We start from the raw sequence: 55366 nt of genomic DNA, 5'->3' as shown, positions 1-55366 counted from the left end.
GCTTGCCGTGGCCGAAGTATATCCGGCAGAGGCGCTGCGGCAGCTCGGCCTCAAGCTCCATGGCAGCAAGCGGGATCACGCCGCGCGCCTGGGTCTGGCTGAAGCACTTGGTGACGCATTGGCGCGGCTGCAGGTGACGCCGACGCCGAACGCCAAGGTGACGATCCGCGAGGGCTTCGGCGTAGATTCGGCTGGCGAGGACAGATTGGATTGCGTGCTGGGCCTGCTTGCGCTCATCGCCGTGCTGGACGGGGTGCGTGCGGATGCCGTGCCGGAGGATGACATGGTCCGGCGCTGGGAGGGCTGGGTTCTGGGCCAGAGCGATCCGCCGCTTTGGCCAGCAGGTCCATCAGCCGTTACAGGATAAGCCCGCCACGCCGCCGATGGCTCAGGAAGCGGCCAGGCCGCGAAGCTTGTCGAAGCTGACCGAAAGCGAACCAAGGCTCAAGCGCACCTCACCATCGCGCCGATCCACCGCGGTTGCGCGGGCGAGAACGCCGGCAGCCAGGGTGGTTTGCGTTCCATCCGCGCGGATGCCGCTGATGGCGAAGCGATAGGCGCCATCTGCCAATTGGCGTCCGTTATCGTCGCGCCCGTCCCAACTCCAGATGGCAGTGGCTGAGCCAAGACTGGCCTCGGCATTGCGCAGGACGCGGCCATTCGCATCGAGGACCGTGATCTGTGCGCGAATTGCCTCCCCGGCGGCGGGAAGCCGGAGCTGCGCCTGCCCGCCTTGCAGAGCCATGCTGTCGCTTTCCACCTCAACCACGCGGCCCATGAGAGGCGCGGCGGAAACCAGCTGGTTGCCCTGCTCCACACTGAGCAGCCGCTCCAGATTATCATTCACCTTGATCTGCTGCTCGACCGTTGCGAACTGGACCAGCTGCTGCGTCATCTGGTTGGCATCCATGGCATTGGTCGGGTCCTGGTTTCGCAACTGCGTGGTCAGCAGCGTCAGGAAGGTATTGAAATCCGCACCGATACCGGTGGAGTTGTTGCGAGGTGTGGCCGTGGTGGTGGTGCCCTGGGTCGCGCCGATGCTTCCGCTCATGGGGTCTCTCCTTGCTGGGTCAGATGTTGAGGTCAAGCAGCCCGCGCAGTGCTCGGGTGGGGGGTGGTTCGGCTTCCGGCTGGGCTGATGCTCGGCTGGCGGCGCGACTTGCCTGGCCTGGTCTGGCCTCACCCTGCTGGCGCTGGTCCGGTTGGCCAAATTGCGGACTCAGGGAGAAATCAATGCCTTTGGAATCCACACGCAATCCGGCATCGTTCAGGCTGCGATCCAGCTCCTGCCGGTCCCGCAGCAGCAGCGCGAGCGTTTCCGGGCGTTCGGCCATCACCCGCACGGAATGTGAATCCCCCTCCCGCTGGACGCGGATCTCGACGCGACCCAGCTCGACGGGGTCAAGGTTGAGCTGAAAGCCATTCGCATTGCCGGGCGTGAAGGCCAGCGCAATGGCGATCGGTGCAATTTGCCGCACCGGCATGGGCGCAGGCGGTGACGCAGGCGCCGCGGCCTCTGCCGGGCGCGCCTGGTGGGGCATGAGGGCTTCAAAGCCCCAGGCAAGGGTGGCGCTGGCAGTGATCGGGGGCGTGGGCGGCATATTGGGGCGGGCATCAGACGGCTTTGGCTCGCTGAGCGGGGGCGCTGGATCCTGGCTTGTCGCGCGCGGGCTCTGTGTGTCGGCGGCTGGCTCCTCCGCTGCGGCGTGGGGGATCGACGCGTCCTGGCCAGCCCCCTGTCCTCCGCTGCGTCTGCCGGCTGCATCCGAGGCTCGCGGAGACGGTGGTGATGCGGCGGAGACCGGCTCAACCGGCTCCATCTTGCCTCCAGCCTGCGGTGCTGGGTTGGCGCTGCGGTCTGCCGCCACAGCTGGCAAAGGGGGCACTTGGTCCGGCGCCTCGACCACGCTCGGCGCGACGACACTTTGCGTTCCAACCGGGCCGGCCGGGAGGGGCAACAACTGTGTGGGAGCATATTGACGCCCGATCTCCGCCTGTGGTGGTGGGGCAGAGGTCGGCAGTCCTCGCGGCTGCTCAGCGGGGGCGTTCAATGACAAGGTTGGGGGAATTTCGCTGTTGGCGAGGATGGGCGCGGGTCCAGCTTGTTCCGGCGCTTCCCCAAGCCATTCCGCGGGATCTTCCGCAGGCGCCTCGCCGAGAGCTTCCTTCTGGCGCTCATCTGGCAGCACGTCGTGAGGCTCCATCCGTTCGACGGCCTGATCGCTGGTCGCCGCGATGCCCACTTCCAGTGGTGAAGTCACGGCCGCTGTGATCTCTGCCTCGACCTGTGGGGCTGGGTCGGTCGCCTGCAAAGGGCTGTTCGCGCTTAGCAGAGCAGGCAGGGGCGACTGAAACTCAGCCGGCGATGCCAGGGGCGCTTCCGTATGGGCCGAGGGGAACTCGGCCTTGGTCAGGCCTGCCCCAGACGCGACCACTTCATGCAGGGTGGCAGCCGCCATCAGGCCGGGGGAGGCTGGCGATGCAGGTGTAGATGCCGGGAGAGCGCCACTGGTCGCCGCAGCAGACGGCAGGATAGCAGCGGCCTCAAGCTGCGCCAGCGGAACACGTGATTCCGGGGTTTGTATCTGTGCTGCCGCGGGAGGGAAAAGCGGGTTGGAAGCGGCTGGGACCGATGGCGCGAGCCCGGATGCGGCCGTGACGGACGACGGTACTGCGGCGCTCACAGTCGCCGCCACGCTTCGGTTCAGTGCGTCCTGAAACCCCGTCTCAGCGCCGGATTCCGGTGGCGCGGCAGGGGGGCTTACCAGGCTCGGCGTTGGGCTTGCCGCAGGCGCCAAGCCGATGGAATAGCCGCCATCCATGCCAATCACCCCCCAGAGGCTGAGTGGCCGGACCCCATTGCCCGTTCCTGATCCCGCGCCTTCCTGGAGCCCACAGCAAGGGCCGGGCCAAGTGGAAAGCCAGGAGCACTGGGCAATGCCCGCCCTGCACGCGGCAGTTCTGATCTCCTCGCGGCAGATTCTGCCCGGCTGAAGCTCCGAAATCCTGGCATGCATCCTGCGAGGCGCAGCGCAGCCCTGCATCTCGGGGCGGCCGCATCCACGCAACCCCCCAGGCAAGGGAGTCCTCTCTATGTCGCTCTTTGGCGCGATGACCACGGCGATTTCAGGCCTCAACGCGCAATCGCGCTCGCTGGGCCACATCTCGGACAACCTGGCCAATAGCCAGACGACCGGCTTCAAGCGGATTGACACGAATTTTCAGGATCTGATCACACAGTCCAGCGCCAGTTCGCATTCACCAGGCTCGGTGATGGCGCGGCCGGATTTCACGAACACGGTGCAGGGAACAGTGGAGCAGAGCGAAAATCCGCTCGGTCTCGCCATTGGTGGGCAGGGCTTCTTCAGTGTCGCTCAGGCGCGTGGCGCCGTTGACGGCCTGCCGATCTTCGATGAGCGGCAATTCTACACCCGTGCCGGTGATTTCCGGATGGATCGTGATGGCTATCTGGTGAATGGCGGCAACTACTTCCTGCAGGGTTGGCCCCTCGATGCAAACGGCGTGGTGGACCGCACCACGCTGGAGCCCGTACGGGTCAGCCAGCAGGTGTTCAATCCCATCGCGACCTCCAATATCGAGATCTCGGCCAATATCCCGGCCATCCCTCCACCCGCCACGGCCATCGATGCCAAGAGCTTCAGTACACAAATCCAGGTTTATGATCAGGTCGGCACGCGCCACGCGGTCACCCTGACCTTTGCCCAGATGACGGACGGCACGCCGCGGGGCTGGAACATGACGATCACGCCGAATCCTGTTGCAGGTGGCATCGATATTCCGCTGATCTTTGGCCAAAATGGCAGAATAGAAAGCTTCGACGGTCTGACCGGCACGCCGAATACGGCGGTTGATTATGCCTTTGAGATGGATTTTGGCCTGGGCAACCAGCCGATCTCACTGAACCTCGGCCGCTTCAATGTGGCGCAGGGTATCACGCAATATGCGGGCAAGGATTTCTCGCTCCGCAACCTCTCGCAGAACGGCGTGCCTCCGGGTGCCTATTCAGGGTTGGCCGTGCGCGAGAATGGCGACATCGCGGTGAATTACGACAATGGCCAGTTCCGCATCGTGGCGCGTGTGCCGCTCGTTGCCTTCAGCGATGCGGACAACCTGCAACGCCTGGATGGCCAGGGCTTCATGCGCACCATCGAAAGCGGTGAGGCGCAGGTCACCGACGTGGCAAGCAATGGCGTGGGCAAGCTCGTGGTTGGCGCGCTGGAGAAATCCAACGTGGATATCGGAACCGAGTTCACCAAGCTGATTGTCGCACAGCGCGCCTATACGGCGAATACGAAGGTGGTGACCGCCGCGGATGAGATGCTTCAGGACACCATCAACATGAAGCGCTGACGCGCTGGCCGTGAGCCGCATTGGCGCGCTTTGGGCGCTTCATCTTTCGTCAATGGGCGTCTCGATAAGGTGAACCAACCATGAGCCTCGATCTTGCCCTGGGAATCGCCAAGAGTGGGCTGCAAGCCACGCAGCGCGCCTTGGCGAATGTCTCGCAGAATATCACCAACGCCGATACGCCTGGCTACACCCGCAAGACAGGTGCAGCGGAATCGCGCACGGCAGCCGGCATGCCGCTCGGCGTGCGACTCGGCGATGCACGGCGTGAGGTAGACCAGGCGCTGCTCAACGAACGTGACGCGCGCGGCGGCGAGGCCGCAGCGGCTGGTGTGCGGGAGCGCCTGCTCTCAGGAATTGAAGCCATGCATGGCAGCGCGGCCGCCGGCGAGAACCTGGGGGATACGATCGCCGCCCTTCGGACCAGCCTCACCGGGCTCCGCGCTGCGCCTGGTGAGGGCGGCCTGCAGCGCGATGCGGTGAATGCTGCACGCAACGTGGCATCCCGCTTCCAGGATGTGGCGGGCGCGGTCACCGACGCTCGGCAGCAGGCGCATGATGGCATGGTCCGTGAAGTGGCGCTGGTGAATGCAGGTTTGCGTGACATCGCGCAGCTGACCATCGGCATTCGTGGCGACCGCTCGCGCGGACTTGGCACAAGTGGCCTCGAGGATCAGCGGGACCAGGCCCTGGCCAAGCTCTCCGAGAGCCTGCCCATCCATGCCCTGCACCAAGCGGATGGTGGGCTGGTACTGCTCTCCAAGAGTGGCTTCGCTTTGCCGCTCGACCCGGATGGCGATGCCATTTCTGCGAGCATGGCTGATCTTGGCCCCAGTTCCTTTCATGGTGGCGGCGGCGATATTCCTCCTATCCTGCTTGGTGGCACGGATATCACCCGGCAGTTGGGCGGGGGACGGCTCGGTGAATATGTGGCGCTGCGCGATACCACCTTGCCGCGCTATCTGGCGGAGCTTGATCTGGCCGCGGCGACGCTAACCACGCGCTTCGATCAGCAGGGGCTGCGCCTGTTCACCGGACGTTTTGGGGAAGTTCCCGATGCCACCCTACCTTACAACGATTCGACCAGCGGGCAGATCGGTTTCGCGCTGCAGATTCGTGTGAGCGATGCCGTTGCGGGCAATCCTGCCCTCATGCGGGATGGCACCCAGGCGGTGGCCGAGACATCGGGTGGTCCCAGCGCCTTCAACCCCAACCCGGCAGACGGCCCTGCGGGCTTCGCGACATTGCTGGACCGCATTCTTGATCACAGCCTGGGTGAGACCGTGCGCGAGGGGGTGGAGTGGCCACCCATCGCTTCCGGCGGGATCGGACCCGATGGCAGCCTAAACTCTCCTTTCATTCCGCCGCGCTCCATCGGCGATTACGCCGCCACCCTGACCGGCTTGCAAACCGGTGACCGCGCGGCAGCCAGTGCCGCGCGTGAGCGCGCGGAGGGGCTGAGGGTCGGCATGGATGCGCGCTTCCAGCGTGAATCCGGCGTGGATCCTGATGCGGAGATGGCCGCGTTGATTCGCCTGCAGAACGCATACGCAGCCAATGCGCGCGTGATGAACACCGCACAGCAGATGTGGGAACAGCTGCAAAGCATAGGACGATGAAGGGGGTTGATGCGTCATGTCGAGCATCGAGATGTTCACCCGGCTGACGGGTGAAACGGCCCAATTGCGCGCGCGGCTGGACAACTTCACACGCCAGGCGACGAGTGGGCTCAAGGCTGAAAAGATCGGCGATCTCGCACCGGAAATCCCCCGCGCCGTCTCCCTGCGTGGCGAGATTGACCGGCGCGAGGTTTATGGCAGGGCAATGGACCAGTCCCTGGGCCGCACGGCCGTGATGCAGGATAGTCTGGAGCGTTTGACCGATATCGCCCGTGAGTTTCGAACCAAGGCGGCGACGCGAATCTCTGCCGGCGATCCGGGTTCGTTGATGACGGTGCAAAGCCACGCGAGGGCAGCGTTGAGTGAGGTTGCGCATCTGCTCAATACCCGCCATGCCGGTGAATACCTGTTCGGCGGCAGCGATCTCAGCCGGCCACCCATCCCCAATCCCGAAGGATTGGCGACGGGGCAGATGGCGCAGGACATCGCGACTGAAATCGCGGCGCTGCCGAGCCAGGGGGTGGCCGTGACTGTGGCCGCCACGCGCAGCATCGCGCAGAGCAATGCGGCAGGCGTCACGCCCTTCTCGGACTTCCTCGCCGCCGATGCTGGATTGCCCTCCACCGACCAGGAGGCGCGTCGTGGCGTGCCCGCGGCAGATGGGCAGATCATTGGCTACGGCATCGTAGCCAATCGCAATGCCGAGGTCGTCAGCATGGGTGAGACCACGGGCAGCTGGGCGCGCGACCTGATGCGCAACCTGATGAGCCTGGCTGCGCTGAAGCCCGAGCAGATGACCGACCAGGCAGTGTTCGACGGGTTTGTCGCCACGCTGCGTGATGGTTTGTATTCGGCCGAGCTCGCGCTCGGCGAGGAAGCCGGGGCCCTTGGCAATGTCGAGGCTCGCATGGAGGCGACGCAGCGGCGGCACGATGATCTCTCCGCCGCGCTGGCCCAGCAGCTCTCCTCCATCGAGGACGTGGACGTGGCCGATGTGCTGACCCGCATGCAAGCAACGCGCAATGCGCTGGAAGCCAGCTACCGTGCCATCGGATCGCTGAGCGGGCTCAACCTCGCAAATTTCCTGCGCTGAACGGACCCGTCTTCAAGCGACATTAACCGCGCCCCTTCAGTATGGCCGCATGTCCGGAGAGCCCGGGCATCGGAGGAACGGTCCGGAGCCATGAGGGCCCGCGCCGACCGCCCCTCCTCCACGAGGGGCGCCTTTCCTGCCGGACCGAAGCTGAAGGGAATAAAACATGTCCACGCTGGTGTTGGAACTTCGCCAGGGCGATCTGATGGTGGTGAACGGTGCGCCGATCCGCTTTCGCAATCGCACACGGATTGAACTTGCGGCGAAGGCACGCTTCCTGTTCGGTAAGCAGATCATGGCACCCGAAGGCGCCAATACACCAGCACGCCGCATCTATTTCGCGCTTCAGACCGCCTACATCGGCACGGATGAGGAGCGTGCCCCCGGCCTCGCTTCTGCACGCGCCCTGATCGTCGAATTCATGGAGGCCACAACGTCGGTTTTGGTGCGGGAGATGCTGGCCCGCGCACTGGAGGCGGCCGAGGATGATGATTGCTATCTGGCGCTGAAGATTGCCCGCCGGGTGATGCGCCATGAGGAGGAGGTTCTGGGGCTGGCCCCGCTGCCGGCCCCGCGCCGTGATCCCACGGATGGGCTGAACCATGGCTGACGCGGCCGGTGCCGTCGCCGCCTTTCGCCGCATGCTCAAGCCGGGCGAGGAGGAGCGGGCACTCGGCCGGATTGCCACTGAGCCGCAGCAGAAGCGTGTGATGGAGCAGTTCAAGCGCGCCGTCGATCGAGCGCCTGACGTCAGAGCGGCGCTGCGTGATCCGCGGGTCTTGCAGGTGGTGACAGCCGCCTTGGGTATTCCCGAGGGGGCGGGGCAGCAGGGGCTTGCCACACGTGTCCTGCTGTCCGACCTGGCGGACCCAAAGAGCCTGGCCAACACCATTGGCGATAAGCGCTGGAAATCTGCCGCCGAGACGATGCAACTCGCCACCCGGGGCATTCAGGCGCTGCGCGACCCGCAGGTGCAGGCGGGGCTGGCGGATGGATTGCGGCGCGCCCAATGGAACCGGAACCTGGAACAGGAGCAGCCGGGCCTCGGTGATGCCATCCTCTTCAAGGACCGCGCGCCGGCGGTGAATAACAGCATCTACGCGGTCCTGGGAGACCCCATTCTTCGCCGTGTCGTGACCGGCGCGCTGGGCATCCCGCAGGAACTCGCAATTCAGTCGATCGAGGCGCAGGCGCGCGCCGTATCCGCACGACTGGATATCAGGAAGCTGGAAGATCCCAAGGAAGTCCAGCGCCTGGCCGAGCGCTACCTGATGAACCGCGCGAACCAAAACAGCACGGCAAACGGCGCGGATATCCTGGCGCGATATGGCTTTCCCTCGGGCGGCTTTAACATCTGAGCTTCGCGAATGCCGCAATAGCGTCCGGTTGTCAGGTCTTCTTGGCGGACCGATCCGGCCACCCTGGAGGGTTCAACGCCTATTGACAGGGGCCCCGGTGCGCTGGGCGTTACGATAGGCCTGCAATTGAGCTTCGCTGGGCGCGCTTCGCTCTACCTTGCCGCCTGAATCAAGGAATTCCATGACAACCACGCCCAGCGCCGGATCCAGGCGCAACCTCGGATTGGGACCGATTGGTGGCGGCTTGGGGGTTGTTGCCGCCGGCTGCTCGGCGGCGCGGGGCGGAGGGGTCGCTGGCAGACCCGTGGGGAGGTAGGTGCCGATGGGCTTCATACGCTTCGCTCTGCTTCATTAAACGATCCATCCCAGAAATCATGACGGGAGTTAACGCTTGATGAAGCCCGATGAACCCTGACGAAGCTGGTGATGGATCCGTGCGGCATGGCCGCATCGGCGCGGGTTTGACGCATGCTGGCACAATGGTGATTCTGTTCCCCGCGTGACCCTCTCTCCCTCCCTTGCCCAGCATCTGAAGACTCTGGCGGCAGCGATGGCCGGCGGCGCAGTCTTTTCGTTGCTGCACGTACCACTCGCCTGGATGATCGGTGCCATGTTCGGCACGGCAGCCCTGGCGTGGTTCCAGCCCGTGGCTGTTCATGCAGCAGCGCGGCCCGCCTCGCTCATCGTCATTGGGCTGGCCTTTGGGCAGACGTTTTCCGGGCCAGTGCTGACCGCCCTGCTGGGGGCCGCCCCTGCCATCCTGATCGCGGGGTTGCTCTCCATCCTGGCCGGTATCGCGACCATCCCGATCTTCACGCGGCTGGCCGGCACGGATGCGCGCACGGCCTACTTCGCGACAATCCCGGGTGGCGTGATTGTCATGGCAGTGCTGGCACAGCGCGAGGGCGCGCCGCTCGCACCGGTGACGCTCGCGCAGACATTGCGTGTGCTGGTGGTGGTGCTGGTCATGCCGCCCACACTCTCGGCCATTGCGCCGCATGGTGATTTCAGTGCCTTCGTGGCGCCTCGCCTCGCGTTTGACGCCTGGGGTCTGGTTGCGATGCTGGCGATCGGTCTGGTCGCGGCGCTGGTGATGCGGCGCACCGGCATTGCCAATCCCTGGATGATCGGCCCGTGCTTCCTGGCGATTACAGCCGCCGCGTTCAACCAACTCCCCTCTGCCGTCCCCGGCTGGTTGATTGATGCCGCGCAGGTGGGGATGGGCGCGGGGCTCGGGCAGAAGATGACGCGCGATTTCCTGTTGAGCTCGCGCCGGCTCATGCGCGCAGCGCTCATCTCCTCTCTGTTGCTGTGCCTGTTCTGCACGGTGTTTGGCGCGGGCCTCGCCTGGGCCACGGGCTTGCCGCCCTCCGCGGTGATGCTGGGCATGGCGCCCGGTGGCATGCCGGAAATGGGTGTAACGGCCAAGGCGTTGGGGGTGGCGGTGCCATTGGTGCTTGGCTTCCACCTGACCCGCACCTTGATGTGCAATTTCCTGCTGGGGCCCATGTATCGTGGCTTGGTTCGCCTGGGGTTACGCTAAGGTGCTCCATTTTCGCCAGGCGCGGCGGCCGCTGTAGAAGCCGAAGAGCAAACCGCCGACCAGCGCGGCGAGCGGCATGATTGTGAAGACGACGCCCATCGCAAAGGCGCCTTCCATCTGCGACATGCCGAAGATCTCGCCCAACGCGCTCGCCAGGAACACAGAGGCAACTGCCGAGACGACGCCAGCCACCACAAAGCCGCCCAGCCCGGCCTGGAGTGCACCGCCCAGCCGGCTCGGCATGATCCCTTGAAAGCCGCCCAGGAGGATGGCGGGCAGCACGCCGAGAGCGATGACGGTCCACATCACCCCCTCCGAAGAACGCAGTGACGCTGGCAGAAGAAACTGATCCACCAGAAAATAGATACAAATGCCAAGCGGCAGGCCGAGCAGACCGCCCAGCGCCATGCCAAGCAACCCGCGCCCCCACGAACCACCGCGGCTGCCCTCGGCCCCTGGCGCCGCATGCGGCTGGCCAGCTTGCCCCCGCAGCGCCAGCAGGCGGTGGTAGAGCGCGTCGGGATTCAACGGGTTGTCCTGCTCAAAGGGCCAGGTCTCGATCAGTTCCCGAAATTTCTCCGCTTCCCCCGGGCCGATGCGTGCATGAAGGTCGCGCACCAGGGCATCCATCGTGGGGCCGAAGATTTCGGCTTTTTCGACAATGATGGCGTGATACCGATTTTGGCTGGGGCGCACCGGACGTATCCTCCAAGCTGCGCAGTATCGTGCCAGCTTCGAAGAGCTTTTGGCCAGCCGGGTTCCTGCTCTGCGCAATCCCCGTTAGCCTAACAATAGCTTTGGAGGAAACCATGCCCGATGTCAGTGCGAAGGCCGGCACAACGCTGCCTCTGAGCGGGCTGCGCGTGCTCGACCTGACGCTGGCCCGCGCCGGCCCCACCTGTGTGCGGCACCTGGCCGACTGGGGCGCCGACATCATCCGCATCGAGCCGCCGGGCAATAATGACGGCTTCGGTGGCGCGCGGGATGGCTTTGATTCTGTCAATCTGCACCGCAACAAGCGCGGCTTGGCCATCGATTTGAAGCACCCCGATGGGCACGCGGCCTTCCTGCGCCTTGCCGCCACGGCCGATGTCGTGGTCGAGAACATGCGCATGCAGGTGAAGCATCGCTTGAAGATCGACTACGAAACGCTCGCGGCCATCAATCCACGCCTTGTCTATGCGTCGATTTCCGGTTTCGGCCAGACCGGGCCGTATTCGACGCGTGGCGGCGTGGACCAGATCGCGCAGGGGCTGGGCGGCCTCATGTCCATCACCGGCGAACCCGGGCGCGGGCCGATGCGCGTGGGCATCCCGATTGATGACCTCACCGCGGGCAATCTGCTGGCGATGGGCGTGATAATGGCGCTTTATGAGCGCGAGAAGACCGGCAAGGGCCGCTGGGTCCATACCTCGCTGCTGGAGGCGCAGGTCTTCATGCTCGACTTCCAGGCCACGCGCTGGTTGCAAAACGGCGAGATCGCGGGGCAGGCCGGCAATGACCATCCGGTAAACACGCCGATGGGCGTCTTCCCGAGTGCCGACAAGCCGATCAACATCGCCGCCTCCTCGCCCAAGCTCTGGGCCGTGTTTTGCAAAGTCGCAGCGCGCGAGGATTGGCTCGAAAAGCCCGAATGGAAGACCGCTGAAGGCCGCACCGCCGACCGTGCCGCGCTGAACGCCGCGATCGGCGAGGTGACGCGCCAGAAGCCCAGCGAGACCTGGATCGCGTTGCTGGATGAGGCGGGCATCCCCTGCGGCCCGATCAACAACATCAGCGAGGTCTTCGAGGACCCGCAGGTGCAGCATCTGGGCATGGTGTGGGATGTGCCGCATGCCAAGCTGGGGAAGGCCGGGGTGGTGCGCACGCCAATCAACATCGAAGGCCACAAGCCCGGCATCCGCCGCGGCGTGCCGGGCCTGGGCGAGCATGCCGACGAGATCCTGGCGGAAGCCGGGCTGAGTTCCGAAGAGATCACCGCCTTGCGGTCGAAGAAGGTTTTGGGAGAGTGATTGAGATGCAGTTCGCCGATGGAAAAATCCTGGCCCGCAGCGAAGGCGGCGTGGGCACGATCGTCTTCAACCAGCCCGAGAAGCGCAACGCGATGAGCATCGCGATGTGGGACGGCATGGCCGAGGCGCTCGACCTCTTCGCCGCCGATCCCGCCGTGCGTTGTGTCGTGCTGGAAGGCGCTGGCGGCAAGGCCTTCGTCTCGGGCGCCGATATCAGCCAGTTCGAGAAAAGCCGTTCGGATGCCGATGCGCAGCGGCAATACAACATCAAGACGAGCCATGGCCGGGATAAGCTGGCGAACTTCCCGAAGCCGGTGATCGCGAAGATCCAGGGCTTCTGCATGGGTGGGGGCTTGGGCATCGCCATGTCCTGCGACATGCGCATCGCGGGTTCGGGCAGCGAATTCGGCATTCCGGCAGCGAAGCTCGGCATTGCCTATGGCTTCGACATGGTGAGCAACCTGGTCGCACTCGTCGGTCCCGCGCATGCGCATTTCATCCTGATGACAGGCGGACGACTTGAAGCCTCCGAGGCGGAGCGCATGGGCCTGATCAACAAGCTGCATCCGGCTGAATCGCTGGATGCGGAGGTCGCGAAAATCACCGCGACCATTGCGGTGAATGCGCCGCTGTCCTTGCGTGCCAACAAGCGCACCGTACGCGCCGTACTGGCCGATCCTGCCGGGCGGGACATGGCGGCCATCGCGGCCGATCAGGATGCCTGTTTTGACAGCGCGGACTACCGCGAGGGCCGCCGCGCCTTCATGGAGAAGCGCAAGCCCGCCTTCACCGGGGCGTAACGCCCTGGTGTCGCGGCAAGACGTCTTGGCGCAAACATTTTGCTGGATTCGTCGCAATATCCCGGTAGGGTCCGGGTCATGCGCAGGCGTAAAGCGCATGGGAATGTCACAAGGAAAGCGTTTTGGACGGAACGGCGCAAACCGCGACTGAACATCAGGATGAACATCTCGCGCCCATCTCGCGCATTGTCACCGAGGTGGCGGCACAATTCCCCGGTGCCAGGATCACGCTGGGCGAAATGGCGGAGGCATTTGGGGACCGTGCTTTTGGACTGTTGATCCTGCTGCTCTGCCTGCCGTCATTGCTACCAGGGATGGCTTCGGTCTTCGGCATTCCCATGCTGATTCTCGGCGCGCAGATGGGGATGGGGCGGCGGGTGCCGAAACTGCCGCGATTCATCGCCCGCCAGTCCATCAAGCGGGAGGATCTGATGCGCCTCTCGGGTGCCTCTGGCTCTTCCTGGATCAAGCGCGTCGAGCAGTATGTGAAGCCGCGCCCTGGCTTCTTTACCGGGCCGACCGGCGACAAGATCGTCGGCTGGCTGACGGTCTATTGCGCGGTCATGTTGATTTTGCCGGGACCCGGCACCAACGGTCCGCCGGCCTTTGGCAACATCATCATGGCGTTGGGCGTGGTCGAAGCCGATAACCGCGTGATCGGGATCGGAGCGGCCTTGACCCTGCTCGGCAGTCTGTTTGCCACCTTCGTGATCGGCGCATTGATCTGGGTGGGAATACAGGCTCTTGGCTGGATGGTCTGATTGAGCCTACACTCACGTCACGTGAAGGTGACCCGATGAGGGTTGAAACGGGAATGCGTGAAGTTCTGGCCTTCGGGCTGGATAATCCGCGGCTGCCCCCGCAACTGTAGGCGGCGAGCGCTGGTCCATACGCCATTGCCCCCAAATCCGGGGTGAGAAGGCGGGCCAGGGCGTTGACCCGCGAGCCAGGAGACCGGCCTTCGCAGAGTTGTTCTCGCGCGTACCGGGCGGGGTGCACCGGTGCCACGGACTTGTTCCGTTTGCGAGCTCGGCGCCAGCCGTCGGGCGGGGCGAATGCCCTGCTCGGCATGTCGTCATGCGCAACACGGGGAGCTTCCCATGCGCCGTATTCTGCCCAGCACCGCCGCCATCCTGGCGTTGGTGACGCCTGCCTTGGCGCAAGTCGCCATCCCTGACACCATCGTGACGGCCACTGGCGTGCCCACCGCGCTGGAACGCGTCCCTGCCTCCATCACTGTCATCAATCGCCGGATGATCGAGGAGAATGGCTTTGCCAATCTCGCGGAAGCCCTGGCGAGCGTCCCTGGCCTTCGTGTCGCGCAATCGGGCGGACCGGGGCAGCAGGCCAGCGTGTTCATGCGCGGCAATTCCAGCCGTTCGACCCTGGTGCTGATGGATGGGGTTCCGGTCAATGACCCCTCCGATGCCAATGGCGCCTTCAACTTCGGCAATGAAACGCTGTTCGATATCGAGCGGATCGAAGTGCTGCGCGGTCCGGCCTCCTCGCTCTATGGCAGTGCGGCCATCGGCGGCGTGATCAACCTCGTGACGCGTCGGGCGCCCGCGGACCGGACCGTGATGCCCTATGGCGAGGTGGCTGGCGGCTCACAGAACACCTTGCGCCTGGGCGGCGGCGTCGCCGGCACGGTCGGCGCCTTCGACTACCTGGCGAGCCTCAACAACATCTCGACCCAAGCCTCCAATGCCACTGCCTCCCGCTTCTTCCGCACGCTGGGTGAGCGGGATGGCTTCAACAGCACCAATGCGACGGCGCGCCTGGGCTACACGCCGATCGAAGGGACCCGGCTGGAAGGGCTGGTGCGCTGGCGGGAGAACCGCATCGGCATTGACAGCGTGCCGCGTGACGATCCGAACTATACGGGCGATGACCGGCGCTGGCTGGGCCAGATCCGTGGCGAATCGCGTCTGTTTGATGGCGTTTGGACAACCGGCCTGCGCCTCGCCGTTACGCAGGATCGCCGCACCTACTCCAACCTGCCTGATATCCTCAGCGCAGCCCGCACGCAGGATTACTACAGCGGTACCCGCCAAAGCGTGGATTGGGGCAATGTGGTGCGGTTGCCCAGTTTTGGCCCCGCGACGGAGGGCGCGGTGACCTTCGGCGTGAACTATGCGCATGAGGATGTGACGAGCTATGCCGGCAATGTGCCCTTCCGCTCCTCCGTTGCGGCCAAGCAGGATACGACGGCCGGGCATGCCGCCGTGCAGTATCGCTTCTGGGATCGGCTCGATGTCACCGGGGGCGTTCGCTATGACAGCGTGAGCAGCTTTGTGGGCTATACCAGCTGGCGTGTGGGCGCGGTGCTGGCGGTGCCTGAGGCAAATATGCGCATTCGCGCCTCGGGTGGAACGGCGTTCAATGCGCCCTCGCTGAACCAGCGCTTCGGGATCATCGGCAATACCTTCCGGGGGAATCCCAATCTGCGCCCAGAGACCAGCATCGGCTACGAATTCGGTGCGGAGATGGATATTCCCGCGTTCGGGCAGCAGCGCTTTTCGACAGTCGGGTTCACCTTCTTCCAGTCGCGCGTGACGGATCTGATCAACTTCAATGCGCAATTCAACTCACTGACGAATGTTGCCAGTGCCAATCTGAAAGGGGTGGAGCTTGTCTGGGCATTGCGCCCAGCAAGCTGGCTGACAACGGAAATGGCCTGGACCATCACCGATGCCACGGACGGCCAAACAGGGCGCGTTCTGCCGCGGCGGCCGGAGAGCGTCGTGAGTGCCCTGGCGAGGATCGAACCCATCGCTGGCCTGGTCATCACGCCGCAGATCTACTTCACGGGACGTTCACCGGAAGGCGCCTTCGCCACCTATCTGAACAGCGGGGCGAGTGTCAGCTCACCGCGCAACAACAAATCGGGCACGTTGTTCAACCTGACGGCGAGCTATCGGATTACCCCGCAGATCACCGGCTTTCTGGAGGGACGGAATTTGACGGACAGCAAATGGGAGCCGGTCAACGGCTTTCAGACGCCGGGGCGGAGCGCGATCATCGGGACCCGTTTCGCGTTCTGATCGCGCCGAGCTGGGAGGGGCGCTCCGGGTGGATGTGACCGCCGGAGCATGAGCCATGGGGGCGCTGCGCTGGATCGCAGCGGCTGCGCCCTCTGTCAGCAGCGAGCCCAGCTGGTTGGGTCGCGGCGGATGCGCGTCGGTGGAGAGTTGGAGCACTTTTTTGCAGGCGCGGTGGCAGCTCAGATGCCGAGGTCGGCTATCACACCCACGAATATTTCGATTTCTGGCATGGCACTGCCGGGCACTATGTTCCGGCACGGCCGCGCTCCCCTCACGTCAGCGAGGGGAGGCGTGCCATCCTGGGCTTGCTTCTGAGGTCAGAACGGCTTGCGGATCACGCGTACCGTGATGTCCACGCGGTGCAGATAAGGCATTCCACCACGCTGGGCGAAGAACTCGGTCACCGCGTCACGGCAGCCCTTGAAAATCCAGTCATCGATGATGATGAAACCGCCCGGCACGACCTTGTCGTAAAGATGCGCCAGCGGGACGACATAGGATTCATAAAGGTCGCCATCCAAACGCAGGACAGCGATTTTCTCGATCTCCTGTGCCGCCACCGGGACCGTGTCCTGGAACCAGCCCTTGTGGATGCGCAGCTTGTCCGCCGGATACTCAATCTTGCGCATGAGCTCGAGCAGATACTGCTCACCCGCGGCGACCGCATTGATCGTTTCAAGCTTACCCTGCTTCTGCTCGTCCGTCAGCTTGAACATGGCGTTGAAATTGGCGTCGATATCCTGTGCAACCGGCTGCGGCAGGCCCTCGAAGCTGTCAAACGCATGGATCATGCGCGGCTTCTTGCCATAATGCAGGTTGCTCATCGCCATGATGCCGATGCAACCGCCCTTATATGCGCCGAGTTCGACGTAATCGCCCTCGATGCCCTCCATCTCGCAGAAGCGAACCTGATTCGAGAGCTCGGCCAAGCCATCATAGGTCACCAGAGTGTGGCCATAGACGCGATCAATGAAGCCCTGAACGATATGCTCGTCGAAATAGCCGCGCGTCAGGTAGGCGCGATTGGCCAGCACCACCGGGTCGAAGGGATGGATCGCCGAGGCCGGAAAGGCATAGCCCTGCGGCATGAGGCGCAGCGCCGGCCCAGGGCCGGTGTGAATTTCAGACGCGAGGTATTCAAACCCAGGCGGAAAGCCCTCCGGAGCGCGGACCGGAGGCATGGCGAAAAGTGGCACGCCGCCGGTTGGCAACTCGGAAAGATTGGGGGCCGGGGCCGCAACCGGCGCGTCAGCGTTGGAATCGGCGGCTTTGTCAGTGGATTGGTCGGACAATGGTTTTCTCGATCTCTTTCGCCCAGAATGCCCGCTCTCTGGCAGTTTCGCGCGAACCGCGCAAGCATCCTAACGCAGGGCATGGGTCCCTGACGGGTCGCCGCATCAGGCGAATCCTACCTCGCCCGGACCGCTGCCAGAGTCTCCCGAATCCCTGGCGCGGGGTTGCCCGCCCGGGCTTTCGCGCCGATAAGGCGGCCCGGAACGAGCGCTTCCTGACCTGCGATGCGCCTCGCCGTTTCAATTGGGCCAGGGCCGATCAGCCGAGGCTTCCACCAGCCAGAGGCATAACGTGATCCAGTCCAACCGTACCTATCTCGCGAACCTGACCTGGGTACTGACGGTGGCAAACCTGCGCGACCGCTATCTGGGGACCTGGGCCGGGCTCATGTGGGCCTTCGTCAATCCGATCATCATGATCGGTGTCTTCTGGGTTGTCTTTGCCCAGGGATTTCGCATTCCTACCACCGGTGAGCGCCCTTTTCTTCTTCTGCTTGTCTGCGCCCTGGTTCCGTGGATGACGTTCTCCGAGGCGGTGAACGGGGCTGCCGGGTCCATCGTCGGCCGTGCCTATCTGGTTCGCAAAATCGCCTTCCCGCTGGAATTGCTGCCCATCACCCAGGTGCTGTCGGCGCTGATGGTGCATGGCGTGCTCGTCGTCTTCGCTTTGCTGATCGCCTTCTGGTATGGACGCTGGCCGACACTCAGCATGTTCATGCTGCCGGTCTACCTTTTTGCGATGACCTATGCGGCGCTCGGCTTGGGGCTGGCCCTGGCCTCCCTCGGAGTGGCCTTCCGGGATATCCTGCAGGGCCTGGGCGTCTTCATGAACCTGCTGTTCTGGGCGACGCCGATCGTTTGGTCCGCCGACATGATGCCCAGCGCCTTTCAGTGGTTTGTCACCTTCAATCCGCTCTCCTTTGTGATCGAGGGATACCGGCATGCGTTGCTGGGGGCCCCTTATCCCGCGCCGACGGCCGCGCAGGCGACCGTGTTCTGGGTCGTTTCCACGTTGGTGTTCGTCATGGGGGTGCTGGTCTTCAAGCGGCTCAAACCGAGCTTTGCGGATATTCTCTAGCGTCATCGGGCTGGAACGCGCCGGTGCGGCCGCAGGCATCGCGAATGGCGGCTTTCTGGCTTGGCTGAACTGGCTGGATGCCCCCCAGCCGGAGGATTCGCCAGAAATGCCCTCCCACGGTGGCAGCGTTACGATGCAAATATTCAAGCAGCGTTCAGAACCCTGGCCGAAATTGTATATTGTTGGAAAATCAAAAACTTGGGAGAAATTCGCTAAGCCCAGGTTGCCTTCCCCGCCGGCCACGTCTAGTCATCCGCCGGTAAAGTTGGAGAGCCTTGATGCATGTTTTCGTCACGGGTGCGTGCGGCTATAAGGGTACCGTCCTGGTCCAGAAGTTGATTGAGCGGGGCCATCGCGTTCGCGCTTTCGACATTCAATGGTTCGGCAATTTCCTTCGGCCCCATCCCGAACTGGAAGTGGTGCAAGGCGATATCCGCAACATCGCGGAAGTGAACCTTGATGGCATTGACGCCATTATCCACCTGTCCAGCGTCGCCAATGACCCATGCTCGGATCTCGACCCGAAGCTGACCTGGGAGATCTCCTGCCTGGCGACCATGCAGTTGGCGGACAAGGCCAAGCGGCGAGGCATCAAGCGCTTCATCTACGCGTCGTCCGGGTCGGTCTACGGGGTATCGGATGAGCCGCAGGTCACTGAAGACCTCGAGCTGTTTCCGATTTCCGAATACAACAAGACCAAGATGTGCGGCGAGCGGATCGTGCTCTCCTACGAGAACGACATGGTGACGCAGATCGTGCGTCCGGCCACCGTCTGCGGCTTCTCGCCCCGCATGCGCCTTGATGTCGCAGTCAACCTGCTGACCATGCAGGCGCTCAAGAATGGGCGCATCACCGTGCTCGGCGGCGAACAGACCCGGCCGAACATCCACATTGACGACATCACGGATCTCTACATCTTCCTGCTCGACAATCCGCAGCACACCGGCGTCTACAATGCTGGCTTCGAGAATATTTCCATCCTCGATATCGCCAAGATGGTCGCTGAGCACGTCAACGCTGAAATCGAAATCAAGCCGTCCAATGACCCGCGCAGCTATCGCGTGAATTCGGATCGGCTGTTGGCCACGGGGTTCCGGCCGAAAAAGACGGTCGAGGATGCCATCAAGGAGATGGTGGGGCTCTACCGGCAGGGTGCGCTGAAGGAAGAGGAACACTTCCACAATCTGCGCTGGATGATGAAGCACGTGCTGACGCAGGCCGCCTGATGACCAAGGTCGTCGCACCCGAGGTGCATTTCGCCGATTATGGGCAGCGGTTGGGCGCATTGATCGCCGCCACCGACTGGAGCCAGACCGCCCGCCTCGCCCAGGAATTGCTGGATTGCTGGAAAACCGGCCGCCAGGTGTTCTTTGCCGGCAATGGCGGCAGTGCCGGCAATGCGGTGCATCTGGCGAATGATTTTCTCTACGCGTTGTCGAAGCGACCCGGCTCGGGGCTTCGGGTGCATGCGCTGCCGGCCAATCAGGCGGTGATCACCTGCCTGGCCAATGACGAGGGTTACGACAAGATCTTCTCCCTGCAGCTGGCTGTTCAGGCGCGCGCCGGGGATGTGCTGATCGTGTTTTCCGGTTCAGGGAATTCGCCCAATATCCTGGCTGCACTGGAAGAGGCCAAGCGCATCGGCATGACCAGCTACGCGGTGCTCGGCTTCACCGGTGGGCGCGCGCTGGCGATGGCCGATGTGCCCATCCACTTCGCCATTGACGATATGCAGATCGCTGAGGACATGCAGCTGATTATCGGCCACATGATCATGCAATGGCTCGGAGCCCACGGTGATCCGCATGCGGGCGCGGTGCACGCATGAAGTTCCTGATCCTTGGGTCGAACTCCTTCTCGGGCGCCTTCTTCTGCGACCATCTTGCGGCCCAGGGCCACGAAGTGCTGGCGACGAGCCGTTCTGCCGAGCCGCATGAGGCCTTCCTGCCGTATCGTTGGCAGTCCCGCCCGGGCGCGGTGCGGTTTCACCGCGTTGACATCAACCATGATCTGGACGCGCTGGACGCTCTCCTCGCCGCGGAGCGCCCGACCCACATCGTCAATTTCGCCGCGCAATCCATGGTGGGCGAAAGCTGGATCAACCCGGATCACTGGATGATGACCAATGTCGTCTCCACGGTCCGGCTGCACGAGCGGTTGCGCCGCTACGACGGCATGGAGCGCTATGTCCATGTGACCACCCCAGAGGTCTATGGTTCGACGGAGGGATGGGTCCGCGAGGATGCGGCGTTCAATCCCTCGACCCCCTACGCCGTTTCACGCGCAGCGGGGGACATGAGCCTCAAATCCTACTTCGCCACCTACCAGTTCCCCGTGGTCTTTACCCGCGCGGCGAATGTCTATGGCCCGGGCCAGCAGCTCTATCGGATCATCCCGCGAACCATCTACGCCGCGATGACGGGGCAGAAGCTCCGCCTGGATGGTGGGGGCAAGTCGGTCCGGGTGTTCATTCATATGGCCGATGTCTCGGATGCAACCCTGCGCATCGCCACTTCCGGCACGCTGGGCGAGGCGTATCACATCTCCGGCTACGAACTGGTCTCGATCCGGTCCCTCGTGGAGACCATCCTGGCCCGCCTCGGCAAGCGCTTCGAAGATTGCGTCGAGCTCGGGCCCGAGCGCCCCGGCAAGGACACCGCCTACACGCTCGACAGCTTCAAGCTGCGGACGGAACTGGGCTGGCAGGACCGCATGTCCCTCACCGACGGGATCGCCGACACGATTGACTGGATGCGCCGCTTCGAGCCCGCCTTGGCTTCGCTGCCCGCGCGCTATGAGCACAAGCCTTGACCGCATCGCCAGCCTTGGGCCAAACCCCGGGCGTCACGGGAACCCAGCCATGAATCTCCATGCGGGGCGCATCGCGCCCGATATCGGCGCGCTGAAGCGCCAGGCGGCCGAACTCCGCGGCAAGGCCATCGCCATGAGCCATGCCTCCGGCTCGGCGCATCTCGGCTCCTGCCTCTCCTGCCTGGATATCATGACGGTGGCATATTGGGACGTGTTGCGGCTTGATCCCGCCAACCCGACCGATCCGCTGCGGGACCGCTTCATTCTGTCCAAGGGCCACGCGGCCATGGCGCTCTATGCCACACTCGCGACGCGGGGTTATTTTCCGGAGGCGGAGCTCGCCACGTACAACAAGGATAATGGCCGCCTGGCCGAGCATCCGCCGGCCAACCTCCTGCCGGGAGTCGAGGCCGCCACGGGCTCACTCGGCCACGGCCTCCCCATCGGCATCGGCATGGCGCTGTCCGGCCGCATCCAGGGCCAGGATTACCGGGTTTATGCCTTGCTCTCGGACGGCGAGAACAATGAGGGTTCCGTCTGGGAAGCGGCGATGTTTGCCTCCGCCCAGAAGCTGGAAAAGCTCTGCGTGATCGTAGACTACAACAAGTGGCAGGCGACTGCGCGCTCCAACGAGACGCTGCAACTGGCGCCGCTGCGCGACAAATGGGAGGCCTTTGGCTGGGACGCCCATGAAGTGGATGGCCATGACGTCGCCGAGCTGTCGGAGAAGATGCGCAACCTGCCGAATGGCTCGGGCAAGCCGGTCGCGCTGATTGCCCATACGGTCAAGGGCAAGGGCGTCTCCTTCATGGAGGACGACAATAACTGGCATTATCGCGCGCCCACCGCCGAAGAGGTGGTGCTGGCCCGCCAGGAGCTTGGCCTCGCATGAGGAATGAATTCGCCGATGAGCTGACCAAGCTCGGCAACGAAGATCCGCGCCTGGTGATGCTCTCGGGCGACATCGGCAATCGGCTGTTTGACAAGTTCCGCGCCGCCCACCCCTCACGCTTCATCAATTGCGGCGTGGCCGAGCAGAACATGATGGGCCTCGCCGCCGGCATGGCGATGTCGGGGTTGCGGCCGGTGACCTACACCATCACGCCCTTCGTCACGACGCGCTGCCTGGAGCAGATCCGCACGGACGCCTGCTACCACAATGTCCCGGTGACGGTGGTCTCGGTTGGCGCAGGTCTGGCCTATGCCGGCCTCGGGCCGACGCACCACGCTTGCGAGGATATCTCCTTCCTTCGCTCCATCCCGAACATGACGGTGATCTGCCCGGGCGATGCGTGGGAAGTCCGCGCTGCCCTTCGTGCCGTGATGCAGCAGGATGGGCCAGCCTATATCCGCATGGGCAAGAAGGGGGAGCCGCTGATCCACCCGGGCGTGATTCCGGATTTCAAGATCGGCCGCGCCATCACCATGCGAGAGGGCACCGATGTCTGCCTGCTCTCCACCGGCAATATCCTGCCCGAAGCCCTGCATGCCGCCGAGGATCTGGCGCAGCACGGCGTCTCTGCGCAGGTGGTCAGCTTCCATACCGTCAAGCCGCTGGACCAGGACCGCCTTCGCGAGAGTTTCGCACGCTTCCCGGTGGTCGCGACGATCGAGGAGCATTCCCTGATCGGAGGCTTCGGCTCGGCCGTGGCGGAATGGGCGATTGACAATGCGACGCTGCCCAGCAAGCGCCTGATCCGGATCGGCACGCCGGATGCTTTCTTCAAGCTCTCGGGCGAGCAGGAGTTCGCCCGCGAATGCCTGGGCCTGACCGGCCACCAAATCGCGGATCGCATCCGCCAGGCGCTGAGGTAAGCACCGCATGAAAACCCAAGCCGCCCTCCTGGTCCAAACCGGCCAGCCCCTGGTCATTGCCGAGATCGAGGTTCCCGCTCTCAGGCCCGGCCAGGTGCTCGTGGAAATCGCCTTCTCCGGTGCCTGCGGCACGCAGGTGATGGAGTGGCGCGGGGACAAGGGCGAAGACAAGTGGGTCCCGCATTGCCTGGGCCATGAAGGGACCGGCACCGTCATTGACGTGGGTTCCGCCGTGACCAAGGTCAAGAACGGCGACCGCGTGGTCCTGTCCTGGATCAAGGGCACCGGCATCGAGGCCGGCGGTGCCGTCTATGACTGGGACGGCCAGCGGGTGAATGCCGGCGGCGTGACCACCTTTCAACGGCACGCCGTAGTCTCGGAAAATCGCCTGACGTTGCTGCCTCCCGAATTGCCGATGGACCTCGCCGTGCTGCTCGGCTGCGCCGCGCCCACCGGGATGGGGGCCGTATTCAATGTCCTGAAGATGCAGGCTGGCGATGCGATCGCCATCTTCGGTACCGGCGGCATCGGGCTCAATGCCTGCGTGGCCGCGGCCTTTGGTGGAGGCGTGCCGGTCATCGGCATTGACCCGAGCCCGGCCCGCCGCGCCCTCGCCAAGAGCTACGGGTGCACCCATTGCATTGATCCGACGGGTGTTGATGTGCTGGCCGAAATCCGCAAGATCGTCCCGCAGGGTGTGGATGTCGCGGTGGAAGCCTCGGGCATTCCTGCGGTGATGGACCAGGCTGTCAATGCGACCCGCCAGCAGGGCGGCCGTGCGGTGGTGATCGGCAATGCGCGGCATGGCGCGCGGCTGGACATCAATCCTGGCGTGTTCAACCAGGGCAAAAGCCTGCTTGGAACCTGGGGTGGCGACAGCGTACCGGATCGCGACTATCCGCGCTTCGCCCGTCTGATCGGCGCCGGGCGCTTCCCGATGCGGGACCTCCTGTCAAAGCCCTACAGCTTGGATCAGGCCAATGACGCTCTGACGGATCTTGCGGCAGGGACCGTCGGCCGGCCATTGATTGACATGTCGCTTTAGCGGGACTGACGTCCCGCGAAGTCCCGGCCCGTCCTTTCCATCTGACGCTGACTGAGGCTCATCTCCCGATGCGCATTGGCATTGACTTCGACAACACGATCGCGAATTACGACGGTGTCTTTCTCCGGGCCGCCATCGAGCGGGATTTGCTGCCGCCGGACTTCTCCGCCACCAGCAAGAACAGCGTCCGCGATCACCTCAATTCCACCGGCCGCAAGGATGCCTTCACCGAGTTGCAGGGCTATGTCTATGGCGCGCGCATGGACCTCGTCTCGCCCTATCCGGGGGTTGCGGCTTTCTGCACAGCGGCCGCGGCCGTTGGGCATGATCTGTTTGTCGTCAGCCACAAGACCCGCCGACCGATGCTGGGCCCGCCGCATGACATGCACGCTGCGGCGCGCGGTTTCCTCACCGCCCAGGCGCTGACCATCCCGCCGGAGCAGGTGTTCTTCGCCGAGCGGAAAGAGGAAAAAATCGCCCGTGCCGCCTCTCTGGCGCTGGATGCCTTCATTGACGATCTGCCGGAAATCCTTGCGATGCCCGGCCTGCCGGCCATGACGCGAAAGATCCTCTTTGACCCGGACGGGGTTTGGGCGGCCCAACCCTATGAGCGCCATACGAGCTGGGCCTCCATCCACGCGGCGCTCCTCGGCGCGTGACGGACGAGGCGCTGCTCAGCCTGGCACGTCGCCTCGCTGCCACTGCTGGCCAAGCCGAGCCATTGCGGCTGACGCCACTCACCGGCGGCAAGAATAACCGCGTCTTTCGCGTCGAGACCACCGCCGCCCCGCTGGTGCTGAAAGCATATCACCGGGACCCGCGCGACAGCCGTGACCGGCTTGGGGCGGAATGGGCGTTTCTTCGTTTTGCCTGGGGGGCGGGGGTTCGGTCCATCCCCGAGCCGCTCGCCCAGGCTCCAGTCGAGGGCGTGGCGCTTTATCCCTTCATCACAGGTGCGCGACCCACGCCCATTGACGCCGGCATGGTCGCCCAGGCGGCCGGCTTCATCGTGGCCACGAATCGCGAACGCGATTCCGCCCGCCTGGCCCCTGGTTCCGAAGCCTGTTTCTCGATGGCCGATCACGTGGCGACGGTGGATCGTCGCGTTGCCAGGTTCAGCGCTCTCGATCCTTCCGCACCGCATCGTGAGGCCGCAGCGGCCCTGATTGAGACGGCGCTCATTCCAGCGTGGCAATCAGTCAGGGGTCGCATCCGCGCCGATGACGCCCGGTTGGCGGAAGCGGAAATCATTGCCTCGCCCTCCGATTTCGGCTTTCACAACGCTCTCGCGGATCACGCCGGCCAACTGACCTTCCTCGACTTCGAGTATGCCGGGATGGATGATCCCGCCAAGCTCGCCTGCGACTTCTTCTGCTGCCCGGAAGTACCGGTACCCCTGGTTCATCGGCCTGCCTTTCTCACCGCTCTGCGCGAGGGCATCGGCCTGGACGAAGCCTTTGAGCGCCGCGCTGAGGCGCTGCTCGACGCGTATCGTGTCAAATGGGCTTGCATCATTCTGAATGAATTCATGCCGATGGACGCCGCGCGTAGGGCAGCGGCCTTGCCGGGAGAGCGTGCTGAGCGCGCACGTGGGCAATTGGACCGCGCAGCTGCAAAACTGGCAGAAATCGCCCCCCTGTAACATGGTTGCCGTGCCTGGGCGGATATGCAATACGTTTCGTCAGGTCGGCCATAGGGCCGCACAAAGCGAAAGAATCCAATGGCTTATCGTGAATTCGTGAGTCTGGTCCATAAATCCACCAAGCGCGATTACTTGGCCCGGGTGAACGAGATCGATAAAGCCGAGGTCGCCGAAAAGGCTATTCAGTTTGGCTTTGACTACTGGGATGGCAGCCGCCTGACCGGTTATGGCGGTTACCGTTATGATGGACGGTGGCGCAAGGTCGCTGATGCCATGATCGCCGCCTATGGACTCAAGCCCGGCATGCGTGTGCTTGATGTTGGCTCGGGCAAGGGCTTTTTGCTGCATGATTTCAAAGAGGCGCTGCCGGGGCTGGAGGTGGTGGGCATTGATATCTCGCCCTACGCCATCGAGCACACGATGGAATCGGTGAAGCCGTTCTGCCAGGTTGGCTCTGCCACGAAGTTGCCCTGGCCGGATGATCACTTCGATCTGGTCATTTCCATCACGACTTTGCATAACCTCTACAATTACGATCTGAACGCAGCACTCAAGGAAATTGAGCGAGTCTCGCGAGGCGGCAAGTATATTTGCGTCGAAGGATACCGCAACGAGCGGGAGAAGATGAATTTGATGTATTGGCAGCTCACCTGCCGTATCTTTCATACCCCAGAAGAGTGGGATTTCACATTCGCTCAGGCGGGCTATACGGGCGACTACGAATTTATTTACTTCGAATAAAAACTGATAGATGGTTTTTACGTCAGTTGAGTTTATCGTATTTTTCTGCGCGTTTTATACGATATTCGTAGTCATGCCGCAGAGCCTGCGGCTTTACTACGTTCTCGCGGCGAGCTTTTTTTTCTTCGGCTATCAAAACCCAAGTTACCTTTGGCTCCTGATCGTTGTGATCCTTGCCAGCTATGGGGCTGGCCTTGCCATTGCGGTGGATCCAGGCCGCCGCAAGCTTTATATGGGTGCCTGCGTTGCCCTGCTACTTGGGCTTCTCGGGTATTTCAAATATACAGACTTCGCCATTTCATTGCTTGATCAAGGGTTGACTGCTGCCGGTCTGCCTGGCCGGATTACACCTCTTGGCATCCTGCTCCCGATCGGCATCTCCTTTTTTGTCTTCCAGGCGATTTCGTACGTCGTGGATGTGTACCGCGGCGATAAGGGTGCAGAGCGCAATCTGGCTGTCCTCGCGCTGTACAAGGCGTATTTTCCACAGCTTGTCGCCGGCCCGATCGAGCGATCGACGCATTTGCTGCCTGAAATCCGCCGGACCTTCGCCAGCAACAACCCGGCATCGCCTGATCCTGCCATGCTTTCGGCCGGCTGCCGCCTTATATTGCTTGGATTTTTCAAAAAATTGGTAGTTGCCGACAATATCGGCGTTTTTGCTGACCACGTTTTTGCTGATCCTTCCGGGCATAGCGGCCTTGCGGCGCTGCTCGGCGTCTATTGCTTCGCGATCCAGATCTACTGCGATTTCTCTGGCTATACAGATATTGCCCGCGGGGTCTCTCGGTTGATGGGCATCGAGCTGATGGAGAATTTCCGGCGCCCGTACTTTGCCGCCTCGATCAGGGAGTTTTGGACCCGCTGGCATATCTCCCTCTCCAGCTGGTTCCGGGATTATTTGTTCAAGCCGCTCGGCGGCAGCCGGGTCTCTACACAACGTTGGATGTTCAATATTTCAGCCGTATTTCTGCTGTCGGGCCTATGGCATGGCGCTTCGGTCAACTTCCTGATCTGGGGCGGCATCCATGGCGCCATCTACATGACGGAGCAACTGCTGGCTGGCACGGCGCGGCGGTTGGGTCTTGCGGGCTTGCGCCTCTCGGCCTTCGCTCGGCGGTCGCTGCGCGTCGTGGCAGTGCTCATCACTTTTCATATCGTCTGCTTTGCCTGGATTTTCTTCCGCGCGCCCGGCTTCAACGAGGCCTGGGCGGTCGTCGAGGCAGCGAGTGCCGCCTTTATCCCTTCGCAACCCTTGACGGGGATCGGGCTGTTCCAGCGGGATTCTTTCGCCTGGATCGGATTGTTCGTTGCCGTGCTCCTGTTGATTGACCTGGCGGCGGAAGTCACGGGCGACAACGGCAAGGCGTTGTTGCGGCGCGCATGGCCGCGCTGGATCGTCTATGCCTTGGCGGCCCTGGCGATCGTCTTCTTCGGGAACTGGAATAATGCGCAGCAGTTCATCTACTTCCAGTTCTGAAATGCTGCCCCGCCGGATGCCCCAACTGCTGCTGCTGCTGGGGGCTACGCTCTGTCTGGGTATCCTCATCGGAAGGCTCGTGTTTGGTCCAGGCGGCGTGACGCAATCGGCAAATCCCTGTCTGTTTGAGATTTGCGTCGGACAGCCTGTGCCGGAGCGTGCGCTGGCGGGCGTCGCTGCCCGCACCGAGGCGAATGGCGAGTTGTGGATTGATGCTCGATCACGTCGCTTTCTGGACCAGGTCGTGGAGTTTGGCGTTGGCTTCGTCACGCCTCCACCGGGAGAACGGGCGGACCAGGCGGCCTTTCGCATTCGGCGCGATGGCGCGGGCCGGGTGACGCGGGTGCGGCTGGAGGTTGCCTTCGGGCTGGGGTCTTATCTTTGGGCGCCACACCAGCAACCCGCGCTGGAGCGTGCACTGGCCGAGGCATTGCCGCGGCTGCCGCCCCGCCAGCAAATTGACGCCTATCGGCAGACGGTTGGCTGGCAACTGCAGCCCGGCGGAATCGCCACCCAGCTGCGGATCTGGCCCGGCTCCGGTCTGGGGGCGGGCGCGATGCTGGAAATCGGTCGTAGCGACATCGTAGGTAGGCCACAGCGATGAAGACCCGCCTCGCACCAATCCTGAAGGTGGCGCTGCTTTTTGGCCCCATCCTGTTCATGCTGCTGCTCGATCTTGCCGTGCTGCCGGTCAACAGCTTCACCTTCCGGCAATGGGAGGCGTTGATGACCCGCAACGGGGCCAACCGTGATGCGCCTTTCTTCCCGCACGCAACGCTCCGTCAGACGGAATATGGTGACCGGTTTCGCTACGCCACACTGGTTCAGCCCCGCGTCACCCTCTGGCAGACCGACAATCTGGGATACCGCAACGCCGAACCTTACCCCTCGCAGGAGCGCCCTTGCTTCGTGACCCTGGGTGATTCCAACATCGTGGGTTCCAGCTTTGACCAGCCCGAAACGCTCGCCTCGGCGCTGCAGCGGCTCTCGGGATGCAGGGCCTATAACGCCGCGGCGCCGAATTCGATCCAGCGCTATTTCTACCAGCCGACCTTCCGCGCAAATCCGCCCCGGTTCCTGGTGGTGGGTGGAATCGCCGGGCATTTCTACGATGATGGCGGGCTGGCACTCTACGACGTATCGGGCCGGGTCTGGGCCATAGAGCCCGCGCCGCCCTGGTATCTGCGCCTGCTGGCGGGAGCGATCAGCTGGATTGCGCCGGAGAGCATGCGGGCCCAGGCCTGGGTGCTGGACGAAATCATGGAGCGCCGCGCGCTCGCCAATTTCCTCCGTGCCCGCAGTGGCATGACGGACCTTCCGCCGCCACCTGTCGCGGCCCGCCATAGCGAGTTTCGCAATGTGGGAGCGCCTGGCACCGAGGGCGGGACAGCCTGGCGCTGGCATGGCACGGCGCGCCACCCCAACGTCACGGCGCCCTCCGTGATGTCTGACTGTCCCGCGGCGCTCCTGGAGACGATCGATCCAGCCACACGCCAGATCCTGTGTCGGTTCGCTACTCTCATGCGCGCCTTGGCCGCGGCTGTTCGTGCCGAGGGGACGGAACTGATCTTCTATCTCCAACCCTCCAGCGACCGCCTGCTGGCGCCCGCAGCGGCCTTGCTGCGCACCGAGGGCATCCGGATCATTGATTTTCCGCCAACACGCGAATTCATTTTCGGCATGGATTTCGACTGGTATTGGGCGGCGGATGACTCGCATTGGCACCCTCGGGCAGCTGAACTTGCCGCACGCCTGATACAGGCTGTGGCCGAGGGACAACCCATTGAGCCTCTCGTTGACGCGGAGCGGCCGCGCGTGATTGAGGACATGCGGAATATCCGCTCGCGTTAGATGTTGCTTCGCTCGCAAGCGCAAACGAAACAGTATCTAGCCCGTTGATTTTCGAGCAGCTTCATCCGTTCAACCGCTTCCGTTTCAACGGACGCCCCTCAAGCCGGCTTCTCCGCTGCCCGCATCGCCGGGCCATTCAGGGCCGCGTGGGATCGAAATGCCGCCGCAGCGCGGCGCCGTAATCCGGATAGTCCTGCTGCAATTGCGCGACACCCGCCGCATAGGCCGTCACCCGCTGCGGGAAGCGCGTTTCGAACATGAAGGCCAACGTGCCGATCAGCTTGTGCGGCTTGAGGTCAGCCTGGCTGGCGCCTTCGAAGGCCGCCATATCCGGGCCGTGCGGCAGCATGGTGTTGTGCAGCGAGAAGCCGCCGGGTGCGAAGCCGCCGCCCGTCTTGGCATCATAGACGCCGTAGATGAGGCCCATGAACTCGCTCATCACATTCATGTGATACCAGGGCGGCCGGAAGGTATTTTCCGCCACCAGCCAGCGCTCCGGGAAGATCACGAAATCAATATTGGCGGTGCCCGGTGTCTCGGAGGGGGCGGTCAGCACGGTGAAGATGCTGGGATCGGCATGATCGAACAGGATGGGCCCGACGGGCGAATAGCGCCGCAGATCGTATTTGTAGGGCGCGTAATTGCCGTGCCACGCCACGACATCGAGCGGCGAATGCGCGATCTCGGTCGTCCAGAGGCTGCCGCCCCATTTCACCATGAGCTTGGTGGGCGCATCGCGATCCTCATAGGCCGCAACGGGTGTCAGGAAATCGCGCGGATTGGCCAGGCAATTGGCACCGATCGGCCCGCGCTCGGGCAATGTGAGCGCGCCGCCGTAATTCTCGCAGAGATAGCCGCGCGCCGCGCCATCCGGCAGCTCCGCCCGGAATTTCACCCCGCGCGGGATCACGGCCACCTCACCCGGCTCGATTCCGATCACGCCGAATTCCGTAACCAGGCGCAGTGCGCCCTGCTGCGGGACGAAGAGCATCTCCCCATCCGCGTTGTAGAACACCTCATCCACCATGGATCGGGTGGCGAGGTAGATATGCGCGCCCATTCCCGCCATGGCGCCGGCATCGCCCGCCGTGGTGATGGTGTGAATGCCCTCGATCAGCGAGAGGCTTTGCGTGGGCAGCGGAATCGGGTCCCAGCGCAGCGGGGCAGGGGCCATCTCCACCTCGGCGCAGGGCGCGGTGCGCCAATGCCGCGTGTCACTCGGCGTGAAGCGACCCCAGTTCGCGACGGTGGGCCGAATGCGATACAGCCAGGACCGCTCATTGCTGGCGCGCGGCGCGGTGAAGGGCGAGCCGGATAACTGCTCGGCGTAAAGCCCATAGGCGCAGCGTTGCGGCGAATTGCGGCCGATGGGCAGGGCGCCGGGCAGGGCTTCCGTCTCGAAGCCATTGCCGAAACCGGATTGATAGCCGTGGAGCATCGTATTCCTCCCTGATTCAGCCCGCTGACCCCATGCATCGGAAATGCCGGACGCCGCGATACCGGCGGGCGAGCCTGACAGGCAGCGCCCCCCGCTACCCTATCCCCGTTGCGCCGCCGTCAACCGCTGCAGCGTGGCGAGGTCCACCGCGCCAGGCAGCAGCGTGGTCCCGCTGATCAGCGCGGGCGTGCCCTGGATATCGAGCGCGCGCGCCAGATCCACATTGCGCTCGATGCGCGCCAGGGTGGCGGGGTCTTCCATGTCACGCCGCAACCGTGCCCAGTCGAGGCGCAGCCGCTCGGCTTCGCGGCGGAGCACCGGTTCGGTCGGTTCCTCACGCAGGCGCATCAGCGCGTCGTAGAGCGCGCTGTACTGGTTCTGGCGCTGTGCCGCGATCAGGGCGCGCGCGGCGAGCACCGAATTCGGCCCCAGGATCGGCAGATCCTTCATGACCACACGCACATCGCGCTCGCGCTGCAGGAGCTGCTCCATGGTGGGAGCCAATTGTTTGCAGTAGCCGCAGCGCGCATCGAAGAATTCGACGATGGTCACGGCGCCCTGCGGGTTACCCTTTACCGCGTCATTCGGGTCACGGAACAGTGCGTCGGCGCGCAGGGCAATGGCACGCGCCTGGGCGCCGGCGCGCTCGGCCTGCTCGGCCAGTTCCAGGCTGCCCATGGCCTCACGCAGGATGCTGGGGTCCTGGCGCAGGGCGTCCCGCAGGATTTGCAGCACCTCGGCCCGCTGCTCGGCGGAGAGCGCCTGGGCGAAGGCCGCCCCCGGCAACAGGGCGGCCAGCGCCACCAGACCACGTCGTTTCATCATCCTGCCTCTGCCGTTTCGGCCTCAAATCGCGAGATCAGGTTAGCCCATTCTGGCGCAGTCGTCGCGGGGCGGGCGTCAGGACCCGCCGGCAAAGTTGCTTGGGGGGGCGAAGGCGTCTAATCCCCAAATAACCCGCCGGACCTCCGGCCGCTGAGGGACAGATCGTCATCCGCATGAACATGAACGCGCGGGCCGAACACGCCCAGTTTGCCCCCCTGAGGCGCCCTACCCGCCTCCTGGCCCTTCTGCTGGCCGGCCTGACGCTGACCGCCTGCGAGGCGACGCGCAATGCGACCTCGTCGCTGTTCGGCACCTCCACGCCCTCGGGCACGCCGGGCTTCGTGCGCGGCTTCCTGGGTGGTGTCGCCATCGAGGAGCCGGTGGCCGCGGCCATCGCGCGGGACGTGCTCTCGGCTGGCGGCAATGCGGCCGATGCGGCGGTGGCGGCAGCCTTTGCCCTGACGGTGACGTTGCCGTCACGCGTCGGCCTGGGCGGCGGCGGCGCCTGCCTGCTCTATGATGCGCGCCGGAACGACCCGGAAGCGCTGGTGTTCCTGCCTGGTCCGCGCGGCGGCATCCCGCCCCATGCGGACCGCCCGGCCGCCGTCCCCCTCATGGCGCGCGGGCTTTTCGCCGTGCAGGCCAGAATGCCGCGCGGCCGGCCCTTCGAGGAGCTGATCTCTCCGGCGGAGCAGCTGGCCCGCTTCGGCACACCGATGTCGCGCGCTTTGCATGCCGACCTGATCGCCGTGCAGACGCCGCTCTTTGCCGATCCGCAGGTCCGCGCCGTATTTGCCGGGCCCGATGGCCGCGCGATCCAGGTCGGGGACCGCTTCCAGAATCCGGCGCTGGGCGGGACGCTGACCGCCCTCCGTGTCTCGGGCGTGGGTGATATGCATCTGGGCGGCCTGGCGCGGCGGCTTGAGGAGGCTTCGGGTCAGATTGGCGCAGGCACCATCACCGTGGCCGAATTGCGCGCCGCGCTGCCGCAGGTGATCCGCCCCATTTTCGTGGATGGCCGGGCCGGTGACCGGATCGCCTTCCTGCCGCCCCCGGCTGATGGCGGCCTGGCCGCTGCCGCCGCCTTCCAGGCGCTGCAATCGGGCCAGACGCTGGAGCAGGCGCAGGCGCGGGCCATGGCCGTGGCCTCGGCCAGCCGGCTGCGCGGGGGGGACCCGCAGGCGCTGCTGACCGCGACCGATCTCGCGGGCGGCATGCCCGGCAACCTGCCTGCCAGCGCCGGCCTCATGGTCTATGACCGGGACGGCAATGCGGTGACCTGCGCCTTTACCATGAACAATCTTTTCGGCACGGGCCGCATTGCGCCCGGCATGGGCTTCCTGATGGCGGCCGCGCCAGGGGTTGGCCGGGTGGAGCCGCCGCTGCTCTCCGCGGCGATTGGCTGGAGCCCCAATCTGCGCGCCTTCCGCATGGCGGTTGCCGGCTCCGGGCAGGAATCGGCGGCGATGGCGGTGGCCGGCCCGGTGGCGGCGCAGATGCTGCGCGACGCCAATGCCGAGGCGGCGGTCCAGATCGTACCCGAGCCGGGCCGATCGCAGATCGGCATGTGCCCGCGTTATCTGCCTGGCTGGCCGTCGCTATGCACCACTCTCTCCGATCCGCGCGGGGCGGGCGTGGCGCTGGGCGCCACGGATCGGTGAGCCTCAAGGTCGGCCGGGGCGCCGAGGCGCCGCCCTTCCTGGTGATGGACGTGATCGCGGCCGCCAATGCGCGCGCGGCCAGCCTGCCGCCGGGTGCGCCAGGCATCCTGCGCATGGAGGTCGGCCAGCCCGGCACGGCCGCACCCCAGGGGGCCGTGGATGCGGCCGTGGCGGCGCTGCGTTCCGGCGCTCCGCTCGGCTATACCGAGGCGTTCGGCCTGCCCAGCCTGCGCGAGCGCATCGCGCGGCATTATCTGGAGCATTACGGGCTGGTGGTGCCACCGGCGCGCATCGCCGTGACGGTGGGCGCATCCGGCGCCTTTCCGCTGGCCTTCCTGGCGGCGTTTGACCGGGGTGACCGGGTGGCGATGGCAGCGCCCTTCTATCCGCCCTACGCCAATATCCTGACCGCACTGGGCATGCAGCCGGTGCTGCTGGAATGCGGCCCTGAGACGCGGTTCCAGCCCAGCCTCGCGATGCTGGAGCGGCTGGATCCACTGCCGGATGGGCTGGTCATCGCCAGCCCCTGCAATCCGGCCGGCACCATGCTGGCGCCAGAGGATCTCGCGGCCATCGCGCGCTGGTGCCATGCGCGTGGTGTTCGGCTGATTTCGGATGAGATCTATCATGGCCTGTCCTGGGGCAGCGTCGCGGAGAGCAGCGCGGCCGCCTTTTCGGAGAGCGCGGTGATCGTCAACAGCTTCAGCAAATACTGGTGCATGACCGGCTGGCGCATCGGCTGGCTGGTCCTGCCGGAAGATCTGGTGCGGCCGGTGGAATGCCTGGCGCAGAACATGTTCATCTCCGCCCCGCATGTGGCGCAGGTGGCGGCGCGGGCAGCAATGGATTGCGTGGCGGAGCTGGAAGCGAAGAAGGCCGCCTATGCCCGCAGCCGGGCGCTGCTGCTGGCCCAATTGCCGGATGCCGGGCTGGACCGCATCGCGGCGGCGGATGGGGCCTTCTATCTGTGGTGCGATGTCTCGCATCTGACCAACGACAGTGTGGATTTCGCGGCCCGGATGCTGGAGGGGGCGGGAATCGCCGCCACGCCAGGAATGGATTTCGACCGTGGGCGCGGTGCCGGCTACCTGCGCTTCAGCTATTGCGGCGATGAAGCGGCGATGGCCCAGGCCCCGGCGCGGCTGAAGGCCTGGCTGGCCTGAGGGCCTTCTCCGGCTGATCCCTCGCGGGCGCGGCGCGCTTGCGCGCCGGCAGGGCTCCGTTCAATCCCGCTGCGCGAGGTAATGCGCCAATGCGGCGATCTCCGCGTTGGACAAGCCCATCACGGCCCCGTTCATCTGGGTGTCCGGCCCCGCGCGATTTCCATCCCGGTACTGCGTCATGGCGTGCACCAGGTATTCCTCGCGCTGTGCCGCAACGCGCGGGATCTGGTTGCGGCCGCCATAGTCCGAGACATGGCAGGTGGCGCAGTGGCGCGGTCCGGTCAGCGCCTGGCCGGCGGCGACAAGCGCCGGGTCACGCGGGCGGCGATCCTCCGGCGGGCCAGGCGGCAATGTTGCGAAATAGGCGGCCAGGTCCTCGATGTCGCGATCGGGCAGATTGGCGGCGAAGGGGCTCATCACCGGCGCGTTGCGCAGGCCCTCGCGCAGCAGGATCATCTGGATCGTGATGAAATCCGCGGGCTGGCCGGCGAGTGATGGGATGTTTTCCGTCTGGCTGCGGCCATTGGCGCCATGGCATTGCGCGCAGGGGGCGGCGAGTTCGGCGCCGCGCCGTGCATCCTGCGCAAAACCCGCTGTGGGAATGGCGGCGGCCAGAAGGGCCGCCGCCAGCAGTCGAACCAGAATCACCGGCGATAGGTGATGCGATAGATCGCACCCATCTGCTCGCCGGAGACCAGCATCGAGCCATCGCGCAGCACATGCACCTCGGCCGGGCGGTCGAGGAAGCGCTGATTGGCATCGTCGCGCAGGCCGGTCAGGAATTCCTCGACGCGGGCCACATTACCCTGGGCATCGAGATGCGCCACGACCACGTCATAGCCTGAGAGACGCGAGCGGTTCCAGGAGCCGCGGCGGGCGATGAAGATCTGGTTGCGATACTGCTCGGGGAACATGGTGCCGGTGTAGAAGCGCATGCCGAGCACCGCGGTGTGCGGGCCGAGCAGGGCCGCGGGCTGCGCAAATTCGCTGCAGGCGCGGCCGCTATTGTGCTGCGGATCAGCCCAGGTGCCGAGGCAGAAGGGGAAGCCGTAATCCTCGCCGGAGCGGCGGACGCGCAGCAGCGAGTCCTGAGGGTTGTCATCGCCAATCCAGTCGCGCGCGTGGTTGCTGGCCCAGAGTTCGCGCGTCACCGGATGATGCGCCATGCCCACGCTGTTGCGCACGCCGCGTGCCTCGATGCGGCGGTCACTGCCATCGGGGCGGAACGAGACGAGCAGAGCGAACTTGTCGCGGTCGAACTCGCACACATTGCAGGGCGCGCCGACATTTGTGTAGATGCGGCCGTCAGGGCCCAGTTCCACGAATTTCCAGTGATGGTTGCCGCCATGCTCCTGCTCGGTCGGCAGGCCGAAGGCTGCGGTCATGTCCACCGGCGTCGGCGGGCTGTCCAGATTGGCCTCGACATTGTCATAGCGCAGCACGCGGTTGACGGCGAAGATGTAAAGGCTGTTGCCGATCATCACGAGGCCGCTCGGCTGGGCGAGGCCCTGGGCGAAGACGCGCGTGCGCGTGGTGCCGTCCGGATTGCGGGTGATGGCATAGACGCGACCAATGCCGCGCGTGCCGGCGAAGAGCGTCCCATTCGGCCCCTCGGCGATGGCGCGCACGCCCGGGATGCCATGGGCGAAGACCTCCGCCTGGAAGCCCTGCGGCAGCCGGATCGCCGCAACCGGCACCTGGTCGAGCGGCGTCACCGTCAGGCGCGGGGCGTGCGGCGCGAGGGTCGAGCCCTCGGGGCGGCCAATGGCCCAGCCGGGAACGGGGGCTGGTGCTGGCGCCTGGGCGAAGGCCGGCCCCGCCATCAGCAGCGCGGCCATGCCGAGGAGTTGGCGTCGGATTGTCATGATCTTCTCTCCCTGCTTCCCGTTTTGCGGATTCCCGGTTTGGGGCGTTCCGTCGCGGGCAATGCCATGGAAGGGAAGGACGAAAAACCTGTCCTTGCAAGCCCCACGTCACGCACGCCGCGCGAGTTGCTTGTTCTCCAGCTTCGAGAGCAGCCGCACCACTGGCCAGAGCAGGATGAAGTAGGCGACGGCCGCGGCCATGATGGGGGTCGCGTTGAAGGTGACGCTTTGCGCCTGCCGCGCCTGGAACAGCAATTCCGGCATGGCCACCACGGCGGCGATGGAGGTGAGCTTCACCACCTCCAGCGTATTGGAAATCAGATCAGGCAGCACATTGCGCACCGCCTGAGGCAGCACAACGAGGCGCATGGTCTGCCAGCGCCCCAACCCCATCGAGCGCGCGGCCTCCGATTGGCCAGGCGGCACGCTGGCGATGCCGGCGCGCAGGATCTCGCCGTAATAGGCGCCGGTGTTCAGGAAGAAGCCGATGGCGACGGCGGCAAAGGCGCTCACCTCCAGCCCCGCGAAGGGCAGGCCCGCATAGACGAAGACGAGCAGCACGAGCGGCGGCAATGCGCGGAACACATCCACCCAGGCCATCAGCGGCCAGCGCACCCAGGGGTTCTTCACGGTGGAAAGGATGGCCAGGATCAACCCGCCCACCAAGCCGAGCGGCACGACGACGGCCGAGAGCAGCAGCGTCTGCCCCAGCCCATCCAAGAGGATGGGCCAGGCTTCCAGCAGGATCGGGATATTGAAGAAGGCGTCGATGAAGTCGTTCATGGGCGGGCCGGGCGCGGCATGCGGAGAGGTGGATGGTTGAGCGGTCGCATGGCCCTAGCGCCTCGCCCGGTAGTGCTGCTCGACCCAGCGCCCGGCGATGACCACCGGCAGGAACAGGATGAGATAGGCCACCGCCCCCAGGGTCAGCGGCGTCGGGTTGAAGGAGAAGGAGACGCCGGCCTGGGCCGCGCCCAGGATCTCCGGCACGGCGACGACGGATGCCAGCGCGGTGCCCTTGGTGATGGCGATGGTGCGATTGACCAGGGGCGGGATCACCATGCGCACCGCCTGGGGCAGCACGACCAGCCCAAAGGTCACGAGGAAGCCGAGGCCGAGGCTGCGTGAGGCCTCCCACTGGCCCGTCGGGATGGCGGTGATGCCGGCCCAGAAAATCTCCTCCGCGAAGGCCATGAGCACAAGCGAGAGGGCCAGCCAGGCGGCCACGAAGCCGGACATGGAAATGCCCGCCGCCGGCAGCCCGAAATACAGCAACACGATGATGACCAGCGGCGGCAGTGCGCGAAAGAGATCCACCGCGAAGATGATCAGCCAGTTCACCGGACGTACGCCCAGGGCGCGGATCACCGCCAGCACCAGCCCAACCAGCACGCCGGTCACGATGATGCAGCCGGCCAGGGCCAGGGTCAGCCAAAGACCCTCGATGATCTTTGGCGCGTATTGCGCGGCGACCCGCGCGTTCAGGAAGCTGTCGGCGAAGCGATCCCAGCCGTTCATTCACCCCTGCCCGCGATGCGCAGCCGGCCAATCCATGTTTCGCATCGCGGGGAGATCACCGCCTCAGTTGCAGCGAGGATTCTGCGGCGTCGCGTCATGGCCGGGCAGGCCGGGCGGGCCATAGCCCGGGAATTCCATCACCTCGGCCTGGTCGGGACCAGGGCGGTTGCCGAACCAGCGCTCGCTGAGGCGGGCGATGAAGCCATCGCGCTTCATGCAGGTCAGCACATCCTCCACCTGGTTGCGCAGCGCGCCGCTATCCTGGCGGAAGGGCGTGCCCCAATGCAGCCGCGTGCCGGGCAGCACGAAATCGGCGACATATTGCTGGGTACGGGACGCCGAGTAGCGCACCACCGTATTGCCCGAGAGATTGGCATAGGCGCGGCCCTGGATCACGGCCTGCACCGCATCGGGCTGCGTGTCGAAGGCGAGCAGCGTCAGGTTCAGCCGCTCGGCATTGCGCGTCACCCATTGCTCATAGGGGGTGCCTTTGTTCACGCTGATCGTCTTGCCGCGCAGATCCTCTTCCGAGCGGATGGGCGGCGTGCCGCGGCGGATGCCGAATTGCAACTCCGTCCAGAGATAACCTTCGGTGAAGAGCAGGCTGGCCGCGCGCTCTGGCGTCACGGTCGTGGGCGCGCAGAGGAAGTCGTAGCGCCCGGCATTCATCGCGGGGATCAGCCCGGAGAAGGAGGCGCTATCGATCACGATCTCACGCCCCATGCGGCGCGCGACCTCGCGAAACAGGTCAATCTGGAAGCCCTGCACGCCGCCTTGCAGCGAGGGGAAGGCGTGCGGCGCGAAGGTGCCGTCCACGGCACAACGCAGCGGCGGCTGGGCGGCGGGGGCCTGGGCGAAAGCAGGCGTGGCAGCAGCGGCGGCGAGAGCCGCGGCCAGGAGAAGGCGGCGCATGGAGAACCTCATGATTCAAATTCGGCGACAGAATGTTCCACCGCTTTGCGGCGCGACGCAACTTGCCTGCGCCCTGGGCAAAACTGCCTTGAAATTGCCTCCCTTCGTCCCTCTTGCCGCCTGAAGACCGCGGCAAAGCTTGGTTCAGGAGATCATCACCATGCAACGCCTCGGCCTCACTCTCGTCCTCTTCGGCCTCACGCTCATTCTGGGTGTGGTGGGCGTGATGTTGACCGATGGGCTGGCGCCGGGACGCGTGGCGCCCGGCTTCGCCGCCATGGCGGCCGCCATGGGCGGCGTGATGCTGGTGGCCGGGCTGTTCGGGCTGGAGCGCGGGCGGGATGTGCGCCGGCCGCTGAGCTGACCGTCTGGGGCGTTGAAACACGGCGCAAGGCGTCGCACTGAAGACGAACGGGGCTATGGCGCGCCACGGCCCACCTTGTTGAGGCGCCCTCAGGCCTTCTCCGGATACATTCCGAGCAGAGCCGCTTCATTCGCAGCCGTGCGACCACGCTCGGTGATCAGGCCGGTTACCAGCCGCGCCGGCGTCACGTCAAAGGCCGGGTTGGCGGCGGGGCTGCCGGCGGCCACCACGCGCACCGTCTCGATCCGGCCATCCGCCGTGCGGCCCGTCATTTCCGTTACCTCGGCACCGCCGCGTTCCTCGATGGGGATCTCCGCCACACCATCGCGCACGCGCATGTCCAGCGTGGAATGTGGCAGCGCCACCCAGAAGGGCACGCCATTGTCCCGCGCGGCCAACGCCTTGAGATAGGTGCCGATCTTGTTCGCCACATCGCCGGTGCGCGTCACGCGATCCGTGCCGACGATGACGATATCCACCTGGCCATGCTGCATGTAATGGCCGCCCGCATTATCGGCGATCACCGTATGCTTCACCCCATGCGCGCCCAGCTCGAAGGCGGTCAGGGCGGCGCCCTGGTTGCGCGGGCGGGTTTCATCCACCCAGACATGCACATCGAGGCCCGCATCATGCGCCATGTAGATGGGCGCGAGGGCCGTGCCCCAATCCACCGTGGCCAGCCAGCCGGCGTTGCAATGCGTCAGCACATTCACGCGGCCCTTCCTCGCCGCGATCTCCTGCAGCAACGGCAGCCCGTTCTCGCCGATGCGGCGGCAGGTCTCGGCATCGTCATCGGCGATGTGCAGCGCCTCGGCATAGGCGGCTGCGGCGCGCAGCTCGGCGGGCAGGTTGTGCAAGCGGGCGCGCTGGCGATCCAGCGCCCAGCGCAGGTTGATGGCGGTGGGGCGGGTTTCGTTCAGCGCTTCCAGAACAGCATCCAGCGTCCCGGGCGCCGTCCGCATGGCCAGCGCCACGCCATAGGCGGCGACCGCACCGATCAGCGGTGCGCCGCGCACCTGCATGGACCGGATGGCGTGGGCGGCCTCTTCCCATGTGGTCAGGCGGATCTGCTCCACGGCCCAGGGCAGTTTGGTCTGGTCGAAGATGCGGACGGACCAGCCATCGGCGTCGAGCCAGACGCTGCGATAGGATAGGCCGTCAATCTTCATGGGAAGCTCCTGGTTCCGGGCCGCTTCTCCTGCTGCGGCCCGCGGGGCACGTCAAGCCGCGCCCGTCTCACACCCGCTGGTGCAGCGCCGCGATCAGCGTGAACAGGCGCCGCGCCGTTTCGAAATCCACCGCGATGCGGCCTTCGAGGCGTGTGGTCAGCAATTCCGCCGCCTCATTGTGCAGGCCGCGCCGGCCCATATCAATCGCCTGCACGCGCGCATCCATGGCGCCCGAGGTGACGGCCTGCTCGTGGTTTTCCACCAGCATCAGGTAGTCCTTGATCAGCCGCCGGAAGGGGCCGAGCACGAGGATGATGGCGCGCAGCGGCCCGTCATCCTGGTCCCGGATATCCAGGATCAGCCGACCCTCCCGCACGATCAGATGCAGTGCGAAGGGGCCGGGGCCCAGGCCCTCGGGCGCGAAGCGGTTGCCGCGCAGCAGATCCTCGATCGCCTGGCGGCGATCCGCCTCGGCATAGGCCGAGGGCGGCGGTGGTGCTTCGGGCAGTTCGATGCGGATCAGGTGGCGGTCGGGCACGGCTCAGCCCGTGGTCTCGTTGCCGAAGCCGAAGCGGCTCATCAGCCCCACGGTCGCGCCCTTGACGGGGCGGAGCAGCAGCGTGGTGACGATGGCGAAGGTCGGCACCCAGACCGCCATCTGGATCCACATCTCCGGCGAATAGTGCCGCTCGATCCAGAGTACCGGCGGCAGCAGCAGATGCCCCACCAGGAAGATGGTGAAATAGGGCGGGGCGTCATCCGCCCGCAGCTTGCCGAGCGGGGCGTGGCAATGTTCGCATTCGGCCACCACGCGCAGATAGCCGCGAAACACGCGCCCCTCGCCGCAAACCGGGCATCGGTTGCGCGCGCCGCGCCACAGCGACACGCGCAGCGGCGGCAGGTCTTGCGGCGCGTCCGGGACCGAGCGGTCCGGCTGCCAGAGGGTGGGTGGGGCGGTATCGGGCATGTTGCACTGCACAAATGGACTGAATGGTGGAGTGTGGCAAGAAAAACCGGTTCCTGCCATGCTCATCCCATGCATGGCCGCATCCTCATCATCAATCCGAACTCCAGCCGCTCCTGCACGGAGGGGATCCGCGAGGCTGTCGCCTCCTTCGCCGGGCCGGGCATTCCGCGCATCGAGGTGACCCAGCTGGATGAGGGCCCGCCCGCCATCGTCACCTGGCGGGACTGGTTCGGCGTGGCCGAGCCGCTGTGCCGCCGCGTGGAAGCTGAGGCGGCGGAAGCCTACGTCATCGGCTGCGTCAGCGATCCGGGGCTGGAGGCGGTGCGCGGCGTGACCAACAAGCCGGTGCTGGGCATGTTCCGCTGCGCGGTGGCTGCCGCACTCACCCGGGCGGAGCGCTTCGGCATCATCGGCTTCACCCAGAAATCCCTGCCGCGCCAACGCCGCGCCCTCGATTCCATGGGTGTGACAGACCGCATGGCCGGCTGGATTCCGCTCGACCTGCCCATGCATGTTCTGACCGACCCCATTGCCCCCCAGGGGCGGATCGCGGCGGCGGCGCGGCAATTGGCCGATCAAGGGGCCGAGGTCATCATCCTGGGCTGCGCTGGCATGGCAGGGCATGTGGGCGTCACCATGGAAGCCAGCGGCCTGCCCGTGATCGAACCCTGCCAGGCGGGGGCGGCGGCGGCGGTGCTGGCGGTGATCGGCGCCCGCATGCCGGCCCTGCTGAGCGCATGAGCCCCCGATCGGTGGAGGGCGGCGAGCCCCGGCGCCGCGCATCGGTGGCTGAGCCATGAGCGATGCCTTGCTGCGGCGCTACTACGCCGCCTTCAATGCGGCGGATTGGCCCGCCATGCTGGATTGCCTGACCGAAGACGTGGCGCATGACATCAACCAGGGCGGGCGCGAGATCGGCCGCCCGGCCTTCGCCGCCTTCCTCCAGCGGATGGAGCGCTGCTATCGCGAGCGCGTGGCCGATCTGGTGGTGATGGTCAGCGCCGATGGCACGCGCGGCGCCGCGGAGTTCACCATCCATGGCACCTACCTCGTGGCCGATGAAGGTCTGCCGCCGGCGCATGGACAGGCCTATACCCTTCCGGTCGGCGCGTTTTTCGAGCTGCGCGCGGGGCGGATCGCGCGCGTCACGAACTATTACAACCTGACCGACTGGCTGCGGCAGGTGGGCGGCTGAGCGGCCCGCCTACCCCCGCCGCACATTCCAGAACACATGCACCGAGCCGTTCAGCGCGCCCTGCAGGTCGTTGCGGATGGCGCTGTCCTGGAAGGTCTGGCCGAGCGGGATGATGGGCACCATTTCCAGCGCGCGCCGCTGCGCTTCCAGGAAGGCGGCGTTGGTGGCCTCGGGCGTGTCCGCGTTCAGCCAGGCCTGGGTGAGTTCCTCGGTGCGCGGATCGTTGAACCAGCCCCACCAGCCGGCATCGCCGATGCCCCGCGTGGTGGTGTTGGTGGCGGGATTATCCACCGAGATGGCCGGCCAATTGGTGCAGGCGATGCTCCAGCCGCCTCGCTCGACCGGGTTTTTCGAGATGCGGCGCTGCACCACCGTGCCCCAATCCAGATCCTGCAAATCCACATTCATGCCGATGCGGCGCAGCAGATCCGCGACCAGCAGGCCATGCGCACTGATCGAGGGGATGTCGGTCGGGTTGAGGATCACCACCCGCTCCCCCTTGTAGCCGGCCGCGATCACCGCCTGCCGCGCCGCCGCCACATCGAGCGAGCCGATCACCGATTGGCCGATCTCACTGACGCCCGGCATGCCGCAGGGGAACATGGCGCGGCAAAGGCGGCCATCCTCCGGCTTGGCCGTGATCGCCTGGATGAAGGGCCGCTGGTCCACCGCCCGCATCACCGCCTGGCGCAGGGCCAGGTTGTCGAAGGGCGCCGTTGCGTGGTTGAAGCGCAGCATCGAGACGAGGCCATAGGGATCGCCCCGGAACAGGCTCACCCGGCGATGCGCGGCGAGTGCGGCGGCCAGGTCCGGCAGGACGGAGCCCAGCCAATCCACCTCCCCCGCCTGGATGGCGGCCGTCGCGGTCGCGGGGTCAGGCAGGACGTGCCATTCGACGCGGTCGAAATTCATCACCTTGCCGCCCGCCGTCCAGGAGGGCGCCTCGGCGCGCGGCGCGTAATCGGCGAAGCGCTCATAGACCATGCGCGAGCCCGAGACGTATTCGCCGCGCACGAAGCGCAGCGGGCCGGAGCCGACCATCTCCGTGATCTGCGTGGTCGGGCTGGTGCGGGCCAGGCGCTCGGGCATGATGAAGGCCGGCGAGGAATGCGACTTGCCGATCGCCTCCAGCAGCCGGTTGAAGCGCCGCGTCAGCTTGATGACGATGGTGCGGTCATCCGCGAAGCCGAAGCTTTCGGTGGCAGCACCCAGCGCCTGGCCGAAGGCGTCGCGCTTGGACCAGCGGTTCAGGCTCTCGGCGCAATCGCGCGCGCGCACCGGCTCGCCATCATGGAAGCGCAGGCCCGGGCGCAGCGTGATCCGCCAGGTCAGCCCATCGGCCGAGACGCTGTGGCCCTCGGCCATCTGCGGCTGCGGCCGCATTTGCGCATCCATCCCGTAGAGCGTGTCGAAGACGCAATAGCCATGCCCGATGGTGACGGCGGCCGGCGTGAAGACGGGATCGAGGATGGAAAGGTTGGTGCTGGGCACATAACGCAACAACCGTGTGCGGTTCTGCGCCAGCGCCGGTCCGGACAGCAGGGGCCCAGACAGCAGGGGTGCCGTGGCCGTGGCGAGGAGGGTTCGGCGCTGGAGCATGTTCGGGCATCCTGGATGGGGTGGCGGGCGGTTCAGTCCAATCGCGTGGGCGTGGCCATGTCATCGGCGGGCCAGAAGGGGCGGCGGCGCTGTTCCCAGGCCACATCCTGCAGGCGCAGCGGCGTGGCCCCCGGCCCGTGCAGCGCGATGAAGCTGACACCGGGGCCCAGCAGCTTGCGGTAATTCATCAGGTTCTTGAAGGAGACGAGCTTGCAGCCGGTGATGTCCACGCCGCAGGCGGCGTAATGCTCGTCCATATGCTCATAGACGGCGTGGCTCGCGACCAGCAGCCGCAATCCCCCCACGCGCAGAACAGCGGTACGGCCCAGCCGCCCTGTACCGCCCGAAACCGGCCCACCCACATAGGTGAAGCTGCCCTCACAGAGACGTTCCACCCGCGCCGTCAGGCGCACAGGCTGGAACCAGCGCCGGTCCTGCCAGGCGCCGATGGCGAATTCCGCCTCTGCCCCCAGGCCGAGTTCGAAGGCGCGCGCCGCCGCCTGCGGGTCAACCAGGCACAGCGCGGAATCGGCCTCCGGCGCATGCGCCAGGATGGCGGCCAGCAACGCCGGGCCATCGCCCGAGGCACCGCCGCCAATGGCATCCGGCGCATCCACCAGCAGCACGCGGCCCGGCATGGCCATGGCCGCCTGCACGGCCTCGGCCGGGGTCATGGCGGGAAGCTCGAAATCGCGCCGGCGCTGCCACATCTCATCGAGGATGATCTGCGCCACCGCCTCGGCCACCGCCGGGTCGGCATCGGTCACGGCGAGGCCGGTGATGCCCACATCGGCCATGTCGAGCCAGGGCTGCACCGGGAAATAGCTGACAGAAAGCGCGCGGCCCTCGGCCTCCAGCGCCCGCGCATGGGCCGCCACATGGGCCATCGGCGCATCGCCCAGCGTGGCGCCACCCAGCACCGGGACGATGGCGTTGTATTTGCGCATGCGGGTGACGGGGCGGATTTCGCCGCGCAGGGCGCGCAGCAGCAGCCCGGCCGCGCAGGCGCCGGTGCGATAGGCATCCACATGCGGATAGGTCTCATAGCCGACGATGATCTGCGCGGCGGCCACCATGCGCGGCGTCACATGCGCATGCAGATCGAGGCTGATGGCGATGGGAATGGCCGGCCCGATCCGCGCGCGCAGCGCTTCCAGCACCGCGCCCTCGGGGTCCTTTTCCGTGCCGCAGATCATGGCGCCATGCATGGCGAGGTAGATGCCATCCAGCGGCAGCGCCTGGGCGATGCCGTCCACGATGCGCGCGCTGGCTTCGGCGAAGAAGCCATCCTCCACATGTCCCCCGGCCCCGCCCTTGGCGGCGTAGATGGGGATGATCTCGGCGCCCGCTTCCCGCAGGGCGTGGACGCCGCCGGTCAGCGCCAGGTCCTTGCCCTCGATGGCGCGGAGCAATGCCGCGCCCTCGAAGATGCCGATGCGGGCAAAATCCTCGCGCCGTTCGATACGGAGAGAGAGGCTGTTGCCCTCGTATTCGAAGCTCGCCACGGCGACGCGCATGTCAGGCGCCCGGCAGGGAGATGTCATTGGGTAGCGCGGCATCTCTTGGATCGGCGGCGGGCATCGCGGCTGGAACTCCTGTCGCTGGAGATGACAACCCATGCGGCCGGCTGGCAAGCCTTCTGCCCCGGATCGGCGCGGCGCCTATAATCCGAGCCGGGCCCAGGCCGCCCTTTCCTCCAGCGCGGCCACGGCGCCCGGCAGCAGGTTCATCGGAAAGCGCCGCTTGCGGGCGCCGATGGGAATGAGCTTCACCTTTTCCCCGAAGCGCTTCCTCGCCTCGCCCTGGGCATCGCCCAGCCCGTCACAGAGCCCCAGTTCCAGCGCGCGGCGGCCGATCCAGAAACGGCCATTGAACAGCTCCTCCTCGCTGGCCTTCAGCCGGGCGCCGCGGCGTGCGCGCACCCAATCCTTGAACTCCACATGCAGCTCCGCGAGCAGGGAATCCAGCCGCGCCACATCCTCCGGGTTCTGCGGCCGGAATGGGTCATTGCTGGATTTGTCAGTGCCCGCCGTGCGGACCCGCCGCTCGATCCCCAGCCGCCCCAGCGCCTCCGGAAAGCCGAAGCCGGCGGAGATGACGCCGATGGAGCCCAGCACGGAGGCCGGGTCGGCGATGATCTCATCCGCCGCACAGGCGATCCAGTAGCCGCCCGAAGCCGCCGCATCCTCGCAGATCGCGATGACGGGCACCTTTTTCTCGGCCGCCCAATGCCGGATGCGCCCGGCGATGAGCGAGGATTGCACCGGCGACCCGCCCGGCGAATTGATCGCGAGGAACACGGCGGCGAGGCGCTTCAGCCCGAAGGCGCGCGCCAGAATGGGTTCAAGCCCGGCGGCATTCAGCCCGCCAAAGGGTCCGGTGCGGGCGGCGATGATGCCCTCCAGCCGCACAAGCGCGACGACGGGAGGGCGGGGCGAAAAGGGATTCCACATGCCTGTTAAGTGCGCCCCTGCTGCGCGCGAACAAGGCCTCGGCTATGCTCGCCCCATGGACATCCGAGAATTGCTGCTCACCACCCGCCGCATCGCGCTGGTCGGCGCCTCCGGCAAGCCGGACCGCGCCTCCTTCCGCGTGATGCGCTTCCTGCTGGACCGTGGCTACCACGTCATACCCGTCAATCCGGGCCTCGCGGGGCAGGAGATCCTGGGCCAGCGCGTGGTGGCCAGCCTGGCCGAGGCAGCGCCGCTGGATCTCGTGGATGTGTTTCGCCGCAGCGAGGAGGCGGGCGCCGTGATGGATGCGGCGGTGGCGCTGGGGGCGCGCGGCGTCTGGCTGCAATTGGGCGTGATGGACGAAGCCGCCGCCGCCCGGGCCCGCGCGCGCGGCGTGACGGTGGTGATGGATCGCTGCCCGGCCATCGAATGGGGGCCGGCTGGCCTGCCGGACCGCATTCCCGAAACATGACGGTTTGCTAAACTTCTTGAAATGCGAAGCGCGCCGGGCCACATCGCGGATCATCCAGGGCGGCCAGAACCGCCCCTTCTGGAGGGAAGGACACCATGACTGACGAAGAACGCCGGATCATTTCCGAGTATGTGATGCGAGTCGCTGGCGTGCAGCAGGCCGGCGCAGCCGTGTCCAGCAGCCCCTGGGGCAGCCGTATTCCGCAGACCGGGGCCGCGCAGCCCGCGCCCAACCTGCCGCCGATCGAGCCCGCCGCCGATGCCTTCATCGCCGAGCTTTTCGCGAAATACCCCGAGGCGCGCTTCCGCCTGACGCAGACCGCCTTCGTGCAGGAACACGCCTTGGTCGCCGCGCAGAACCGCATCCAGGAGCTGGAATGGGAGCTGGAGGCACAAACCCGCCAGGCCCAGGCCGCCAATAGCCGGGGCTTCCTGGGGCTGGGCGGCTCCCGCCCCGCGCCCATGCCGCCGCGGCCGCAGCCCATGCAGCCGCCGGGCGGCATGATTCCGCAGCGCCAGGGCCCGGGCTTCCTGGGCACGGCGCTGATGACGGCGGCTGGCGTGGCCGGCGGCCTCGTGCTGGGCAATATGCTGATGAATGCCTTCACGGGTGGTGGTTCGGCCGCGGCGGCCTCGGCCGGCGGCGGTGCTTTCGGCCAGGAAGCGGTGCCGACCTCCTCCGCCTGGACCGATCCGGGGGCCGCGGCCAATTCCGGTTGGGGCGGCAATGACGCATCCTCGGCCGGCTATGATAATGGCAGCCAAGATGACGCGACGGGCAGCTATGATGATGCCGGCGGTGGCTACGACGAGGATATCTAGGCCGTGTTGGCCTCCCGGGCTCCGGCGCCGGGTTGAAAAGGGCGGCTTCGGCCGCCCTTTTTTTTCTGCGCGGCACGGCCGATAAGCGTCGCATGCGCATTCCCGATCTTGATCTCGACCTGCTGCGCGGCTTCGTCACCGTGGCCGAGCGCGGCGGCTTCACTGCGGCCGGGCTGGCCCTGGGCCTCACCCAGTCGGCCATCAGCCTGAAGGTCAAGCGGCTGGAAGAGTTGCTGGGCAAGCCGGTCTTCACGCGCGGGGCCAAGCAGGTGGCGCTGACGCGTGAGGGCGAGACGCTGCTCGCCTATGCCCGCCGCATGCTGGCCTTGAACGAGGAGGCGGTGCGGCGTTTTGTCGCCCCGCCCATGGCGGGCAAGCTGCGCCTGGGCGTCGCGGATCATTTCGTGCCGCGCCACCTGGCCCCGGCCCTGGCGCGCTTCACCCGCACCTGGCCGGATGTCCGCATCGAGGTGGAGGTGGGCCGCAGCCATGACCTCCGCGCGGCCTTGGGCCGGGAGGAACTGGATCTCGTCCTCGGCAAGCGGCGGGATGGCGAGACGGAGGGCCGCGTGATCTTCGCCGAAGCGGTGGTCTGGGTCGCCGCCCCCGATTTTGAACTGGCGCGCGAAAGGCCGCTGCCATTGGCCATGCTGCCGCAGGGTTGCATGTTCCGTGACCGCGCCCTGGCGGCCCTGGCCCGCGCCGGCATCGGGCATGAGGTGGTCTACACGTCACCCAGCCTGATGGGCATCGCCGCCGCCGCGCAGGCTGGCTTCGCCCTCAGCGTGATGGGGCGCACCGGGCTGCCCGATGGCCTGGTGGAGCTGGACGGCCTGCCGCCGCTCGGCACCGCGGAAATGTGCCTCTTTGGCGACGCCGCCGGCCAGTCGCCCCTGGTCGAGCCGCTGTTGAATGACCTGCGTGCGGTGAGCTGACCGGCGGATCACACGGCCAGCAGCGGGAGGCGCCATGAAGGCGCCCCCGCAAGCCAGTCTGCTGCGCTCAGTCCCGCTGCAGGCACATGGCGACACCCATGCCGCCGCCGATGCACAAGGTCACCAGGCCGCGCTTCGCATCGCGGCGCTGCATCTCGTAGAGCAGCGTGGTCAGCACGCGCGCGCCCGAGGCGCCGATGGGATGGCCGAGCGCGATGGCGCCGCCATTCACATTCACCTTGTCGGTGTCCCAGCCGAGATCCTTGTTCACGGCGCAGGCCTGGGCGGCGAAGGCCTCATTCGCCTCGATCAGATCCAGGTCGCCCACCGTCCAGCCGGCCTTGGCCAGGGCCTTGCGGCTGGCCGGGATCGGCCCCGTGCCCATGATCGAGGGGTCAACACCCGCCGTCGCCCAGCTCACGATGCGGGCCAGCGGCGTGATGCCACGGCGGCGCGCTTCCTCGGCCGACATAACCACGACGGCGGCCGCGCCGTCATTGATGCCCGAGGCATTGCCCGCCGTGACGGTGCCTTCCTTGTTGAAAGCGGGGCGCAGCTTGGCCAGCACCTCGGCGGTGGTTTCGGGCTTGGGATATTCATCCTCGGTGACGATGGTGTCGCCCTTGCGGCCCTTCACGGTGACGGGCGCGATCTCCGCCTTGAAGCGGCCGGCGGCCATCGCCTCTCCCGCCTTGCGCTGGCTGTTGGCGGCGAATTCATCCTGCTCCTGCCGGGTGAGCTGGTATTTCTGGGCCACATTCTCGGCCGTGTTGCCCATGTGGTAGCCATGGAAAGCGTCCATCAGCCCGTCGCGCAGCATGGTGTCCACGAGTTCCAGGCTGCCCATCTTCGTGCCCGAGCGCATCTGCGCGCAATGCGGCGCCTGGGTCATGCTCTCCTGCCCGCCGGCAACGACGATGGTCGCGTCTCCGCTGGAAATCTGCTGGGCGGCGAGTGCGACGGCCCGCAGGCCGGAGCCGCAGAGCTGATTGATGCCGAAAGCGGTGGCCGAGGCCGGGATGCCGGCATTGACGGCGGCCTGGCGCGCCGGGTTCTGCCCCGCGCCAGCGGACAGGATCTGGCCCAGGATCACCTCATCCACATCGGCGGCGGCCACGCCCGCGCGCGACAGCGCGGCCTCGATCGCGACCTGGCCCAGGGCATGGGCGGAGAGGCTGGCAAAGGCCCCGTTGAAGCTGCCGACCGGCGTGCGCGCGGCGGATGCGATGACGATGTCCATTGGCGAAAACCCTCCGAGGAATTGATTGGCCCCAGTCTCGCGCTTCGCACCCCTGGGCGCAACCGCGGCGGCTCACCCAGGGGAAGCGCGCGGCCGGGCGGCTCTGCCCTCGGCGCCACAAGGCGCTCGGGAGCGATTTATTCTTTGGCCTAAAGGCGAACCCCCGTGGTGGCGAAGCGCTCATCCACGCTTTCCTGCACGCGGGTGTCGAGCACGAAGGCGGCGGCAGCGGCGAGGATCGCAGCGGCAATGATGCCGGTGATGACGGACTTCATGATCTTGCCTCCCAAAGCAATAAACTGGCTGTGGGTTACGGCCAAACGCCCTGCCTGAGCAAGAGTAACGCGGCCTCGGCCAGTTCTTCGGGCGTATTCGCGTTGAAAAACGGGTCATGCGGCGCGTCCGGCCACTCCGCGACGGCAACGCCGTGGCGGGCGGTCCAGCGGTCAATCTTGCGCTCGCCCGCGGTGATGGCTGCCCTGAGGGCCGCGGCCAATTCGCGCGGCCACAGGGCGATGGGCGGATGGGTGAAGCCGCCCGAGGCGGCGCAGGCCATGGGCGTTCCCGCGGCCTCCCGCGCCGCGTGCAGCCGCGCCACCAGATCCAGCGGCAGGAAGGGCGAGTCGCCCGGCACAGTGATCACCCAGGGCAGGGGCGAGGTCTCCATGGCGGCGAGGATTCCGGCCAGCGGGCCGGGATGATCCGGCAGCGTATCCGGCAGAACGGCCAGGCCATAGGCGGCAAAGCGGGCCGGGTCGCCATTGGCGTTGATCGCCAGGGCGGCGCATTGCGGGCCGATCCGCGCGATCACATGATCCAGCATCGGCCGGCCGGCCAGCAGGCGCAAAGGCTTGTCGCCACCGCCCATGCGCCGCGCCAGGCCGCCGGCCAGGATCACGCCGAAGCTTTCAGTCACTGTTCTTGCGCCAATGCCTGGCACTCTCTTCCTCGACATAGCGCGGGTCGGCGTCGAAGACGACGCGCGCCTCGCCCGCCAGCACGGTGAAGCGCTTGCCCTTGCAGCGGCCGATCAGCGTCAGATTCGCCTCGCGCGCCAGTTCCACCCCCCAGGCGGTGAAGCCCGAGCGTGAGAGCAGGATGGGAATGCCCATGCGCACCGTCTTGATCACCATCTCGGAGGTGAGGCGGCCGGTGGTGTAGAAAATCTTGTCATCGCCGCTGATGCCCGCGCGGAACATCCAGCCGGCGATCTTGTCCACCGCGTTGTGGCGGCCGACATCCTCCATATAGCACAGCGGCTGGTCGGCCCGGGCCAGAGCGCAGCCATGGATCGCACCCGCTTCGAGATAGAGCGAGGGGATGGTGTTGATCCGGTGCAGCAGCCGATAGAGATCGCTGGTGCGCAGCATGACGGCGGTGGAGAGCTTCACCGCGGCAAACCCCTCCATCAAATCCCCGAAGGCGGTGCCCTGGGCGCAGCCGGAGGTGAGGGTCTTCTTCTTCAGCTTCTCCTCGAAATCGGTGCGCCCCTCGGTGCGCACGACGACGACGCCGAGATCTTCGTCGTATTCGACATGGGTCAGCCGATCTTCGGGCTGCAACATGCCCTGGTTGAGCAGATAGCCCACCGCCAGATCCTCCGGGCGATCGAGGATGGTCATCATGGTCACGATCTCCTGCCCGTTCAGATAAAGCGTGAGGGGACGTTCCATCGTGACGCTGGTCTCGATCACGGCGCCATTGTGATCGAGGCCGCTGACGCGGCGCGTCAGCCGGGGGTCGGCGGGGTCGGGGCGGACCAGGAGGTCGGGGGTGTCCATCGCCGCCGATATGGGGCCATCAGCCCCGGACGGCAAAGGGCCGCAGCAGGAAGGCGGTGCCGAAGCCCCAGGCGCCGTTCAGAAACGCGATCCGAAGCAGGGTTTGCTGATTGCCGCTGGCATAAAGCGGCAGGTCCTTGAGCTGCGCGACCAGGGTGACGGCCGTGGCCGTCAGCGCCAGCGCGCCGAAGATGAAGCCGAAGGGCAGGTCGTCAAAGGGCAAATACCGGATGAGGATGGCGAGCAGCACGCCCCACAGCCCACCCCAGAACGCCTGGGACGCAATCGCAGGCACGCCCCAGGGTGCCACCGGCGCGAAATTGTAGGGCTGCGGCGCCTGGCCGAACCATTCGATCAGGATCGGCAATTTGGCCGCGTGATAATGCAGCAGCAGCTGCGTCGTCTGATGAAAGGCGATGACCGAGATCGCCCCGCAGAGGAAGCCGAAGAGCAGCGTCTTGCGTTTGACCGAATGTGCCATTCGAGCTCGCTTCCCTTGCGCCCCGCATCTTGCCCGTCAGGCATCTCTGGCCCAGGCTGCGCGAGACGTCCAGTCCCAGGGAGAATTCGCGTGAACGGTGCCGAAAGTCTTGTGCACAGCCTGCTGAAGAGCGGCGTTGAGGTGTGCTTCTCCAATCCTGGCACCAGCGAGATGCATTTCGTGGCGGCGCTGGACCGCATCCCGGGCATGCGCTGCGTCCTCGGCTTGCAGGAAAATGTGGTGACCGGTGCCGCCGATGGCTACTGGCGCATGACCGGCAAGCCGGCCGTCACGCTGCTGCATTGCGGCCCGGGCCTCGCGAACGGGTTGTCCAACCTGCACAATGCGCGGCGTGCGCGCTCCGGCATCGTCAATTGCGTGGGTGACCAGGCGACCTATCACCGCCCCTATGATGCGCCGCTCACCGCCGATACCGAGGGCTTCGCCCGCGGTGTCTCGCAATGGGTCCGCACCAGCACGAAGGCGACCGAGGTGGGCGCTGATGCGGCGACGGCCGTGCAGGCGGCCCGCACCTCACCCGGGCAGATCGCCACCATGATCCTGCCCTCCGACACATGTTGGGATGAGGGCGGCGTGGTGGCCGAGGCACTGCCCGTGCCCGGCGTGCCCCAGGCGGAGATGCATGCCGTTCGCAACGCGGCGCGCGTGCTGCGGGACAAGAAGAATGTGCTGGTGCTGCTCGGCGGCACCATGGGCACGAGCGAGGGCGCGCAGATCCAGGCCAACCGGATCGCGGTGGCGACCGGCGCGCGGCTGCTGGCCGAGACGTCGAACGCCAAGTTCCAGCGCGGTCGCGGGCGGCTGCAGCTCGAACGCGTGCCCTATCCCGCCGACATGGCGATCAAGAATCTCGCCGCCGTCGAGCATATCATCCTGGTTGGTTCCAAGGCGCCGGTCGGGTTCTTCGCCTATCCCAACATGCCCTCGAAGCATTACCCCGAAGGCGCTTCCATCACCGTGCTGACACGGCCGGAGCAGGACGCCGAATCCGCCCTGCGCGCCCTGGCCGAGGAAATCAGTGCGCCACACGTGGAGATGCCGGACCCCGGCCCGCGCCCGCAGGCCGAGCGAGGCGCCCCCACGCCCGAGGGCCTGGCCCGCACCGTGGCGGCGATGATGCCCGAAGGCGCCATCATCGTGGATGAGGCGGTCAGCTATGGGCGTGGCTTCTTCCCGCATACGCATGCCGCACCCAAGCATGACTGGCTGCAGATCACTGGCGGTGCCATCGGCTGCGGCGTGCCGCTGGCGACGGGGGCGGCCATCGGTGGTGGCGGCCGCCGGGTGATCGCGCTGCAGGCCGATGGCTCGGCCATGTACACCGTGCAGGGACTCTGGACCCAGGCGCGGGAAAAGCTGCCGGTCACCACGATCATCCTGTCCAATCGCAAATATCAGATCCTGATTGGCGAATACCAGAATGTCGGCGCCAATCCGGGGCCGACGGCGATGAACATGCTCGATCTGGGCAACCCCGATATCGGCTGGGTGAAGCTGGCCGAGGCGATGGGGGTGGAAGCCGCCCAGGCAACGACGCTGGACCAGGTGGCGGATCTGATGGCGCAGAGCTTTTCGCGCGCCGGCCCCTTCCTGATCGAACTGGTGATCTGACGGGCATGCTCGCAAAAAATTACTGAAATTTAATTCGATGAATGGCCGCAACAGTGCAACCTGTTGCGGCTGCGAGCGCATAGCTGCCTGAGATGATTCTGCCCATCTGATAGATTTTTCACAATAATGGACAAACTCCCTCTCAGCAGTCGCGCTTTGGAAGAATTTACTCGAAAATTGAAACGCCCCTTTCTCTAGAAATGGATGCCCTAGAAATTTGCAACCCAGGGATGTTTGAGATACGGTTTTCACCATCGGGGGTTGGTTTTTTTCAGGCCCCGATGGGCTCTAGCTGGAGCGGTATCGGGGCGTTCGAGGCCTCATAATGTGAGGTAAAACCATGGTTGTTTTTCGCGGTACAGCGCTTGCGGATTTCATCTCGTCCGGGACACTGCCTCCGGGAATTACGCTCTTCGACCTGCTCGCAGGCAATGACGCGTTCTTCGGATCGGCAGTTGCGGATATTGTCAGCGGCGGTGACGGCAACGACTCGCTCTACGGTTATGGCGGCAATGATCTGCTCAAGGGTGGCGCTGGCGATGACGTGCTCGACGGCGGCATCGGCAATGACACGCTCTTCGGCGGCATCGGCAATGATTACCTGATTGGCGGGGACGGCGCTGATTCGCTCGCTGGTGACGGTGGCAACAACACGATTTACGGCGGCAACGGCGCGGACATCATCACGGCCGCGAACGGGGCCGATTTCATCTCGGGCGACGCTGATAATGATGTGATCGACGCTGGCGGCGGCAACAACACCGTGTATGGCGGCACCGGCAATGACCGCATCACCACCTGGCACGAGAATGACTTCGTCTCCGGCGGCGATGGCAACGACACCATCATCGCCGGCAATGGGACCAACTTCGTCTATGGTGGCGAGGGCGCCGACAGCATGACGGCCGGTAACGGCGCGGATTTCATGCAGGGCGATGGCGGGAACGACTGGTTCTCCTCCGGCGGCGGCAATGACAGCATCTATGGTGGTCTCGGCAACGATACGATCGATGCCGGTACGGCCAATGATTTCGTGGATGGTGGCGCCGGTGCGGATTCCATCCTGGGCGGTACGGGCAGCGACACCATCTATGGTGGCACCGAGAATGACCGCATTGACGGCGGCGCCGGCCCGGATGTGCTGAACGGCGGCCCCGGCAATGACACCTTCATCTTCGCCAAGGGCCAGGCTGCCGGGGACGTCATCAACGACTTCTTCGGCAATGGCGCGGGTGCCGGTGATGTCCTGCGCTTCACGGGCTTCGGTCCGGGGGCTACCTTCA

The 55366-nt window shown here is 65.7% G+C and carries 56 protein-coding genes and 1 riboswitch (2 of these 57 only partly in view); of the genes, 34 read left to right on the top strand and 22 right to left on the bottom strand.

Annotated features, from left to right (window positions below; translation table 11 throughout):
- A protein-coding gene (locus LHU95_RS21885; protein WP_248709070.1) for a DUF429 domain-containing protein crosses the window boundary here: on the top strand, nucleotides 1-367 show its 3' portion. It extends 557 nt beyond the left edge of the window; the window shows 367 of its 924 coding nt (coding positions 558-924); its start codon lies beyond the left edge, outside the window; it ends in the stop codon at nucleotides 365-367.
- A 21-nt stretch (nucleotides 368-388) separates the two neighbouring features.
- Here the strand turns inward: LHU95_RS21885 and LHU95_RS21880 are convergent, their stop codons facing one another.
- Nucleotides 389-1051, bottom strand: a complete 663-nt coding sequence (locus tag LHU95_RS21880) for a flagellar hook capping FlgD N-terminal domain-containing protein (protein WP_248709069.1) — start codon at nucleotides 1049-1051, stop codon at nucleotides 389-391.
- Between the two features lie 19 nt (nucleotides 1052-1070).
- Complete coding sequence (locus LHU95_RS21875) at nucleotides 1071-2459, bottom strand: flagellar hook-length control protein FliK (protein ID WP_248709068.1); 1389 nt, start codon at nucleotides 2457-2459, stop codon at nucleotides 1071-1073.
- A 634-nt stretch (nucleotides 2460-3093) separates the two neighbouring features.
- Between LHU95_RS21875 and flgE the strand changes: the two genes are divergently transcribed.
- The 6 genes from flgE (at nucleotide 3094) to LHU95_RS21845 (ending at nucleotide 9981) form a co-directional block, all read left to right on the top strand.
- On the top strand, nucleotides 3094-4371 hold the full coding sequence (flgE, locus tag LHU95_RS21870) for a flagellar hook protein FlgE (protein ID WP_248709067.1): 1278 nt from the start codon (nucleotides 3094-3096) through the stop codon (nucleotides 4369-4371).
- Between the two features lie 80 nt (nucleotides 4372-4451).
- A complete protein-coding gene (locus LHU95_RS21865) occupies nucleotides 4452-5987 on the top strand; it encodes a flagellar basal body rod C-terminal domain-containing protein (protein WP_248709066.1) in 1536 nt (511 codons plus the stop codon).
- 16 nt (nucleotides 5988-6003) lie between these two features.
- Nucleotides 6004-7080: a flagellin gene (locus tag LHU95_RS21860; RefSeq protein ID WP_248709065.1), complete on the top strand. Its 1077-nt coding sequence runs from the start codon at nucleotides 6004-6006 to the stop codon at nucleotides 7078-7080.
- 166 nt (nucleotides 7081-7246) lie between these two features.
- Nucleotides 7247-7690: a flagellar biosynthesis repressor FlbT gene (locus LHU95_RS21855; protein WP_248709064.1), complete on the top strand. Its 444-nt coding sequence runs from the start codon at nucleotides 7247-7249 to the stop codon at nucleotides 7688-7690.
- Nucleotides 7683-8438: a DUF1217 domain-containing protein gene (locus LHU95_RS21850; protein ID WP_248709063.1), complete on the top strand. Its 756-nt coding sequence runs from the start codon at nucleotides 7683-7685 to the stop codon at nucleotides 8436-8438. The genes LHU95_RS21855 and LHU95_RS21850 overlap by 8 nt, the downstream gene beginning before the upstream one ends.
- Nucleotides 8439-8988: 550 nt before the next feature.
- Nucleotides 8989-9981 (top strand): AbrB family transcriptional regulator, encoded by a 993-nt coding sequence (locus LHU95_RS21845; protein ID WP_248709062.1) that lies wholly within the window; start codon nucleotides 8989-8991, stop codon nucleotides 9979-9981.
- Here LHU95_RS21845 and LHU95_RS21840 read toward each other — a convergent pair.
- On the bottom strand, nucleotides 9973-10677 hold the full coding sequence (locus LHU95_RS21840) for a hypothetical protein (RefSeq protein WP_248709061.1): 705 nt from the start codon (nucleotides 10675-10677) through the stop codon (nucleotides 9973-9975). The genes LHU95_RS21845 and LHU95_RS21840 overlap by 9 nt on opposite strands.
- A 113-nt stretch (nucleotides 10678-10790) precedes the next feature.
- Here LHU95_RS21840 and LHU95_RS21835 point away from each other — a divergent pair, with 113 nt between their 5' ends.
- The 4 genes from LHU95_RS21835 to LHU95_RS21820 all read left to right on the top strand — a co-directional run bounded on the left by LHU95_RS21835 (nucleotide 10791) and on the right by LHU95_RS21820 (nucleotide 15837).
- Entirely contained in the window at nucleotides 10791-11993 is a 1203-nt protein-coding gene (locus tag LHU95_RS21835; protein WP_248709060.1) for a CoA transferase, read from the top strand.
- A 5-nt stretch (nucleotides 11994-11998) separates the two neighbouring features.
- On the top strand, nucleotides 11999-12793 hold the full coding sequence (locus LHU95_RS21830; RefSeq protein ID WP_248709059.1) for an enoyl-CoA hydratase: 795 nt from the start codon (nucleotides 11999-12001) through the stop codon (nucleotides 12791-12793).
- A 122-nt stretch (nucleotides 12794-12915) separates the two neighbouring features.
- Complete coding sequence (locus tag LHU95_RS21825) at nucleotides 12916-13554, top strand: exopolysaccharide biosynthesis protein (protein ID WP_248709058.1); 639 nt, start codon at nucleotides 12916-12918, stop codon at nucleotides 13552-13554.
- An 8-nt stretch (nucleotides 13555-13562) separates the two neighbouring features.
- Nucleotides 13563-13771: riboswitch (cobalamin riboswitch) on the top strand.
- A gap of 122 nt (nucleotides 13772-13893) precedes the next feature.
- Nucleotides 13894-15837 carry a TonB-dependent receptor gene (locus LHU95_RS21820; RefSeq protein ID WP_248709057.1) on the top strand — a complete coding sequence of 648 codons (1944 nt, stop codon included), beginning with the start codon at nucleotides 13894-13896 and terminating at the stop codon, nucleotides 15835-15837.
- Between the two features lie 317 nt (nucleotides 15838-16154).
- On the opposite strand, the gene LHU95_RS21815 is transcribed toward LHU95_RS21820, so the two are convergent.
- Entirely contained in the window at nucleotides 16155-17129 is a 975-nt protein-coding gene (locus tag LHU95_RS21815) for a TylF/MycF family methyltransferase (RefSeq protein WP_248709056.1), read from the bottom strand.
- A gap of 292 nt (nucleotides 17130-17421) precedes the next feature.
- Between LHU95_RS21815 and LHU95_RS21810 the strand changes: the two genes are divergently transcribed.
- The 13 genes from LHU95_RS21810 to LHU95_RS21750 all read left to right on the top strand — a co-directional run bounded on the left by LHU95_RS21810 (nucleotide 17422) and on the right by LHU95_RS21750 (nucleotide 29592).
- Nucleotides 17422-18207: an ABC transporter permease gene (locus LHU95_RS21810; RefSeq protein WP_248709055.1), complete on the top strand. Its 786-nt coding sequence runs from the start codon at nucleotides 17422-17424 to the stop codon at nucleotides 18205-18207.
- A 278-nt stretch (nucleotides 18208-18485) separates the two neighbouring features.
- Complete coding sequence (locus LHU95_RS21805; protein WP_248709054.1) at nucleotides 18486-19433, top strand: SDR family oxidoreductase; 948 nt, start codon at nucleotides 18486-18488, stop codon at nucleotides 19431-19433.
- On the top strand, nucleotides 19433-20035 hold the full coding sequence (locus LHU95_RS21800) for an SIS domain-containing protein (RefSeq protein WP_248709053.1): 603 nt from the start codon (nucleotides 19433-19435) through the stop codon (nucleotides 20033-20035). Before LHU95_RS21805 ends, LHU95_RS21800 begins: the two co-directional genes overlap by 1 nt.
- The gene (locus tag LHU95_RS21795) at nucleotides 20032-21018 is read left to right on the top strand and encodes a GDP-mannose 4,6-dehydratase (RefSeq protein ID WP_248709052.1); all 987 of its coding nucleotides are present in this window, start codon (nucleotides 20032-20034) and stop codon (nucleotides 21016-21018) included. The genes LHU95_RS21800 and LHU95_RS21795 overlap by 4 nt, the downstream gene beginning before the upstream one ends.
- Nucleotides 21019-21067: 49 nt before the next feature.
- Entirely contained in the window at nucleotides 21068-21910 is an 843-nt protein-coding gene (locus LHU95_RS21790; protein WP_248709051.1) for a transketolase, read from the top strand.
- Nucleotides 21907-22833 carry a transketolase C-terminal domain-containing protein gene (locus tag LHU95_RS21785; protein ID WP_248709050.1) on the top strand — a complete coding sequence of 309 codons (927 nt, stop codon included), beginning with the start codon at nucleotides 21907-21909 and terminating at the stop codon, nucleotides 22831-22833. Before LHU95_RS21790 ends, LHU95_RS21785 begins: the two co-directional genes overlap by 4 nt.
- A gap of 7 nt (nucleotides 22834-22840) precedes the next feature.
- The gene (locus tag LHU95_RS21780; protein ID WP_248709049.1) at nucleotides 22841-23878 is read left to right on the top strand and encodes a zinc-binding dehydrogenase; all 1038 of its coding nucleotides are present in this window, start codon (nucleotides 22841-22843) and stop codon (nucleotides 23876-23878) included.
- A 68-nt stretch (nucleotides 23879-23946) separates the two neighbouring features.
- Nucleotides 23947-24537 carry a hypothetical protein gene (locus tag LHU95_RS21775; RefSeq protein ID WP_248709048.1) on the top strand — a complete coding sequence of 197 codons (591 nt, stop codon included), beginning with the start codon at nucleotides 23947-23949 and terminating at the stop codon, nucleotides 24535-24537.
- A complete protein-coding gene (locus LHU95_RS21770) occupies nucleotides 24534-25520 on the top strand; it encodes a phosphotransferase (protein ID WP_248709047.1) in 987 nt (328 codons plus the stop codon). The genes LHU95_RS21775 and LHU95_RS21770 overlap by 4 nt, the downstream gene beginning before the upstream one ends.
- A gap of 78 nt (nucleotides 25521-25598) precedes the next feature.
- The gene (locus tag LHU95_RS21765) at nucleotides 25599-26261 is read left to right on the top strand and encodes a methyltransferase domain-containing protein (RefSeq protein WP_248709046.1); all 663 of its coding nucleotides are present in this window, start codon (nucleotides 25599-25601) and stop codon (nucleotides 26259-26261) included.
- Between the two features lie 73 nt (nucleotides 26262-26334).
- The gene (locus LHU95_RS21760; protein ID WP_248709045.1) at nucleotides 26335-27741 is read left to right on the top strand and encodes an MBOAT family O-acyltransferase; all 1407 of its coding nucleotides are present in this window, start codon (nucleotides 26335-26337) and stop codon (nucleotides 27739-27741) included.
- A 16-nt stretch (nucleotides 27742-27757) separates the two neighbouring features.
- Entirely contained in the window at nucleotides 27758-28345 is a 588-nt protein-coding gene (locus LHU95_RS21755) for a hypothetical protein (RefSeq protein WP_248709044.1), read from the top strand.
- Nucleotides 28346-28401: 56 nt separating this feature from the next.
- Nucleotides 28402-29592: a hypothetical protein gene (locus LHU95_RS21750; protein WP_248709043.1), complete on the top strand. Its 1191-nt coding sequence runs from the start codon at nucleotides 28402-28404 to the stop codon at nucleotides 29590-29592.
- Nucleotides 29593-29728: 136 nt separating this feature from the next.
- On the opposite strand, the gene hmgA is transcribed toward LHU95_RS21750, so the two are convergent.
- Nucleotides 29729-31030, bottom strand: a complete 1302-nt coding sequence (hmgA, locus tag LHU95_RS21745) for a homogentisate 1,2-dioxygenase (RefSeq protein ID WP_248709042.1) — start codon at nucleotides 31028-31030, stop codon at nucleotides 29729-29731.
- Nucleotides 31031-31129: 99 nt separating this feature from the next.
- Nucleotides 31130-31852, bottom strand: coding sequence for a DsbA family protein (locus LHU95_RS21740; RefSeq protein WP_248709041.1), 723 nt, complete (start codon nucleotides 31850-31852; stop codon nucleotides 31130-31132).
- A gap of 176 nt (nucleotides 31853-32028) precedes the next feature.
- Here LHU95_RS21740 and LHU95_RS21735 point away from each other — a divergent pair, with 176 nt between their 5' ends.
- Both LHU95_RS21735 and LHU95_RS21730 read left to right on the top strand, forming a co-directional pair.
- The gene (locus tag LHU95_RS21735; protein WP_248709040.1) at nucleotides 32029-33516 is read left to right on the top strand and encodes a gamma-glutamyltransferase; all 1488 of its coding nucleotides are present in this window, start codon (nucleotides 32029-32031) and stop codon (nucleotides 33514-33516) included.
- A complete protein-coding gene (locus LHU95_RS21730; protein ID WP_248709039.1) occupies nucleotides 33513-34679 on the top strand; it encodes an aminotransferase class I/II-fold pyridoxal phosphate-dependent enzyme in 1167 nt (388 codons plus the stop codon). Before LHU95_RS21735 ends, LHU95_RS21730 begins: the two co-directional genes overlap by 4 nt.
- Nucleotides 34680-34739: 60 nt before the next feature.
- Here LHU95_RS21730 and LHU95_RS21725 read toward each other — a convergent pair whose 3' ends face one another.
- The 5 genes from LHU95_RS21725 to LHU95_RS21705 form a co-directional block, all read right to left on the bottom strand.
- Nucleotides 34740-35327: a c-type cytochrome gene (locus LHU95_RS21725; RefSeq protein WP_248709038.1), complete on the bottom strand. Its 588-nt coding sequence runs from the start codon at nucleotides 35325-35327 to the stop codon at nucleotides 34740-34742.
- Complete coding sequence (locus LHU95_RS21720; protein ID WP_248709037.1) at nucleotides 35324-36544, bottom strand: PQQ-dependent sugar dehydrogenase; 1221 nt, start codon at nucleotides 36542-36544, stop codon at nucleotides 35324-35326. The genes LHU95_RS21725 and LHU95_RS21720 overlap by 4 nt, the downstream gene beginning before the upstream one ends.
- 108 nt (nucleotides 36545-36652) lie before the next feature.
- Nucleotides 36653-37327 carry an amino acid ABC transporter permease gene (locus LHU95_RS21715; protein WP_248709036.1) on the bottom strand — a complete coding sequence of 225 codons (675 nt, stop codon included), beginning with the start codon at nucleotides 37325-37327 and terminating at the stop codon, nucleotides 36653-36655.
- A 54-nt stretch (nucleotides 37328-37381) separates the two neighbouring features.
- The gene (locus LHU95_RS21710; protein ID WP_248709035.1) at nucleotides 37382-38062 is read right to left on the bottom strand and encodes an amino acid ABC transporter permease; all 681 of its coding nucleotides are present in this window, start codon (nucleotides 38060-38062) and stop codon (nucleotides 37382-37384) included.
- A gap of 63 nt (nucleotides 38063-38125) precedes the next feature.
- Nucleotides 38126-38974, bottom strand: a complete 849-nt coding sequence (locus LHU95_RS21705; RefSeq protein ID WP_248709034.1) for a transporter substrate-binding domain-containing protein — start codon at nucleotides 38972-38974, stop codon at nucleotides 38126-38128.
- A 160-nt stretch (nucleotides 38975-39134) separates the two neighbouring features.
- Between LHU95_RS21705 and LHU95_RS21700 the strand changes: the two genes are divergently transcribed.
- Nucleotides 39135-39338, top strand: a complete 204-nt coding sequence (locus tag LHU95_RS21700; RefSeq protein WP_248709033.1) for a hypothetical protein — start codon at nucleotides 39135-39137, stop codon at nucleotides 39336-39338.
- 89 nt (nucleotides 39339-39427) lie between these two features.
- Here the strand turns inward: LHU95_RS21700 and mtnA are convergent, their stop codons facing one another.
- From mtnA to LHU95_RS21685, 3 genes are all read right to left on the bottom strand, one after another.
- Nucleotides 39428-40507, bottom strand: coding sequence for an S-methyl-5-thioribose-1-phosphate isomerase (gene mtnA / locus LHU95_RS21695; protein WP_248709032.1), 1080 nt, complete (start codon nucleotides 40505-40507; stop codon nucleotides 39428-39430).
- Between the two features lie 67 nt (nucleotides 40508-40574).
- On the bottom strand, nucleotides 40575-41030 hold the full coding sequence (locus tag LHU95_RS21690; protein WP_248711601.1) for a UPF0262 family protein: 456 nt from the start codon (nucleotides 41028-41030) through the stop codon (nucleotides 40575-40577).
- Nucleotides 41031-41048: 18 nt separating this feature from the next.
- Nucleotides 41049-41474, bottom strand: coding sequence for a DUF983 domain-containing protein (locus tag LHU95_RS21685; protein WP_248709031.1), 426 nt, complete (start codon nucleotides 41472-41474; stop codon nucleotides 41049-41051).
- Between the two features lie 69 nt (nucleotides 41475-41543).
- On the opposite strand from LHU95_RS21685, the gene LHU95_RS21680 reads away from it, so the two are divergent.
- On the top strand, nucleotides 41544-42215 hold the full coding sequence (locus LHU95_RS21680) for an aspartate/glutamate racemase family protein (RefSeq protein WP_248709030.1): 672 nt from the start codon (nucleotides 41544-41546) through the stop codon (nucleotides 42213-42215).
- Nucleotides 42216-42270: 55 nt separating this feature from the next.
- Complete coding sequence (locus LHU95_RS21675; protein WP_248709029.1) at nucleotides 42271-42669, top strand: ketosteroid isomerase-related protein; 399 nt, start codon at nucleotides 42271-42273, stop codon at nucleotides 42667-42669.
- Nucleotides 42670-42678: 9 nt separating this feature from the next.
- Here LHU95_RS21675 and LHU95_RS21670 read toward each other — a convergent pair whose 3' ends face one another.
- The 3 genes from LHU95_RS21670 to LHU95_RS21660 all read right to left on the bottom strand — a co-directional run bounded on the left by LHU95_RS21670 (nucleotide 42679) and on the right by LHU95_RS21660 (nucleotide 46721).
- Nucleotides 42679-44268, bottom strand: a complete 1590-nt coding sequence (locus LHU95_RS21670) for an ABC transporter substrate-binding protein (RefSeq protein WP_248709028.1) — start codon at nucleotides 44266-44268, stop codon at nucleotides 42679-42681.
- 32 nt (nucleotides 44269-44300) lie between these two features.
- A complete protein-coding gene (locus LHU95_RS21665; protein WP_248709027.1) occupies nucleotides 44301-45785 on the bottom strand; it encodes a M81 family metallopeptidase in 1485 nt (494 codons plus the stop codon).
- Nucleotides 45786-45929: 144 nt separating this feature from the next.
- Nucleotides 45930-46721, bottom strand: coding sequence for a S49 family peptidase (locus tag LHU95_RS21660; protein WP_248709026.1), 792 nt, complete (start codon nucleotides 46719-46721; stop codon nucleotides 45930-45932).
- 55 nt (nucleotides 46722-46776) lie between these two features.
- Between LHU95_RS21660 and LHU95_RS21655 the strand changes: the two genes are divergently transcribed.
- The 3 genes from LHU95_RS21655 (at nucleotide 46777) to LHU95_RS21645 (ending at nucleotide 48949) form a co-directional block, all read left to right on the top strand.
- A complete protein-coding gene (locus tag LHU95_RS21655) occupies nucleotides 46777-47193 on the top strand; it encodes a CoA-binding protein (RefSeq protein ID WP_248709025.1) in 417 nt (138 codons plus the stop codon).
- A gap of 95 nt (nucleotides 47194-47288) precedes the next feature.
- A complete protein-coding gene (locus LHU95_RS21650; protein WP_248709024.1) occupies nucleotides 47289-48014 on the top strand; it encodes a DUF2076 family protein in 726 nt (241 codons plus the stop codon).
- Between the two features lie 92 nt (nucleotides 48015-48106).
- Nucleotides 48107-48949 carry a LysR substrate-binding domain-containing protein gene (locus LHU95_RS21645; RefSeq protein WP_248709023.1) on the top strand — a complete coding sequence of 281 codons (843 nt, stop codon included), beginning with the start codon at nucleotides 48107-48109 and terminating at the stop codon, nucleotides 48947-48949.
- Between the two features lie 67 nt (nucleotides 48950-49016).
- On the opposite strand, the gene LHU95_RS21640 is transcribed toward LHU95_RS21645, so the two are convergent.
- The 5 genes from LHU95_RS21640 to LHU95_RS21625 form a co-directional block, all read right to left on the bottom strand.
- Nucleotides 49017-50189 (bottom strand): acetyl-CoA C-acetyltransferase, encoded by a 1173-nt coding sequence (locus LHU95_RS21640; protein ID WP_248709022.1) that lies wholly within the window; start codon nucleotides 50187-50189, stop codon nucleotides 49017-49019.
- Nucleotides 50190-50338: 149 nt separating this feature from the next.
- Nucleotides 50339-50464, bottom strand: a complete 126-nt coding sequence (locus tag LHU95_RS23410; RefSeq protein ID WP_283094275.1) for a hypothetical protein — start codon at nucleotides 50462-50464, stop codon at nucleotides 50339-50341.
- Nucleotides 50465-50499: 35 nt separating this feature from the next.
- Nucleotides 50500-51105 carry a molybdenum cofactor guanylyltransferase MobA gene (gene mobA, locus LHU95_RS21635; RefSeq protein WP_349292638.1) on the bottom strand — a complete coding sequence of 202 codons (606 nt, stop codon included), beginning with the start codon at nucleotides 51103-51105 and terminating at the stop codon, nucleotides 50500-50502.
- The gene (fdhD, locus tag LHU95_RS21630; protein WP_248709020.1) at nucleotides 51098-51970 is read right to left on the bottom strand and encodes a formate dehydrogenase accessory sulfurtransferase FdhD; all 873 of its coding nucleotides are present in this window, start codon (nucleotides 51968-51970) and stop codon (nucleotides 51098-51100) included. Before fdhD ends, mobA begins: the two co-directional genes overlap by 8 nt.
- 19 nt (nucleotides 51971-51989) lie before the next feature.
- On the bottom strand, nucleotides 51990-52451 hold the full coding sequence (locus tag LHU95_RS21625; protein ID WP_248709019.1) for a hypothetical protein: 462 nt from the start codon (nucleotides 52449-52451) through the stop codon (nucleotides 51990-51992).
- A gap of 90 nt (nucleotides 52452-52541) precedes the next feature.
- Here LHU95_RS21625 and LHU95_RS21620 point away from each other — a divergent pair, with 90 nt between their 5' ends.
- The gene (locus LHU95_RS21620) at nucleotides 52542-54083 is read left to right on the top strand and encodes an acetolactate synthase large subunit (protein ID WP_248709018.1); all 1542 of its coding nucleotides are present in this window, start codon (nucleotides 52542-52544) and stop codon (nucleotides 54081-54083) included.
- 340 nt (nucleotides 54084-54423) lie between these two features.
- Nucleotides 54424-55366 carry the 5' portion of a calcium-binding protein gene (locus LHU95_RS21610; RefSeq protein ID WP_283094274.1) on the top strand. Its footprint extends 104 nt past the window's final position, so only the first 943 of its 1047 coding nucleotides appear in the window; the start codon lies at nucleotides 54424-54426; the stop codon falls past the right edge of the window.

Source organism: Sediminicoccus sp. KRV36, from assembly GCF_023243115.1.
Taxonomy (GTDB): domain Bacteria; phylum Pseudomonadota; class Alphaproteobacteria; order Acetobacterales; family Acetobacteraceae; genus Roseococcus.
The sequence above is the reverse complement of the archived record's forward strand: the minus strand, read 5'-3'. Positions and strand labels throughout refer to the sequence as shown.

What these genes read in the sequence shown, in the direction of transcription:
- LHU95_RS21670 (WP_248709028.1), bottom strand. Translation starts at nt 44,268, where the DNA reads ATGCTCCAGCGCCGAACCCTCCTCGCCACGGCCACGGCACCCCTGCTG.
- LHU95_RS21790 (WP_248709051.1), top strand. Translation starts at nt 21,068, where the DNA reads ATGAATCTCCATGCGGGGCGCATCGCGCCCGATATCGGCGCGCTGAAG.
- LHU95_RS21655 (WP_248709025.1), top strand. Translation starts at nt 46,777, where the DNA reads ATGGACATCCGAGAATTGCTGCTCACCACCCGCCGCATCGCGCTGGTC.
- LHU95_RS21775 (WP_248709048.1), top strand. Translation starts at nt 23,947, where the DNA reads ATGCGCATTGGCATTGACTTCGACAACACGATCGCGAATTACGACGGT.
- LHU95_RS21835 (WP_248709060.1), top strand. Translation starts at nt 10,791, where the DNA reads ATGCCCGATGTCAGTGCGAAGGCCGGCACAACGCTGCCTCTGAGCGGG.
- LHU95_RS21855 (WP_248709064.1), top strand. Translation starts at nt 7,247, where the DNA reads ATGTCCACGCTGGTGTTGGAACTTCGCCAGGGCGATCTGATGGTGGTG.
- LHU95_RS21640 (WP_248709022.1), bottom strand. Translation starts at nt 50,189, where the DNA reads ATGGACATCGTCATCGCATCCGCCGCGCGCACGCCGGTCGGCAGCTTC.
- LHU95_RS21700 (WP_248709033.1), top strand. Translation starts at nt 39,135, where the DNA reads ATGCAACGCCTCGGCCTCACTCTCGTCCTCTTCGGCCTCACGCTCATT.
- LHU95_RS21850 (WP_248709063.1), top strand. Translation starts at nt 7,683, where the DNA reads ATGGCTGACGCGGCCGGTGCCGTCGCCGCCTTTCGCCGCATGCTCAAG.
- LHU95_RS21860 (WP_248709065.1), top strand. Translation starts at nt 6,004, where the DNA reads ATGTCGAGCATCGAGATGTTCACCCGGCTGACGGGTGAAACGGCCCAA.
- LHU95_RS21755 (WP_248709044.1), top strand. Translation starts at nt 27,758, where the DNA reads ATGCCCCAACTGCTGCTGCTGCTGGGGGCTACGCTCTGTCTGGGTATC.
- LHU95_RS21865 (WP_248709066.1), top strand. Translation starts at nt 4,452, where the DNA reads ATGAGCCTCGATCTTGCCCTGGGAATCGCCAAGAGTGGGCTGCAAGCC.
- mtnA (WP_248709032.1), bottom strand. Translation starts at nt 40,507, where the DNA reads ATGAAGATTGACGGCCTATCCTATCGCAGCGTCTGGCTCGACGCCGAT.
- hmgA (WP_248709042.1), bottom strand. Translation starts at nt 31,030, where the DNA reads ATGCTCCACGGCTATCAATCCGGTTTCGGCAATGGCTTCGAGACGGAA.
- LHU95_RS21780 (WP_248709049.1), top strand. Translation starts at nt 22,841, where the DNA reads ATGAAAACCCAAGCCGCCCTCCTGGTCCAAACCGGCCAGCCCCTGGTC.
- LHU95_RS21880 (WP_248709069.1), bottom strand. Translation starts at nt 1,051, where the DNA reads ATGAGCGGAAGCATCGGCGCGACCCAGGGCACCACCACCACGGCCACA.
- LHU95_RS21820 (WP_248709057.1), top strand. Translation starts at nt 13,894, where the DNA reads ATGCGCCGTATTCTGCCCAGCACCGCCGCCATCCTGGCGTTGGTGACG.
- LHU95_RS21715 (WP_248709036.1), bottom strand. Translation starts at nt 37,327, where the DNA reads ATGAACGACTTCATCGACGCCTTCTTCAATATCCCGATCCTGCTGGAA.
- LHU95_RS21680 (WP_248709030.1), top strand. Translation starts at nt 41,544, where the DNA reads ATGCATGGCCGCATCCTCATCATCAATCCGAACTCCAGCCGCTCCTGC.
- LHU95_RS21735 (WP_248709040.1), top strand. Translation starts at nt 32,029, where the DNA reads ATGAACATGAACGCGCGGGCCGAACACGCCCAGTTTGCCCCCCTGAGG.
- LHU95_RS21660 (WP_248709026.1), bottom strand. Translation starts at nt 46,721, where the DNA reads ATGTGGAATCCCTTTTCGCCCCGCCCTCCCGTCGTCGCGCTTGTGCGG.
- LHU95_RS21650 (WP_248709024.1), top strand. Translation starts at nt 47,289, where the DNA reads ATGACTGACGAAGAACGCCGGATCATTTCCGAGTATGTGATGCGAGTC.
- LHU95_RS21805 (WP_248709054.1), top strand. Translation starts at nt 18,486, where the DNA reads ATGCATGTTTTCGTCACGGGTGCGTGCGGCTATAAGGGTACCGTCCTG.
- LHU95_RS21645 (WP_248709023.1), top strand. Translation starts at nt 48,107, where the DNA reads ATGCGCATTCCCGATCTTGATCTCGACCTGCTGCGCGGCTTCGTCACC.
- flgE (WP_248709067.1), top strand. Translation starts at nt 3,094, where the DNA reads ATGTCGCTCTTTGGCGCGATGACCACGGCGATTTCAGGCCTCAACGCG.
- LHU95_RS21750 (WP_248709043.1), top strand. Translation starts at nt 28,402, where the DNA reads ATGCTGCTGCTCGATCTTGCCGTGCTGCCGGTCAACAGCTTCACCTTC.
- LHU95_RS21795 (WP_248709052.1), top strand. Translation starts at nt 20,032, where the DNA reads ATGAAGTTCCTGATCCTTGGGTCGAACTCCTTCTCGGGCGCCTTCTTC.
- LHU95_RS21710 (WP_248709035.1), bottom strand. Translation starts at nt 38,062, where the DNA reads ATGAACGGCTGGGATCGCTTCGCCGACAGCTTCCTGAACGCGCGGGTC.
- LHU95_RS21625 (WP_248709019.1), bottom strand. Translation starts at nt 52,451, where the DNA reads ATGGCACATTCGGTCAAACGCAAGACGCTGCTCTTCGGCTTCCTCTGC.
- LHU95_RS23410 (WP_283094275.1), bottom strand. Translation starts at nt 50,464, where the DNA reads ATGAAGTCCGTCATCACCGGCATCATTGCCGCTGCGATCCTCGCCGCT.
- LHU95_RS21765 (WP_248709046.1), top strand. Translation starts at nt 25,599, where the DNA reads ATGGCTTATCGTGAATTCGTGAGTCTGGTCCATAAATCCACCAAGCGC.
- LHU95_RS21720 (WP_248709037.1), bottom strand. Translation starts at nt 36,544, where the DNA reads ATGACAATCCGACGCCAACTCCTCGGCATGGCCGCGCTGCTGATGGCG.
- LHU95_RS21760 (WP_248709045.1), top strand. Translation starts at nt 26,335, where the DNA reads ATGCCGCAGAGCCTGCGGCTTTACTACGTTCTCGCGGCGAGCTTTTTT.
- LHU95_RS21800 (WP_248709053.1), top strand. Translation starts at nt 19,433, where the DNA reads ATGACCAAGGTCGTCGCACCCGAGGTGCATTTCGCCGATTATGGGCAG.
- LHU95_RS21785 (WP_248709050.1), top strand. Translation starts at nt 21,907, where the DNA reads ATGAGGAATGAATTCGCCGATGAGCTGACCAAGCTCGGCAACGAAGAT.
- LHU95_RS21845 (WP_248709062.1), top strand. Translation starts at nt 8,989, where the DNA reads ATGGCCGGCGGCGCAGTCTTTTCGTTGCTGCACGTACCACTCGCCTGG.
- fdhD (WP_248709020.1), bottom strand. Translation starts at nt 51,970, where the DNA reads ATGGACACCCCCGACCTCCTGGTCCGCCCCGACCCCGCCGACCCCCGG.
- LHU95_RS21665 (WP_248709027.1), bottom strand. Translation starts at nt 45,785, where the DNA reads ATGCGCGTCGCCGTGGCGAGCTTCGAATACGAGGGCAACAGCCTCTCT.
- LHU95_RS21875 (WP_248709068.1), bottom strand. Translation starts at nt 2,459, where the DNA reads ATGGCGGCTGCCACCCTGCATGAAGTGGTCGCGTCTGGGGCAGGCCTG.
- LHU95_RS21705 (WP_248709034.1), bottom strand. Translation starts at nt 38,974, where the DNA reads ATGCGCCGCCTTCTCCTGGCCGCGGCTCTCGCCGCCGCTGCTGCCACG.
- LHU95_RS21685 (WP_248709031.1), bottom strand. Translation starts at nt 41,474, where the DNA reads ATGCCCGATACCGCCCCACCCACCCTCTGGCAGCCGGACCGCTCGGTC.
- LHU95_RS21830 (WP_248709059.1), top strand. Translation starts at nt 11,999, where the DNA reads ATGCAGTTCGCCGATGGAAAAATCCTGGCCCGCAGCGAAGGCGGCGTG.
- LHU95_RS21675 (WP_248709029.1), top strand. Translation starts at nt 42,271, where the DNA reads ATGAGCGATGCCTTGCTGCGGCGCTACTACGCCGCCTTCAATGCGGCG.
- LHU95_RS21740 (WP_248709041.1), bottom strand. Translation starts at nt 31,852, where the DNA reads ATGAAACGACGTGGTCTGGTGGCGCTGGCCGCCCTGTTGCCGGGGGCG.